Below are 56819 nucleotides of genomic sequence, written 5' to 3' on the forward strand. Positions count from 1 at the left end.
AGCATCGGGATCTCGTAATGGACCCATTTGCTTGTGGATGCAGACACGACGCGGGGGTCGCGAGCCAGCACCAGGAACCGGGCGCCGGGGAACACCGCGCGAAGCCAGGCGATTTTGGTCAGGTTCGGCGGGCTCTTCTCCAGCAGCGCTTCGCCCTCGCCTGTCATCCAGGGTGTCCAGCGGGACAGAAGGCGCCGTCGCAACTCCGGCGCTGTGTCGGGCGGGGGTGGCTCCAGGGGCCACTCCAGTCCGAACTGCCCCACGCCGCCCCCGGTATAGACGTCCTGAAGGTGAATACCTTCGTTCTCAGGCACCGGCCCCTCCAAGCCGACGAAGCTGCAACGAACCCGCAACGCGCTCTCGAGCAGCGTGGTCCCACTGCGATGCGCGCCGCAGATGAAAAGGTAGCGACCGAAGCACCTGGGCGTGTCGGACCATGCGAGAACCGGCAAAGGGTTGCGACGGCGATTGACGAGACCACGCAGGACGGCTTTGGCACGCCGCGTCGTGGATTTCAGTGTCATGCTCCGGTCATCCTTTCTCCTACGTTCGCGACGAGGGCGCATCGCGCGGCATCCGGACGACCCCGTCCAGCCGAACCACGCGGCGGTTCCCCGCGTCTGCTTACGCTATGGAGCTAAATAAGGGCGAGGCCTCCAATCGGTCAAAGACTTTGGAATCTGCGCACGCCGGGTCCGTCCGAGCGACCTTCGATGACGGGCGTCCCGGTCCGACTCTCGTTCACCTTGCGAACGTGGCGCGGTTGCCACGTCCGGTGGGACCGCCTAGACACGGCCCCTTCCCTGCCTGGCGTCGGAGTCCGCCCATGAAGAAGCTGATCCTGGGCTTCGCCACGAACCAGACGACCGCGTCCGTCGCGGTGTTCCTGCGCTCCGCCCGGGCGGTCCACGATGCCGATGCCGTCGACATCGGGCTGGTCACCAACACCACCGACGGCATCGCCGACATCGTGCGCGAAACGGGATGCCGCATCTTCCACACCGTCTCGACCTACGGCCCGCGGATGGGCCGGCCCGCTAAGGCCGCGTCGCGCGCCGTGATCCAGGGGCTCCGGGCGCTGCAGCGCACCGGCGCCCGCCGGCGCATGCCCGAGATCGCGGACGGCTACCGCCACGTGATCGAGATCTGGCACCACCCCCACTTCGCCCGCTGGACCGCCATCGCCCGCGTCTTGGGGGCCCATGCCCACGAATACGAGGCCGCGTTCCTGTCGGACGTGAAGGACGTCCTGTTCCAAAGCGACGTCTTCGCGCATCTGGGCGATGACGCCGTGCAGATATTCGAGGAGGCGCACACCTTTGGGGAGCAGCGGTGGAACGCGGAATGGGTGCGCAAGGGCTACGGCGAGGCGGCGGTGAAGCGGCTGCACGACGTTAGGCCGATCTGCGTCGGGACCGTGATGGGCCGCACCGAGCCCTTGCGCGCGCTGTGCCTGGAATTCTTCGACATCATCGGGCGGGATCCGTTCCTGACCGTCGAGCAGGGCATGTTCAACTACCACTACCAAGCCGGCACGTTCACGACGCCCCTGACCGTGATCCCCGAACTCGAAGGGGCGGTCGCCACGCTCGCGGGCGAGGTCGGCGCCGCCACGACGTTGCTGGACGGCACGGTCCTGCGGCGGCGCTCCGACGGGCGGATCATCCCCGCCGTCCACGGCTACGACCGCTACGACCACCTGCGCGACCCGATGGCCGCCCCGTTCCTGCGCCCGCCCGCCGCCTGACGCCGCGGGCGGGGACCCGTCACTCCGCGGGGATCGCGCCCTCCTCCAGGGCCAGGGGCGCGGCCAGGTGGACCAGCATCTCCTTGGGGCAGACCTGCACGAAGTGCCGCAGCTCGCCCGACCAGTCCGACAGCAGCGCCGTGGCCTTGCGGCTGCCGGTCTCGGCCGCGTGCCGCTCGACCAGGCCGCGCAGCTGCACCGCCCAATGGTCCACCGTCACGGGGCAGGTCACCAGCGTTTCCGCGTTCATCAGCTTGGGCACGCGTCCCTCGGGGTCGTACAGGTACGCCATCCCCCCCGTCATGCCCGCGCCGAAGTTGCCGCCGATGTCGCCTAGGATCACGGCCACGCCCCCGGTCATGTACTCGCAGCCGTTCGACCCGCACCCTTCCACCACCACCGACGCGCCGGAGTTGCGGACCGCGAACCGCTCGCCCGCGCGGCCGGCCGCGAACAGGTGGCCCGCCGTGGCGCCATAGAGCACGGTGTTGCCGACGATGACGTTGCGGTCCGCGCGCAGGGGGCTGACCTGGGGCGGCCGCACCACGATCGTCCCCCCCGACAGCCCCTTGCCGACATAGTCGTTGGCGTCGCCCGACACCTCCAGCTTCAGGCCCGGGGCGGCGAAGGCGCCCAGCGACTGCCCCGCCGATCCCTGCAGCTTCACCGTCAGGTGGTCGGGCTGCAAGCCGTTGCGCATCCCGAACCGCCGCACGATGTGGCTGCTGGTGCGCGTGCCCACGCTGCGATGCGTGTTCTGCACCGCATAGGACAGCTGCATCTTCTCGCCGTCGTCCAGGAACCGCTCCGCGTCGCGCACGATCTGCGCGTCCAGCGTGTCGGGCACCGCGTTGCGGTCGCGCCCCCGGTCGTAGCGGATCCGGTCCGCCCCATCGACGGTGATCAGCAGCGGGTTCAGATCCAGGTCGTCCAGATGCGCCGACCCCCTGCTGACCTGCGCCAACAGATCGGCCCGCCCGATCACCTCGTCCAGGCTGCGCGCCCCGATCTCGGCCAACAGCCCCCGCACCTCCTGGGCATAGAAGGTGATCAGGTTCACGACCTTGTCCGCCGTGCCGGTGAACTTCTCGCGCAAGGCCGGGTCCTGCGTGCAGACCCCCACGGGGCAGGTGTTCGACTGGCACTGGCGCACCATGATGCAGCCCATGGCGATCAGCGCCGCCGTTCCGATGCCGAACTCCTCCGCGCCCATCATCGCGGCCATGACCACGTCGCGCCCCGTGCGCAGGCCCCCGTCGGTCCGCAGCGTCACGCGGGACCGCAGGTTGTTCATCGCCAGGACCTGGTGTGCCTCCGTCAGGCCCATCTCCCAGGGCAGGCCCGCATACTTGATGCTGGTCCCGGGGCTGGCCCCCGTCCCCCCGTTGTGCCCGGAGATCAGGATGACGTCCGCCTTGGCCTTCGCCACGCCCGCAGCGATGGTCCCCACGCCCGAGGACGCCACCAGCTTCACCGTGACCTTCGCGCGCGGGTTGATCTGCTTGAGGTCGTAGATCAGCTGCGCCAGATCCTCGATCGAATAGATGTCGTGATGCGGCGGCGGCGAGATCAGCGTCACGCCGGGCGTGGAATGGCGCAGCCGCGCGATCAGCTCCGTGACCTTCATGCCGGGCAGCTGGCCCCCTTCCCCGGGCTTGGCGCCCTGGGCCACCTTGATCTCCAGCTCCTCGCAGTGGTTCAGGTACTCGGCCGTCACCCCGAAGCGCCCCGACGCCACCTGCTTGATCTTGGCCGACGGGTTGTCGCCGTTGGGCTCGGGCACGAAATGCGCCGGGTCCTCGCCGCCCTCGCCCGAATCCGACTTGGCCCCGATCCGGTTCATCGCCACGTTCAAGAGCTTGTGCGCCTCCGGGCTCAGCGCGCCCAGGGACATGCCGGGCGTGACGAACCGCTTGCGGATCGACGTGATCGATTCCACCTCCTCGATCGGCACGGGCCGGCCTAGGGGCTTGATCGCCAGCAGGTCGCGCAGGTGGATGGGCGGGTTCGCCTTCAGCGCCGCGGAATACTGCTTCCACAGCTCGAAGGACGCGTTCGCGCAGGCCGCCTGCAGCATGTGCATCGTCTGCGCCTCCCAGGCGTGCCGCTCGCCGCGGCGCCGCGCCTTGTAGAACCCGCCGATGGGCAGGACGTTCGTCGCCTCCGCCCGCCAGCCCTTCGCGTGGATGGCCTCCATCTTGCGCTGGACGCCGATGACGCCGATCCCGCTGATCCGGGACAGCATGCCGGGGAAGTACTCGGCCACCATCGCCCGGCTCAGGCCCACCGCCTCGAAGTTCAGCCCCCCCCGATAGGAGCTGACGACGCTGATCCCCATCTTCGACATGATCTTCAGCAGGCCGGAATCGATCGCCGCGCGGTACCGCGTCACGGCCTCCGTCAGCGACCCTTCCAGAAGGCCCCGCTCGATCCGGTCGGCCAGGCTGTCCTGCGCCAGGTACGGGTTCACCGTGGTCGCCCCGCAGCCCACGAGCACCGCGAAGTAATGCGGGTCCACGCATTCCGCCGACCGCACGTTGAGGCTGCAGAACGTCCGCAGCCCCTTGCGCGTCAGCCACGAATGCACGGCGCTCGTAACCAGGATCATCGGCATGGCCACGCGGTCCGCGTCCTGGAACCGGTCCGTCAGCACCAGATGCCCCGCCCCGGAGCGCACCGCCTCCTCGGCCTCCTCGCGGATGCGGGCCAGCCCCGCGGCCAGGGCGCCCTGCGCGCCGCCCGCGGGGAAGGTGCAGTCGATGGTGACGACCGATTCCCCCATCTGCCCCATGATGGCCTGGAACTGCGCGTTGCCCACGAAGGGGCTGTCCAGGACCAGGATCTCCGTCTGGCTGCTGTCCTGGTCCAGCACGTTCTTCAGGTTCCCGAACCGGGTCTTCAGCGACATCACCCGGTATTCGCGCAAGGAATCGATCGGCGGGTTCGTCACCTGGCTGAAGTTCTGGCGGAAGAAGTGCGACAGGGGCCGATAGCGTTCGGACAGCACGGCCGCGGGCGTGTCGTCGCCCATGGACGCGATCATCTCCTTGCCCGATTCCGCCATGGGGGCCAGGACCTGCTCCAGCTCCTCGATCGTATAGCCCGCGGCCACCTGGCGGGTGCGCAGGGCCTCGCCCGAATGGACCGCCGCCTCCGCCACGCCCGCGGTCACCGCCTCCAGGTCGGTGATCCGGTCGCACCAGTCTCCGAAGGGCAGGGTCGCGGCCAGGTCGTCCTTGATCTCGGCATCGTGGAACAGCCGGCCTTCGGCCATGTCCACGGCGATCATCTGCCCCGGGCCCAGCGCGCCCTTCTCGATCACGGTGGCCTCGTCCACGGGCACCATGCCCGCCTCCGAGCCCGCGATCAGCAGCCCGTCGCCCGTCACGACGTACCGCATGGGCCGCAGCCCGTTCCGGTCCAGCCCCCCGCAGACCCAGCGCCCGTCCGTCATCGCCAGCGCCGCGGGCCCGTCCCACGGCTCCATCACCGCGTTGCAGTAGTTGTACATGTTGCGCCACGCCTCGGGCAACTCCTCGGCCTGCTGCGACCAGGCCTCGGGCACCAGCATCGTCTTGGCCATGGGCGCGTTGCGGCCCGCGCGCACCAGGACCTCGAACACCGCGTCCAGGGCGGCGGAATCGCTGGCGCCCTGCGGCACGATGGGCTTGATGTCGGCGGCCTGGTCCCCGAACGCGCCGCCCGCCATGCGGATCTCGTGGGACCGCATCCAGTTCAGGTTGCCCTTCAGCGTGTTGATCTCGCCGTTATGCGCCAGCATCCGGAACGGCTGGGCCAGCCACCATTGCGGGAACGTGTTGGTGGAATACCGCTGGTGATAGAGCGCGAAGGCGGAGGTGAAGCGCTCGTCCTTCAGGTCGGGATAGAACTCGGCCACCTGCTCGGCCAGCATCATCCCCTTGTAGATGACCGACCGGCACGACAGCGACGCGATGTAGAGGCCCCCGACCTGGGCGGCCACCGCCGCCTTCTCGATCCGCCGCCGGATGACGTAGAGCTCGCGCTCGAACGTCTCCTCGTCCGCGCCCTTGGCGTTCGATATCAGGATCTGCTCGATCTCGGGCCGCGTCGCGTTGGCCTTCTCGCCCAACACGTCGATGTTCACCGGCACGTGCCGCCAGCCGTAGATCGTGTGGCCCATGCGCAGGACCTCCGCCTCCACGATGGTGCGGCACACCTCCTGCGCGGCGAAGTCGGTGCGCGGCAGGAACACCTGCCCCACGGCGAGGATCTGGTCGGTGTGCGGCTCGTGCCCCGTGCGGCGCACCTGGTCGTGGAAGAAGTCCACGGGGATCTGCAGGTGGATCCCCGCGCCGTCGCCTGTCTTGCCGTCCGCGTCCACGGCGCCCCGGTGCCAGATCGCCTTGAGCGCCCCGATGCCCGCCTCCACGACCCGGCGCGACGGGCCGCCCTTGATGTCCACGACCAGGCCCACGCCGCAGGACGCGTGCTCGCTGTCCTCGCGGTACAGCGACGCCGTCCCCATCGCGGCCCGACGTTCGACCTCGCGGCGCTCGTACTCGGTGAACCAATGGGTCATGGATCGTCCCCCTCGATGTGGAAGGCCCCGGCCTCGTATTCGGCCCGGGTCCTGGTGCGGTGGTCGCCCGTCAGCGGCACGTGGGCCGGGCGGCGATCGACGTAGATTTCCGATATCAGCGGGAAGTCCCGCGTGCCCTCGAACGGGCCGGGGATCATCTCGTAGGGCGCATGAGGCTCGTCCGGCATCTCCATCCACAGATGGGATCCGTAGGTCCCGCAGAACGCGCGGACCGCGTTCTCGCTGGACCGGTAGCGCACCACCGGCCCCGTCGCCGCGACCGCATCGCGCGCCACGTCGAACGTGCCATAGACCAGCCCCGACCAGCGGCGGCACATCGTGCAATGGCACGCGCCCACCCCGGCCACGTGGTCGCCGTCGATCACGATGCGCACCGCCCCGCACAGGCACCGCCCGTCCAGACGCCCCGTCCGGCGGTGGGGATCGCGGATGTCGCTCATGACGCCGACGCGTCAGCGATGCTGACCCATTGCGCCAGGTGGGATGCACGTCCGTATGCACGGGGGGTGTACGGGGGGTGTACGGGGGGTGCATCCCGCCGATCGGCCGATCGGTCGCCCGTCCATGCGTCGGGCGCAACGGGGATGGATCCGGCCCGGACCCGATCCCCGGGCAGGTCAGTGCCCGCCATGTCCGCCCCCGTGACCACCCTCGTCGTAGCCGCGCAACCGGGCATACACCATCCGCTGATGCCGGTTCAGAAGCGGCGCGGTTTCCAGATGCGCTTCCAGGTGGACGGCGCGCAGCGCCGCCTCCGTGGTCCCGGCTTCCACCGTCAGCGCGGACAGACGCGCGGGGTCCAGACCGCCCGCCTCGAACGCCGCGTCGAGCGCCGCCTCCGCCGCGATCAGCGCCTCGCCCAGGGGTCGCGCCCGGGCCAGCATGCGCGCACGGATCGCCTCCACGGCGGCGCGTTGCTGCGGCGTCAGATCCAGCGCCGCGCCGTGTTCCAGAACGTGCAGCGGACCGGGATAGCCGTTCAATTCGGCCGCGAGCGCATAGCCCAGTCCCGCGCCCGCGCGCAGCCCCGCCACCCGCTCGGGCGGCAGGGTCGCGACGTCGCGTCCGTCCAGCCCGGCATAGGGCGCCGCCGTCTCGGCACCGGCAGCCAGGCCCGACAGCGCCCAAGCCGCGATCGCTGCCGCGCGGATCATTCCGCTGCCACCGCTGCGGACGCCGCACCGAAGCGGTCCAGGATCGCCTCCGCCGCCTCGCGCCCGTCGCGGATCGCCCACACCACCAGGGACGCGCCGCGCACGATGTCGCCCACGGCATAGACCCCGTCGAGCCCCGTCTCGTGCGTGCGGAAGTCGGCCTTGATCGTGCCCCACCGCGTCACCTCCAGCTCGGGGGAGTCCCACAGCGTCGGCAGCGCCTCCGGCTCGAAGCCCAGGGCCTTGATGACCAGGTCCGCGTCCTCGACGTAATCCGCGCCCTCGATGATCTCCGGGCGCTGGCGGCCCGTGGCGTCGGCCTCGCCCAGCTTCATGCGCTGCACGCGGACGCCGCCCACGGCGCCGATGCGGCCCGGCCGCACGCCCGCCACCTGCTCCTTGGGCCCGATCTGTCCCACCTCGGCGGGCATGGGGCCTCGCGTCTCGAACCCGCCCGGGGCGGTCAGCCAGACGAACTCGACGCCCTCCTCCTCCGCGTTGGCGACCTCGCGCTGGGATCCCGGCATGTTGGCCCGGTCGCGGCGGTACAGGCACTTCACCGACGTGGCGCCCTGGCGGATGGCCGTGCGCACGCAGTCCATCGCCGTGTCGCCGCCGCCGATCACGACGACGCGCTTGCCCTGCGCGTTCAGGCTGCCGTCGTCGAACGCGTCCACCTGGTCGCCGAAGTACTTCTTCGACGACACGGTCAGATAGTCGATGGCCTTGACCACGCCGTCCGCGTCCGAGTTGTCGCCTTCCAGCTCGCGCGACTTGTACACGCCCGTGGCCACGATCACCGCGTCGTGCGCATCGCGGATCTCGGCGAAGGTGACGTCGCGCCCGACCTCGCAGCCCAGGCGGAAGGTCACGCCGCCCTCGGCCAGCTGGCGGTTGCGGCGCTCCACCACCTCCTTCTCCAGCTTGAAGCCGGGAATGCCGTAGGTCAGCAGCCCGCCCGCCCGGTCGTAGCGGTCGTACACGGTGACCTGCACGCCCGCGCGGCGCAGCATGTCGGCCGCGGCCAGCCCGCCGGGGCCCGCGCCGATGACGCCCACGCTTTCCGTTCGCTCGACGCGGGGCGCGATGGGCTGGACCCAGCCCTCCTCCCAGGCGGTGTCGGTGACGTACTTCTCGACCGACCCGATCGTGACGGTGCCGTGGCCGGACTGCTCGATCACGCAGTTGCCTTCGCACAGGCGGTCCTGCGGGCAGATGCGACCGCAGATCTCGGGGAAGGTGTTGGTGATCTGCGCCACGTCGTACGCTTCGCGCAGCCGCCCCTCGGCCGTCAGGCGCAGCCAGTCGGGGATGTCGTTGTGCAGGGGGCAATGCGACTGGCAGTACGGCACGCCGCACTGGCTGCACCGGCTCGCTTGCTCGGCGGCCCGTTCGGCGGCAAACTCGCGATAGATCTCGCCGAAGTCGTCCTTGCGGTCCGCCGCCCCGCGCTTCTCCGGCATTTCCCGCCCGACGGAAACGAACTTGAGCATCCCCCACCCTCCCTCGACACGATATGGGTCATACGTGCTGACCTATTAGACCCGGACCTTCGGCTTAGTCTTTCCCGACCCGTCCGTCCAGACGGGATCTTGGGGCCGATGCGGTCCCAATCTGGCCCTTTCATACCGGCATGCTCTGGGTCAGAAGCCCCCCGATCCCCCCGATTCGGCTCCATGCTCCTCTGGCACCTCATCCTCCTAGCGGTCATCCAAGGCGTGACCGAGTTCCTGCCGATATCCTCGTCGGGACACCTCGTCCTGTTGCCCGCGTTGACGGACCTGCCCGATCAAGGCCGGTTCCTGGACGTCGCCGTCCATGTCGGATCCCTGGGTGCGGTCGTCGCGTACTTCCGCGCCGACGTCGCCGCCGCCTGGCGCGGCACGGTGGGCCTGCTCCGCGGCGGCCGCGGGCCGGAGGAACGCCTGGCCCTGGGCCTCGTCGTCGCCACCGTGCCGGTCGTCCTGGCGGGGGCGGCCCTGACCGTCACGGGGGCAGCGGACGCCCTGCGCTCCGTCGCCCTGATCGGCTGGACCACCCTCCTGTTCGGGCTGCTGCTGGGCGTCGTCGACCGCTGGGGGCCGCAGGTCCGCACCGCCGGGGACTGGACGATGCGGCACGCCTTCGTCTTCGGCCTGTGGCAGGCGGTGGCGCTGATCCCGGGCACGTCGCGGTCGGGCATCGTCATCACGGGCGCGCGCGCGCTGGGCTATGCCCGCCACGACGCCGCGCGCCTGTCCATGCTGATGTCCATCCCCACCATCGTCGCGTCCGGCCTGGCGCTGGGCGCCGGGCTCGACGGCGTCGTGGACGCCGCCGTGATGCGCGACGCGGCCGTCGCGGCCGCCTTCTCGTTCGTCGCCGCCCTCGTGGCGCTGACGCTGATGATGCGCCTCCTGCGGTCGGTCAGCTTCCTGCCCTATGTCGGCTACCGCATCGGGCTGGGCTTGGTGCTGCTGGTCTGGGCCTACGCCTAGGCCGGGGCCACGCGGTTGCGCGGCACCGCCCCCGCCAGCCGCCGGATCCACGCCCCGTCGGCAACCCGCAGCCCCGCCGCCCGCGCCATGACCAGCACGGCCCCGGCCGCGAAGACGTTGGCGATCACCGCCGCCCCCAGCACGCCCGCATAGCCGAAGGCCCATGCCCCGAGCCATGCCAGGGGCAGGTACAGGACCAGCACGCGGACCATCGACATCGCCATCGCATAGCCCGCCGCCGACATCGCGTTCAGCGCCGCGTTGCCCACCACCAGCATCCCGTAGCCGAACAGCGACCACCCCACGATCCGCAGGTACGCGGCCGTGGCGGCCCGGCTCTCGTCGCCGGCCGCGAACGCGCCCGCGATCGGGTCGGCCAGCAGCCACAGCGCCAGGGCGGCCAGCACGCCGTAGCCGACCGCGAACAGCACGGATTGCCGCAGCGCCTGCGCGGCCCGGTCGGTCAGCCCCGCGCCCCAGGCTTGCCCCACGACGGGACCGATCCCCGACGACAGCGCCAGGAGCGGCACGGCCAGCAGGCTCTCGACCCGGGTCGCGGCGCCGAACCCCGCGACATAGGACGCGCCCAAGGTCGCCACCGCGGCGGTGACGGCGGCCATGCCCGCGGGCGCGATGGCGTTCGACAGCGAGGCCGGTCCCCCCACGGACGCGACCGTGCGGACGCTGCCCCCGAACCCCTTGGATGGACTGCCGCAGGTGCGCAGGATCCCCGCCCGCCAGGCCAGCCACCCCGACACCGCGCAGGTCCCCACCTGCGCCAGCAGCGTGGCCAGCGCGGCCCCGGTCACGCCGAGGGCGGGCACCGGCCCCCATCCGAAGATCAGGAGGGGCGTGGCCGCGACGTTCAGGAGCGACGACAGGATCATCACCCCCGCCGCGCGCTTGCCCGCCCCGTGGGCGCGGAAGACCGCGTTGATCAGCATCATGCTGACGAGGAACGGGAACGAGAACGCCCAGACGGTCGTGTATTCCAGCGTCGCGTCCAGCACCGCGCCCCGCGCGCCCATCAGACGCATCAGCCCGGCATCGCCCAGCCCGAACGCCAGGGCCGTCACCGCCCCCAGGCCCACCCCCAGCGTCAGGGCGTGCAGGCCGATGCGCACGACGTGGTCGTCGCTCTCGCCCCGCCCGATGGCTTGGCTGATCGCCGCGTTGGCGCCCGCGGACAGGCCGATGGCGAGCGACATGACCGTGAAGATGACCGGATACACGAAGCCCACCGCGGCCAGCGCGTCGCCGCCCAGCCGGGCCAAGAAGTAGCTGTCCACCAGGCCCACCGAGACCGCGGACAGGATGCCCAGCGCCATGGGCCCCGACAGCGACAACAGCGCGCGCCAGACCGGCCCGTCGTTCAGGTTGCGTCGTTTGCCTTCGGCCATGGTCCGGCCCCCTCGCTCGTCGGGGCCAGCGCCCGGTCAGGTTCGCAGGTTGCGCGCGCTTTCCTTGATCTCGGCGTACTGGCCGCTGGGCCGGAACCGCCAAAGATAGGTGGGCAGGATCGCCTCCATCGTGGTGGGGGTGATGCCCAGATCCGCGAAGCCGGGATGGCGCCCCGACACGACGTTGTCGCGCCCCAGGTTGCGCACCTGGTCGCGGGTCAGCACGCCGTTGTGGACGATCCCGAACGTCGCCTTTTGCATCAGGTCGAAGCCGAACCCCATCGCGTGACCCACGAAGAACGGCACCGGCAGGATCAGCGCCCGGCGCCGGATCACGTGCAGCATGGTCTGCATTAGCTCGCGGAACGTATCGACGTCGGGGCCGCCCAGCTCGTAGACGCCCGGCTTCGCCTTGCCCTCGACCGCCAGGGCCGCGGCATGGGCCACGTCGTCCGCGAACACGGGCTGGAACCGGGTGGACGCGCCCACGACGGGAATCACCGGGGCCCGGCGGGCCATCGCGGCGAAGCGGTTGAAGAACTGGTCCTCCGGCCCGAACACGATGGACGGACGCAGGATCGTGGCGTCGGGGGCGTGGTCCAGCACCCCCGCCTCGCCAGCGGCCTTCGTGCGGGCATAGTCGCTGCGGCTGTCCGCGTCCGCCCCGATGGCGGAGACGTGGACGACGCGGCGGATGCCGTGCGCGGCGGCCACGCGTGCCACCCGGGTCGCGCCGTGGGCCTGCACCGCGTCGAACCCGTTGCGCCCCGATTCCGCCAGGATGCCCACGCAGTTCACGACCGCGTCCGCGCCGGCGCAGGCGGCGGCCACGCTGTCGTCGTCGCGGATGTTGCTGAAGACCGGCTCGACCTGACCCACCTTGCCGTAGGTGCGCACGAACAGCGCCTCGTTCGGGCGACGGCAGGCGACGCGCACGCGCCAGCCGTCCTTCGCGAGGCGGCGGGCGACATAGCGGCCGACGAACCCCGATCCCCCGAATATCGTCACGAGCCGTTCCATCGCACCTCCGCCGTTCCGGTGGCCAATGCGATAGCCCCGCGGGGGTTCCGCGGCAAGGCGCGCCATTTTGGTCCTTTCGTCATCCGGACCGATTGACACCATCCGGACGCCTTCGTATTGGCCCCGCACCGTGGACCTGCCCAGGTGGCGGAATTGGTAGACGCGCTGGCTTCAGGTGCCAGTTCCCGCAAGGGAGTGGAAGTTCGAGTCTTCTCCTGGGCACCACGGCCGACCCCCCCATCGCGACCACGAACGCCCCCCGGACCCGCCGGAACGGGTCCGCCTTCGGACCCCGTGAGCATCCGTTCGACCCCCCCGGATCTGGAAACGCCGCGTTTCGCGGGTGCGGGGCGATGCCGGTCGTGGCGAGGCCCCGGCAAGTCGCCACGCCCAAGCGACACAGGCGTTCGGGCACCGTGACGGGGTTCGGCGGCGGGCGGATGCGGGCATCCGGAACGCGCCCGAAACGATTCCGCATTTGCATCGAATTGGCTTCATCCGTGCCGGGCGTCCGTGCATGGGTGCCGGGTTCCGTGCGGCGTCCGTGTGTTTGGGCCCGCGCGATTTGGTTGACGAGTTTGCGCCGGGGTTTTGGCGATGCGGTATCATTTGGCCTACCGGGCCGACATCGACGGGCTGCGTGCGCTCGCCGTCGTTCCGGTCCTCCTGTTCCATGCCGATCTGGCCGCCCCGGGCGGGTTCGTGGGGGTCGACATGTTCTTCGTCCTGTCGGGCTATCTGCTGTCGCGCATCGTGGTGGAGGAGGCGGCGGCGGGCCGGTTCGGGTTCCTGCGCTTCTACGAACGGCGGTTCCGGCGCCTGGCCCCCGCCTTCACGGTCGTCCTGCTCTCGACGGGCGCTGCGTTCGCGGCGGTGATGCTGCCGGACGACTTCGTCGACCTGGCGCGGTCGGCGCGGGCGGGGGCCTTCTTCCTCGCGAATATCCACTTCCTCCATACGATCGACTACTTCAGCCAGTCGGCGGAGTTGATGCCGCTGCTGCACCTATGGTCGCTGGCCATCGAGGAGCAATTCTACCTGGCCCTTCCGGTCTGCGTCGTGGTCGCGCTGCGGATTCTGCCGCCGCGTGCGCTGCCATGGATGGTCGGGGCCGCGCTGGTGGGGTCCTTCGGGCTGTGCCTGCACTACACCGCGGCCTGGCGGCCCTATGCGTTCTACATGCCCCATACCCGTGCGTGGGAGCTGCTGGCCGGAACCCTTCTGGCCACGTTGCCGCGTTTGGCGGGGCCACGCCGCCTGGCGGACCTGACGGGGCTCGTGGCGCTGGCGGTGCTGCTGGCGGTCATGGCGCTCTACGACGAGCGGGACGCCTTTCCCGGGTGGCGCGCCGCGCTGCCCGTGGCCGCGACCGCCGCGCTGATCCATGCGGGCGCCGCGCATCCGGGCCATTGGACGGCGCGCCTGCTGTCGACCCCGCCGTTCACCTTCGTGGGACGCATCTCCTATTCGCTGTACCTGTGGCACTGGCCGGTCATGGTGTTCGCGAACTACACCGATCTGGGTCCCGAAGGCCCGGTGCGCGGGCTCGCCTGCATCGCCGTGTCGTTCGCGCTGGCCACGCTGAGCTGGCGCTTCGTGGAGGAGCCGGTCCGCCGCCGCCGCGTCCTGCCCACCACGGACGGCGCGATGACGGGTGCGGTGGCGTCGACCGCCCTGGTCGCGATGCTGGCATGGGGCGTGATCGCGTCGGGCGGCAGGCCGGCCTCCGTGCCGGACGACCTGCGGGCCTTCGTCGACGTGGACCGTCATGCGACGCCGCATCCCGAATGCTTCCACAGGGGCGACCTGACGGACGCGGTGCCCTGCCGCCGCGGGGCGCCCGGCGTGGCACCGTCGTTCTTCCTGATCGGCGACAGCCACGCCCATGCCCTGGCACCGGGCCTGTTCGACGCGGCCGCGCGGCGGGGCATGGCCGGGTTGCAGTTCACCGCCCCCGGCCTCTTTCCGGGGCTGGGGCGGCGCCCGGCGGGGGCGCGGGGCGACGACGGCCGCCCGGCCGTCATGCTGCAGGCCGTGCTGGACCGCCCCGAGATTGAAACGGTGATCGTCGCGGCCGCCTGGGGGGAGAACGCCGTCGGGACCAACTGGAAGGGCGCGCGCTGGCTCTTCGCGGATTCGGAAGGGACGGCGCGGGACGCGGCGGGCAACGCGGCCGTCTTCGTCCGCTCGCTCGACCGGCTGGCCCGGGCCCTGCCCGACCGGCGGATCGTCCTTCTGGACGACATCCCGTCGGGCGAGGTGCTGGACCTGCGGACCTATGTGCGCCACGCGATGCTGCGGGGCGCCGACCCGGAGGGCGCGGTTCTGGACCGCGACGCGGTGGTGGCGCAGCGCGCGCGGTACGTCCCCCTGCTGGAAGACGTCGCGGCGCGCCATGCGAACGTCGCGTTCCGGCCGGTGCTGCGGGGGTTCTGCGCCTCGCCCGCGGGCTGTTCCCTCTTCATGGCCGATGGGCGGACGCCGCTCTATCGCGACGGCGACCACCTCAGCGGGCGGGGCGGCCTGTCGCTGTCCCCGCTCTTCGGTCCGCTGCTCGACGATCTGGACCGGACGGACGCCCGACCGGACGGCTGATGGCGCGACCCGGGTTCAGGCCCTCCGCGCCTCGCGCGCCGGCGCGGGCGCGGCGGCGCCGTCCGCGCCGGCTTGCACCGCGTTCCATTCGGCCTGCTCGACCGCGTCCTCCGCCACCTCGTCGAGGCGGGCGGACCGGTCGCGGTTCTCCCGCAGCAACTGGCTGATCTGCTGCGCCGCCTCCGTGGCCTTGTCGGCCAGGATGCGCACCTCGCCCGCGACGACCGAGAACCCGCGCCCCGCCTCGCCCGCGCGGGACGCCTCGACGGAGGCGTTCAGCGACAGGGTTCGGGTCTGATTGCCGATGTCCTGAATCGACGCCACGATCCCCTCGATCCGGTCCGTGGACGCCTGGATCGTCGCCATCGCCCCATTGACCAGGGCGTCGCGCTCCGTGGTGTCGATGCCGAACATCAGGATCTTGGTCAGCTCGCCGGCGTCGTCCTCCACGGTGTTGAAGACGGCGTCCAGGTTCATGACGCCCCCGCCCTCGCGCGGCCATTCGACCATCCGACGGATCGTCTCGCCGGACTTGACGCAGGCCCGTTCGCCCGCGGGCAGGATGACGTCGAGCCCCGATTCGAGCGCCCCGTTCTCGCGCAGGAACCGGTTCGACGTCAGCGGGCTGCCGTCCGCGTTCCATTCCGCCACGGCGGAGGTGGACGAGATCGCCTCCAGCCGCCGCGTGAACTCCAGGCTGGCGCGCTTGGTGGCGTCGATGTTGGACTGGATCGACACGAAGCGCTGCACCGCGCCGTCCGCCCCCATCACGGGGTTGATCGCCAGGCTGATCCAATAGGGCTGGCCCGCCTTTGTGTAGTTCAGGATCTCCTCGTAGAAGGACTCCCGGCGGTTCAGCTTGTCGCGCACGCGGGCGATCGTGGTGGGGTCGGTGTTGGGACCCTGCAGCAACTCGCCCGGACGCCGGCCCACGACCTCGTCCAACCCATAGCCGGTCAGGTCCATGAAGCCCTGGTTGACGTACTCGATCACGCCCTTCGCGTCCGTGATGATGACCGAGTTCGCCGTCTCGTCGGTGACGAGCGACAGCAGCTCGACCCGGCGGCGGTCGATCACCTCCTCCGTGATGTCGTTGGCGAACTTCACCACGCCGACCGTCTGGCCCAGGGCGTTCTGGATCGGGTTGTAGATGCCCCGGATCCAGACCTCCTCCCCCTTGCGGGCCCGGCGCGAGAACTCGCCGGCCTTGAACTGCCCTTCCCGCAGGTCGGCCCAGAAGCGCCTGTACTCCTCGCTGTCGCGGTGGGCCTTCGACACGAAGATCGAATGATGCCGCCCGATCACGTCGGCGCGGGCATAGTCCATCGCCGACAGGAACGCTTCGTTGGCATCGACGATGATGCCGTCGAGGTCGAACTCGATCATGCCCTGGCTGCGGTTCACGGCCTCCACCTTCGACGTGTCGCGGGCCGCGCGTTCGCGGTGCTGCGTGACGTCGGTGGCGAACTTCATGACGCCCACCACCTGCCCGTCCGCGGCGATCAGCGGGTTGTAGGTGGCCTGGATCCAGACCGGCTGCCCCCTCTGATCCGTGCGCATGAACTGGCCCGTGTGGAACTGGCCCGCCCGCAGCTTGCCCCAGAACTCGCGGTATTCTTCGGATCTGGCGTCCTTGTCGGTGACGAAGATCGAATGGTTCCGCCCGACCACCTGGTCCGGCCGATCGTAGCCCATCAGGTCCAGATAGTTCCGGTTGACGCGTTCGATCGTGCCGTCCAGCCCCATGTGCATCACGGCGGTCGAGCGGTCGAGCGCCTGCAGCTCCGATCGCAGCTGCGCCGCGGTCTCCGTGCGCTCGGTGATGTCGGTCGCCATCTTGACGATCTTGGCGATCCGCCCCCGCTCGTCGCGCACGGGCGCATAGGTCGCCTGCAGCCAGACGCGCCGCCCCGCCTTGCCGCGGCGCACGAACTTGTCCGACGCGTGGAAGCCCTGGCAGATATTGGCCCAGAAGGTCGCATAGGACGCATCGTCCATGACGTCGGTATCGACGAACATGCGATGCGGCTGGCCCAGGACCTCGTCGCGCGCGTATCCCATCACGGTCAGGAACGCGTCGTTGACGTCCAGGATCGTCCCGTCGAGGTCGAATTCGATCCGCGCGAAGGTCGCATCCAGGGCGCGCAGCTTGGCCTGATCCTCGTGGGCGACCAGCGTGGCGGCGGCGACGGTCCGCCCGATCAGCACGACCTCCGACACGGCGCCGTCGGCGCCGCGGATGGGCGCGTAGTCGCAGCGCAGCCAGAGCGTGGATCCGTCGCGGCGCCGGTGGGCCTTCAGCCCCGTATAGGGCGCGCCCCCGCGCACTCCCTTCCAGAAGGCGCGGTGCTCGGGGGAATGCGCCTCCTCCGCGGTGAACAGGATGCCCAGGTCGTCCCCCTCCACCTCCCCGGGCTCGTAGCCGAAGAGCGTGGCGAAGTGGTCGTTGACCGCCGCGATGGTGCCGTCGGGGCGGATGGACACCAGGACCTCCCCCTGCCGCGCCGCCGCCACGACGGAGGCGTCCGAGACCGCTGGGCGGGCGTCCTCGTCCGCGTCCTCCGCCATCAGTGCGACGACGATGTCGCGCCCGCGGCGCCAGCGCCAGCGGCCCCGGCGTGCCCTGGCCCGGACGCGGCGGTCGCCCGCCCCATCCACGCGCAGAAGGACCGCGTCGCCGTCCAGCGCGGCCAGCGCACGGACGTCCAGCCGGTCGCCCGCGGCATCGACCAGATGCGGTTCGCCCGTCGCGTCGGGCCCCAGCAGGGTCCGCACCCCGGCGGTCCGGCGCACGAGGCGGCCCCTGCCGTCGAAGAACAATGCACCCGTCGTCTTCGTCATGGGGGATTCTCCACCTTCGTATCGCGGGATGGCCTAGCGGACGGGAAGCGAAGGAAGCGTTAACGACGACGGCCGCGCCCGCCCCCCGGGTGTTGCCCCCCGGCCGTCCCGTGGGCTAAGCCGCCGGAACTCCCGCGTCCCCCCGGAGGTCCGCATGGCCGACACGTCCCACATCACGCTGCACGCGGGCGACCTGCCCGACGGGCTGGATCTGGGACCGTCCGTCGCCATCGACTGCGAGACGATGGGCCTGAACCCCCACCGCGACCGGCTGTGCTTGGTGCAGTTGTCCGCGGGCGACGGCACGGCGCATCTGGTGCAGGTCGCCAAGGGGCAGACCCGCGCCCCGAACCTGGAACGCCTGCTGACCGACGGGTCCGTGACGAAGCTGTTCCACTACGGTCGCTTCGACATCGCGGCGATGTACCACGCGTTCGGCGCGCTGTGCGCGCCTGTTTGGTGCTCGAAGATCGCGTCGCGCCTGGTGCGGACCTATACGGACCGCCACGGCCTGAAGACGCTGCTGTCCGAGATGTTGGACGTGGACATATCCAAGATGCAGCAGTCGTCCGACTGGGGCGCGCCCGACCTGACGCCCGCGCAGATGGCCTATGCGGCCTCGGACGTCCTGCACCTGCACCGCCTGCGCGAGGTGCTGGATCCCATGGTCGCGCGCGAGGGACGGGCGGATCTGGCACGGGCCTGCTACGACTTCCTGCCGACGCGGGCGCGTCTGGATCTGATCGGATATCCCGATACCGACATCTTCGCCCATTCCTGACGGCCCTCGGCCCCGCCGCGCTGCGGGTCGAGGCGGGCTGCATTCGCGTCTGGTCGCATGGGCCCGGGTGGTCCTGCCGATCGGCGCGCTGGTGTTGATGTCCACCTTGTTCCTGCTGGCCCGCGACATCGACCCGTCCGACGCGCTGCCCTTCGCCGAACTGGATCTGACCGAACGCGCCCGCGACCTGCAGCTGACCGAGCCCCGCGTCAGCGGACGCAGCCTGGATGGCACCGCCTTCCGCCTGGTGGCCGACACCGCGCGGCCCGACCCGCGCAACGCCCGCCGCCTGACCATCGACGGCCTGCGCCTCGATTTGGACGGGGCCGGGGGGGACATGGCGCGCATCACCGCCACGACGGGCGTGATCGACACCGCGGGCCGCACGCTGTCGCTGCGCGGCGACGTCCGGATCGCGACTGGCACGGGGCTGGTCGTCACCACCGGTCGCCTGGACGGCAACCTGCGCCGGCTGCGCCTCACCGCGCCCGGCGCGGTCGCGGCGCGCGGCCCCTTCGGCGACGTCGAGGCGGGGGGGATGGTGCTGCAGGACGGGACGGGCGGCGCGCGGTTGCGGTTCACGGGCGGCGTCGATCTGCTATACGTCCCCCCGTTGCCCTGAACCAAGCCCCGCGAGGTCGCCGATGCTCCGTGTCCTGCCCGTCGTCCTGACGCTCCTGGCCCTGCCCGCATGGGCGCAGGGAACCGGGGTGGGCTTCGGGCGCGGGGACTTCGACCGCGCCGCCCCCGTCGAGGTCGCGGCCGAGACCCTGGAGGTCGATCAGGTCACCGGACGCGCCGTGCTGTCGGGCGACGTCGTGATCGTGCAGGGCGACCTGCGCCTCAGCGCGCAGGAGGTGGTGGTCAACTATGCGGATGCGGACGGCGACCGCCGGATCGAACGCCTGGACGCGGCGGGCGACGTCCTGATCGTGGCGGGCGAGGATGCGGCCCAGGGGCAGTCGGCGACCTACGTGCTGGGCACGTCGCAGGTGCTGCTGACGGGCGACGTGGTCGTGACCCAGGGCGGCGCGACGCTGGCGGGCGACCGGCTGGCCATCGATCTGGGCACCGGGGCGGGCACGGTGTCGGGGCGCGTGCGGACCACGCTGCAACCCTGATGACCGTCCTGTCGGTGATGCATGGCGACGGGGGCCTGCGGGTGGCGAACCTGCGCAAGGCCTATCGCAAGCGGCCGGTGATCCGCGACGTGTCGCTGGAACTGGCGCGGGGCGAGGTCGTGGCGCTGCTGGGTCCGAACGGGTCGGGGAAGACGACGACCTTCTATGCCATCGCGGGGCTGGTGACGCCCGACGGGGGCCGGGTCGTGCTGGACGGCACGGACGTCACCTACCTGCCGATGTACCGCCGCGCGAGGGCGGGGATCGGATACCTGCCGCAGGAGGCCAGCATCTTTCGCGGCCTGAGCGTCGAGCAGAACATCACCGCCATCCTGGAGGTGGCGGAGCCCAAGCGCCACCGCCGCCGCGACCGCCTGGAGCAGCTGCTGGGCGAGTTCGGGATCGAGCATCTGCGCCGCACCGCCGCCCTGGCCCTGTCGGGCGGCGAGCGCCGGCGGGTCGAGATCGCGCGCTGCCTGGCCGCGAACCCCCGCTATCTGCTGCTGGACGAGCCGTTCGCCGGCGTCGATCCGATCGCCGTGGGCGACATCCGATCGCTGGTGGTCCAGCTGAAGTCGCGCGGCATCGGCGTGCTGATCACCGACCACAACGTCCGCGAAACGCTGCAGATCGTCGACCGCGCCTATATCCTGCACGACGGCGGCGTGCTGATGTCCGGCGCCCCCGACGAGGTGGTGGCCCACGAGAAGGTTCGGCGCGTGTATCTCGGCGACAGCTTCGCGCGTTAGGGTTGCGACCGGCTTGCGGATTGACACATGCCCGGAATCCGTCGTGACCTGGGGACCGAAGACATCAGGGAAGGACCCTCCATGCGCTATCAGGTGACCGGGCTGCACATCGATGTCGGCGATTCCCTCAAGGCCCATGCCGAGGCCGAGTTGGGCGCCGTGATCGAGAAGTACGCGCAGCGTCCGATCGAAGCGCAGGTCGTCTTCTCCCGTGCCGGACACGAATACGTCTGCGAGGCCACCATCCACCTGTCCACCGGCCTGAAGGCGCAGGCCAGGGGCCGGGCGGACGAGATCTATGCCGCCTTCGACAGCAGCGCCGAGAAGCTGGAGAAGCAGTTGCGCCGCTACAAGCGTCGCCTGAAGAACCACCACCAGACCCGGGCCGACCCGGTTGAAGTCCTGGACGCTTCCTCCTATGTGATCGCCTTCGATGAGGGCGAGGAGGAGCCGGAAACGCTTCAACCCGTGATCGTCGCCGAGATGCAGACCCAAATCTCGACCCTGTCCGTGGGCGAGGCGGTGATGCGGATGGAACTGGCCAGCGCCCCGGTGCTGGTCTTCAAGAACGAGAAGGGTGGCGGCCTGAACGTGGTCTATCGCAGGGACGATGGGAACGTGGGCTGGATCGACCCCGTCACGGCGCGCGGCTGAGCGGCGGCGCGCAGGCAAGAGGCATCGGACGCGCCCCTGGGGTGGGGCTTGGGACGGAGCGGGACGACTATGCGGTTGAACGACATCCTGGCCCCCCGGGCCGTCCGGCACTTGCCGAAGATCTCCAGCAAGAAGCGGCTGTTCTGCGAACTGGCCGACGTCGCCGCCGACGTCCACGGCCTGGACCGGGCGTCCGCGTTCGAAGCGTTGCAGGACCGTGAATCGCTGGGACCCACGGGCGTCGGCGACGGTGTGGCGCTGCCCCATGCCCGCTTGTCCGGCCTGGACCGCGTGCGGGGGGTGTTCTTCCGCCTCGACGCGCCGCTCGACTTCGATGCCGTCGATCGCCGCCCCGTCGACGTCATCTTCGCCCTGTTCGCCCCCGAGGGCGCGGGCGTGGCCCACCTGAAGGCCTTGGCGCTCGTGTCCCGCACGCTGCGCGATGGCGCCCTGCTGGCCAAGCTGCGCGCCAACGGCGACGCCCCCCTCCTTTATACCCTTCTGACCGAAGCGCAGACCTCCGAAGCCGCCTGACGCGGCGAAGCCGTGATCGCCGCCGGTCCGACGGATCGTCGGATGACCACCGTGCTGGGCCAGGCACGGTCACGGGAATCCCAGATATTTCGGTGAACGGACGTCACCGCACGGATGCAGGCTTCGCCACGCCCGCGGCGAAGCCGGGCCACGAACGGAGAGATGTGGAAACGATGAAACTGGTCGGGCAGAGAGGATTCGAACCTCCGACCCCCTGCTCCCGAAGCAGGTGCGCTACCAGGCTGCGCCACTGCCCGACCGTGTGCGGGGCGATACGCCGGCCCGCGCGGCGATGCAAGGGTGGCTGCGGGCCCCGCGCCTAGCGGGGTCGGACGGACGCGTCGCGCTCGGCCTCCGACAGCATGGGGCCGATGCGCGGCGTGGTCCCCGTCTCGGCCCGGGACCGCGTGCGCAGGACGGGCGTGTTAGTGGACCGCCCGCCGCGACCCTCGCGGAACACGATCATCAGGCCCGAGCCGATCACGATGGCCGCGCCGATCGCGGTCCAGAGATCCACGCTTTCGCCGAAGAAGTACCAGCCATAAAGGACGGCCCATATGATCTGGCTGTATTGCATCGGCGCGACCAGCACGGCGTCGGCGCGGCGATAGGCCTCGATCGACAACAGCATCGCGCCGAACGCGAAGACGGCCATCAGCCCCCACAGGCCCAGATCGCCCAAGGGCATCGGCACGTAGATCAGGGGCAGCAGGCAGGCCATCACCACGACGTTCGCCATCATCGGATAGAGCATCAGGACGGCCACCCGTTCCTCGCGCCCGATGCGGCGGACGATCACGGCGGCCAGCGACGAGAAGAACGCCCCCGTCAGGGCGGCGAGGTGCCCCAGCCCCATCTCGACGCTGCCGGGGCGCAGGACGACCAGGACGCCCACCAGTCCCACCGCCACGGCGCCCGCGCGCCAGGGACCCACGCGTTCCCCCAGCACGGGGATCGACAGCACCGTGATGATCAGCGGCATCGAGAAGATGATCGCGTAGGTCTGGGCCAGCGGCAGGACCGAGAAGGCGTAGAAGATGCAGAACCCCGTCACCGTCGTCGATGCGGTCCGCAACGCCGTCCACCAGGGGTGATGCGGCTTCAGCGTGTCCCGCGTCTCGTCCCGCATGACCATCAGCACGACCAGCGGCATGGTGAACAGGACGCTGAAGAACACGACCTGCACGACGTGATAGCGCCCGCCCAGCATCTTCACCGCGACGTCGTGGACGGCGAAGAGCGCGAAGGCGGCCAGCGCCATCAGGATGCCCGACAGGGCGGTGGAGCGTTCGGGCATGGTGGGTCCTTCGGCCGTGCCCGTCCCCTCCCCGGACGGGCGACCGTGGTTGGGTCTCAGGCGGCGTCGAGCTTGGCCAGGATGGCGTCGCCCATCTGCGCCGTGCCGACGGGGGTGCCGCCCTCCGGCCCCATCAGATCCCCGGTCCGCACGCCGTCCGCCAGCACCGATTGCACCGCCCCTTCCAGCAGGTCGGCACCGTCCCCCGCATCGAAGCTGTAGCGCAGCGCCATCGCGAAGCTGAGGATGCAGGCGATCGGATTCGCCACCCCCCGGCCCGCGATGTCGGGGGCCGATCCGTGCACGGGTTCGTACAGGGCCTTGGGCCGCCCATTCGCCATCGGCGCGCCCAGCGAGGCGGAGGGCAGCATCCCCAAGGACCCGGTCAGCATCGCGGCGACGTCGGACAGCATGTCGCCGAACAGGTTGTCGGTCAGGATCACGTCGAACTGCTTTGGCGCGCGCACGATCTGCATGCCGCCCGCATCGGCCAGCATGTGCGTCAGCTCCACGTCTCCGTACTCGGCATCGTGTACCTCCTGCACGACGTCGTGCCACAGGATGCCCGCCTCCATGACGTTGCGCTTCTCCATCGAACAGACGCGGTTCCGGCGCTTGCGGGCCAACTCGAACGCGGACCGGGCGACGCGCGCGATCTCCGATTCCGTGTACCGATGGGTGTTCACGCCGACGCGTTCGTTGCCGTCGTGGCTGACGCCCCGCGGCTCGCCGAAATAGACGCCGGACGTCAACTCACGCACGATCATCATGTCCAGACCCGCGACCAGGTCGGGCTTCAGGCTGCTGAAGTCGGCCAGCGCGTCGAAGCACTGCGCCGGGCGCAGGTTGGCGAACAGGTCCATGTCCTTGCGCAATCGCAGCAGGCCGCGTTCCGGCTTGTCCTTAAAATCCAGGTCATCCCATTTGGGCCCGCCGACCGCGCCCAGCAGAACGGCGTCGACCGACTGCGCGACCTCCATCGTCGCATCCGAGATCGGCGCGCCCTCCTCGTCATAGGCGATGCCGCCGACCAGGCCCTCCGACACCTCGAAGGGCATGCCGCGATTGGCGCCGAACCAGTCGATCACGCGCCGGACCTGGGCCATGACCTCCGGTCCGATACCGTCGCCCGGCAGGATCAGCAGCGTGTTCGTCATGGGGTCGGCCCTTCGTGGATGGCATGTCGCCGCGTGGGCTAGACCCCCGCCGGGGGACCGTCAAGGAAGCCGCAGGTCGACCCAGACCAGGCGCCCGGTTCCGGCCGCAGCGACCGTCGTGGCGAAGGGATCGTCCGCGGCGGGCCAAGCGACGCCCGCGTCCAGCACTTGCACCTGCGACGCGACCAGGACGTAATCGACGCGCAGGGGGCCCGGCCCTTCCCATGCGGCGGTGTCCAGCCGGGGGTCGCCGCGATGTCCATCCCCGCCGCCGCCCCGCCCGCGCGGCTCCGGGTCGCGCCAGCGCGGGTGGGACAGCAGGGCGCGCATCGCGTCCCGCCGCCCCGCCCCGTCCACAGGATCGACGTTCGCCCGCCCCAGCAGGACGGGCATCGCCTCCCCCTCCGCCAGCGTGGCGGCGAGCACCAGTTCCGCGGCGTTGCGAATGCCGTTGCGGTCCTCCGGTCCGTCGAAGACGGGCGTGCCCGCGGCCAGCGTGACCAGCGACAGCCCCGTCCCCTCCAGGGGCACGACCCATTGCGCGACGGTGGGGATCGGGATCGAAACCCCCTCGGGCACCAGGTCGCCCGCATCCGCCCAGGGCGCCGCGCTGTGGTCCGCGACCGGCCCGAGCGGGATCCGCGACAGCAGGACCAGGCCCGAATCGCCCGTGAACCGCCCATAGCCCAACGCGTCGCGCGCCGTGCCAAGACGGCCGTCGCCGTCCAGGTCCGCCCCGCTGGGCAGGCCTGCATTGGGGCGCCGCACGACATGCCAGGGATAGCGCAGGCCGTGGTCTGCCAGCCGGCGCAGAAGGGCATCCAGCCCCGCGCCGGACGCGTCCCAATCGACGTCGCCCAGAAGGATCACGTCCGGATCGGCCCATGCGATCACGTCCAACGCGGCCTCCGCCTGTGCGTCGCGACCCGACAGCAGGTCGCGCACCATCACGGCGGGGCCGCGACGGCCGAGCCCGGCATCAAACGCGGCGATGCGGATGTCCTGCGCGACGGCGCCGCCGCCCGGCAGGGACGCGGTCAGCCCAAGGCCCAGCCCCCATGCCGCGGCGCGCGCGACAGCAGCTGCGCGAGCCGGCGCAGCGCGATGCCGCGCAGGATCAGGCAGAAGGGAACGAGCACCCACAGCGATACGATCCAGATCAGCAGCAGCGGGCCGTCGGCGGGCAACCCGCCCAGGGCCATCGCCAGGGACGGGGACAGGTATAGGACCGCGAATCCTAAGGCGACGTTGATCGTGCCATCGCGGCGCAACCGGGCGACGACGTCACGGGCCTGCGGATCGAAGGTCGGCAGGTTGATCCACGGATTGAACGTTCCCTGGCGGAACGGCCACCCGTCGTCGCGTGCGGCCCGGGCGAAAGCCAGGCAGGCGGTCGCCATGACGATCAGGCCCGTGCCGCCCATCGCGGCCACGTCCCCGCGCAGGGCGGGCGGCGCCGACCCGACCATCGGCGCCAGGGGCGATCCGGCGACGTCCAGCGCCGCGCCCGCCACTGTCGCGATCGCGCGCACGAGATCCGGAAGGGGCCCCGCGCCATCCATCGAAAGGACGACGCCCACGCTCAGACAGGCCGCCAGCACGGCGAAGCGGATCCGGTTGTAGGGTGGAGCGTCGCGGAACTCGACCAGCGACGGCGCGCCGGGGGCGTATTCCAGGAACACGAACACCGCCGCGGCCGCCGCGGCCAGGAGCACCACCTCCGCCGAGCCGCCGCCGAGAAACAGGGACGGGGCCACGACAACACACGCCATCGAAAGGCCCCGCAGGGCCGCGCCAGTCAGTTTCGCCAATTCCACCGTCCTTGCCTGTTGCCGCCGTCCGACCCGATACGATGCCGGGCCGTGTCCGGCGCGTGAAACCCCGGCCTCACGGGGTCGCCTCGCTATGGCCTCAATCCTGCCCCGTTTAAGGAAGACCCGCAACCCTCTGACTTTACGTAAGAACGCACGTGAAGATCGCTGTGGCGGCGGAACGACAGCACGCGGAGGAAGCACATGCGGATCAACGGGTTGCGGAAGGCGTAGGCCGTCAGACCCAGGGACGCTCCCCCTGCATCCGGGATTCGAAGGCCTCGATCGCGGGCGCCTTCTCCAAGGTCAGACCGACATCGTCCAACCCTTCCAGCAGACAGCGGCGCTTGAACGAATCGACCTCGAACGGGATGCGGCTGCCGTCGGTCAACCACACCTCCTGCGCTTCCAGGTCGACGGTGATGCGCGCGTTCTCGCCGTTCCGCGCATCCTCCATGATCCGATCCACCTGCTCCTGCGGCAAGGCGATGGGCAGGATGCCGTTCTTGAAGCAGTTGTTGTAGAAGATGTCCGCGAAGGACGGCGCGATCACGCAGCGGATTCCGAAGTCCAGCAGCGCCCAGGGCGCATGCTCCCGCGAGGATCCGCAGCCGAAGTTGTCGCCCGCGACCAGGATCTGCGCATCGCGATAGGCGGGTTGGTTCAGCACGAAATCCGGAACCTCGCCGCCGTCGTCGTCGTACCGCATCTCGTCGAACAGGTTCACGCCCAGGCCGGACCGCTTGATGGTCTTCAGGAACTGCTTGGGGATGATCATGTCGGTGTCGACGTTGATCAGCGGCATGGGCGCGGCGACGCCCGTGATGGTGGTGAACTTGTCCATGTCTCGCTCCCCTCGGGTCCGGCGTCGTTGCCTACCCCTCCGGCACCGCGAAGGTCAACGCGGCCCAATGGGTGCCCCAGACCGGGTCGCCGTCCGCCGCGGGCTCCAAGGGTTCCAGCACGACGGCGTCCGCAAGATAGACGTGGCCCGGCGCCACGGGCAGGACCGCGACCCCGTCGGCGTCGGTGCGGTGCAGCGTGACCTCGACCGTGCCGTCGGGCCGGCGCGCGAACAGTTCAACCTGCGCGTCGGCGCGGGCCGCGCCGTCCCACAGCACGCGGACCGGCAGACCGCCCGTCACCTCGTCCGCATAGGGGTTCGCCAGCGCCACGATCTCGGAGCGCAGGCCGAACGCGCGGTCCGACCCCGCCCCGTCGCCCACCGCCACCAGGGCCTTGGCATAGCGGCGATAGGATTCGCGCACGCCCTCGCGCGGCAGACCGCGGGAATCGTGGCGGGCGGCCAATTCGCCGAAGTCCTTGTGCGCGCCGAAGGCCAGGAACCGCTCCCACCCCGTGCGGCCGTCCTTGTCGCCATAGGTCAGCGTCGAATCGGCCGTCTCGTGAAGAATGACCAGCAGGCCGTCGGGAAGGTCCGGCACCGCGAAGGCGGGGCTGTCCCCCAGACGCGCGGGCACGGGTCGCACCGCATCCCCCACGGCCATGTCGAAGCGCACCGACCGGCGTGGGATATAGCTGAAGGCCGATCCGGCGAACTTCTCCCCGTTGCGGAAGTCGGCCGTGACCGTTCCATTGGAGGGCACCGTCCAGTCCTCCGCGTCGATCCAGAACTCGTGACCTTGCGCCTGGAAGGCGGCGATGCACAGTGCGGCGGTCAGGATCAGGGAACGGATCATGGGGCTTCTTCCTGCACGGTTGGCGGCGGCGGCGGTCGCGGTCACGCTGGCGACCATCGGCGCTTCGGCGCACGAGGTCCAGCCCGCCGTCGCCGACGTGACCGTCGGTCCCGACACGGTGACCATCGACCTGCGCGTCGCGGTCGAGCCGGTGCTGGCGGGCATCGACCTGGGGGCGGTGGGTGACACGGACGAATCCCCCCTGTCCGCCGACAGCGACGCCTTGCGCGCACTGCCGCCGCAGGCGCTGGCCGACCGCCTGCGCGCGGACTGGCCCGACCTCGCGGACCGCATCACCCTGCGGGCGGGGGACACAGCCCTCGCGCCGGAGCTGGCATCGGTCGAGGTGCCGCCGGTGGGCGACGTGGCCATCCGCCGCGACACCGCGCTGACCGTCCTGGCGCACCTGCCCGACGACGGCAGCGACGTGCGGTTCGGATGGGACCCCGAGCTCGGCGCCCTGATCGTGCGGCAGGGTGCGGGCGCTTCCTCCTACGAGGACTTCCTGACCGACGGCACCCTGTCCGAAGGGATGCCGCGCGGCGCGGTCGCCGAACGGCCCCCGGCGGAGGTGATCGCGCGCCACGTCGTGGCGGGCTTCGACCGCATCGTCCTGGAGCGTCCCGATCACGCCCTGTTCGTCCTGGGCCTGTTCCTCTACGCGCTCGCCTGGCGGCCCCTGCTCTGGCAGGTCGCCGCGTTCACGGCGGCCCACACCGCGACCCTGGCATTGGCCACGACGGGCCTGATCGCGGTGCCGGGCGGTTGGACGTGGCTGGTGGGGGCGACCATCGCCGCGTCGGTCGTCTATGTCGGGGTGGACAACATCCTGGGCGACCCTGCGCGGCGCGGCGTCACGGGGCCGCGCGTGGCGGCCGTGTCCGGCTTCGGCCTGCTGCACGGGCTGGGCTTCGCGGCCGCCCTGTCCGAGCTGGGTCCGGGCCGGCCCTCCGTCCTGTCGATCGTCGCGTTCGACGCGGGGGTCGTGTTGGGGCATCTGGTCGTCGTCGTCGTCGCGTTCGGAACCCTCGTCGTGGCCTTCCGCCTGATGCCCGCGCCGCTGCGCGCCGGCAAGCCCGAGTTCCGGGCCGTGTCCGTGGTCGCATCCTTCCTGATCGCGGCCATGGGGCTTTTGTGGATCGTCGATCGGGTCATCTCGGTCTAGGGGCGCCCCGGCTAACGCCTGCGCGGGCCGGAGAACTTCATCTCCTGACCGGCCAGGGCGCCGGGCGGGCCGATCCAGGCATAGGCGAGCAGGCAGGGCTCGCCCCCGCCGGTTGTGATCCGGTGCTCCTCGCCCGATCGGTTCAGGATCAGCGACCCCGGGGCATAGACGGCGGCGTTGTTCTCGGACCAGGCCCCCGCGATGGAGACATAGGATTCCTCGACCTCCGAATGGCTGTGCTGCGGATAGGTCGTGTCGGGCGCGAACAGCACGATGCCCAGGATCAGCGCCTCCGACGGGACGGGACCGCGGGGGCCCAGCACCTCGGCATAGGCGTACTTGCGGGCCAGCGCGCGCGGCATCTTCTCGTACCCGTATTCCCAGGTCAGGGCATCGCGGACCTCGCGCAGGGCACGGGCCATGCCCTGCATCGCGCCGCGCTCGCCGACGTCCAGCGCGCGGGACAGGTGTCCGACCACGGGGCGGACGTCCGGCCTGCGGCTCCACACGGCGGGATCGGCGTCGAACGTGGCGGACAGGGCGCCGCGGACGGCCCGGCGATGCTGCCGGATGACCCTGCTGCCCCCGTCGCAGCCCTGCCCGTACAGAGCGTGGAACTCGCGCAACAGATAGAACCAGTCGGGCCGCTCCGACAGGCGGGGGGCGGGCGGCAGCGTGGCGACAGCCGGACCCGCGCTCATGCCGGAACGGCGTCCCGGTTGCGCCGCCAGATGTCGAAGTTCAGCGCGCCGGCATAGCTGACCCAGACCAGATAGGGCACCGTCAGCCAGAACCCGATCCGGTCCAGGGGCCAGAGTGCCGCCAACAGGCCCGCGACGGCGAGCCACAGCACCACCAGCACGACCAGCGCCGCCCCCAAACGCCGCAATCCGAAGAAGACGGGCGTCCACAGCGCGTTGAACGCGATCTGCATGGCCCAGAACGCTACCGCATGCGCCGAGCCGGGCAAGGGCGCGGCCCGCGCCGCCGTTACGGCCAACGCCAGGTACAGCGCCGTCCAAGCGACGGGGAACAACCAGTCGGGCGGGGTCCAGGACGGCTTGTCCAACCGGCGGTACCAATCCCCCGGCGGGAACATCGCGCCGGTGGCGGCGGCCCCACAGCAGGCCGCGAAGAAAATCGCGAAGAGCGTCCAGTCCATCGCCCGGGACCTAGCGCGGGGGCACGGGATCCCAAGGGGTGCTGCCACGCATCGCGGGGTCGCGGGTCGGGGACCGCATCCGGCTCAGACGGCCGCCCCGCCCCCGTCCACGGTCCGGTCCCGCGCCTCGAGGGTGGCGAAGACGGCGATCAGGCCTTCGCCCCAGCCGCCCCGTGCCGGGCGGGGGTCGCTGGCGGCATCCACCAGGAACGCCGTTTCCGCCAGGGGGGCGGCATGCAGGATGGGGGAACGCGGCATCGCCGTGATCCAGACGGACTGCGCCAGCGACAGGGCCAGCCAGCCCAGCTTGGCATTCCGCGACGTGATCGCGCGGCGGCTGACGCTGTCGTGCCCCTGCCGCCGCAGCACCCCGCCGATCCCGGCATAGGCATGGCGCGCCGCCAGGATGCCCGGACGCGCGGCGACGGGCAGTGCCCCCACCCCGGCCTCCGACCGATCGTACAATCGCCGCGCCTCGCCCAACAGGTCGCGCACCTGCGCGGCCACCCGCGGGTCGGGCCCGGGCGCGGCCAGGAAGGCGTCCACGTCCATCCCGTCCCGCGCCATCCAGTCGGTCGGCAGGTACAGACGCCCGGCGCGGGCATCCTCGCCCACGTCGCGGGCGATGTTCGTCAGCTGCATCGCCACGCCCAGGTCGCAGGCTCGTGCCAGCGTGTCGCGATCCCGCACCCCCATCAGCACGCACATCATCGCGCCCACGGCGGACGCGACCCGCGCCGAATAGCCCCGCAGGTCGGACAGGGTGGCATAGCGGTGGCCGGCCGCGTCCCAGGCCAGCCCTTCCAGCAGCGCCTCCGGCAAGGCGCGGGGCATGGCATGCGCCTCGACCACGCGGGCGAAGGCGCGGTCCGCCGGCGCGTCGAAGGGGCGGCCCGCGAAGACCGCGTCCAGCCGGTCGCGCAGGCGCAGCACGGCGGTGGCCTTGTCCAACACCTCGTCCACCGCATCGTCCGCCAGCCGGCAGAAGGCATAGAGCGCGAGCGCGGGGTCGCGGACGCGGGCGGGCAGCAGGCGGCTGGCGGCGTGGAACGAATGGGACCCGGTCCGGATCGCGTCGCGGCAATGCGCCAGGTCGGCGGCGGCCGCGGCGTTCATTCGGCGGCCCGGCGGTACTGTTCGGCGCCGTTCGCGACCGGCTCCAACTGCGGAACCAGCCGTTCCAGCACCTCGGCGGACGCGACGACGCCGGGCAGGCCCGCGCCGGGATGGGTGCCCGCGCCCACCAGAAACAGGCCGGGCACGTCCTCGGACACGTTGTGGGGGCGGAACCAGGCGGATTGCAGGATCCGCGGCTCGATGCTGAACCCCGCCCCGTGGGGCGACAGATAGCGGTCGCGGAAATCCTCCGGCGTCAGGGTCATGGACGCCGTCACGCGATCGCCCAGGCCCGGCAGCAGCCGTTCCTCCAGCACCGCCTGCACGCGGGCGCGGTATTCGTCGGCCATCTCGGACCAGCGGACGGGGTCGGGGTGGCGCAGATGCGGGACGGGCGACAGGGCATAGAACGTGTCGTCCCCCGGCGGCGCCACGGCCGGGTCCGTGACGGACGGACGGTGGACGTACAGGCTCATGTCGTCGGCCAGGACTCCGCGGCGGAACACGTCGCGCAGCAGCCCGTCGTAGCGCGGCCCCGACAGGATGGTGTGGTGCCCGGCATCGGGCCACATGCCCCGCGTTCCCTCCGTCCCGAAGTACCACACGAACAGACCCATCGACAGGCGGGTCCGGTCCAGCCGGCGCCGCGACCACCGGCGGGCCCGACCCCGCAGCAGCCGGTCGTACGTGAAGCCCGGATCGGCGTTCGACACGACGATGTCGGCGGGGATCTCGGTCCCGTCGGTCAACGTCACCCCGCGGGCGCGCCCGGTGCGGTCCTGCGCGATGGACGCGACCTCGGATCCCAGGCGCAGGTGGCCGCCCTGCCCTTCCACGATCGCGGCCATCCGCGCGGCGATCGCGCCGACGCCGCCCATGGCGTAATGCACGCCCTCCTTCGCCTCCAGATGGCTGACGAGGGCGTACATCGACGTCACGCGCGCCGGGTCGCCGCCGATGAACAGGGGATGGAAGGACAGGGCCATGCGCAGCCGCGGGTCGCGCACCCGCGCCTTGGCCAGTGCCAGGATCGACCGATCGGCACGCAGCCGCGCGAATTGCGGCAGGACGCGGATCGTCGACCAGAGCCTGTGCATCGGCTCGGTGAGCATCCCCTCGTAGCCGACGACGTAACGGGCCGCCGAATCGGCCTGGAACCGCCGCCACCCCGCCAGGTCGTCCGGCGCCAAGCGTTCCACCTCCGCGGCCATGGCGGCGGGATCGGCGCGCGCCGGCAGCCGCGACCCGTCGGGCCAAGTGATGGTATAGAAGGGGTCCAGCGCCCGAAGGTCGATCTCGGCATCGAAGTCCCGCCCGCAGGCCGCCCACAGGCGGCGGAACACGGCCGGCGCGGTCACGATGGTGGGCCCCAGGTCGAACCGATGGCCCCGCGACGTGATGCTGCTGGCCCGCCCGCCCGGCATGTCCAGCCGGTCCAGCACGGTGACGGTCCAGCCCTTCGCGCCCAATCGCATTGCTGCGGCCAAACCGCCCAGACCGGCGCCGATCACGACGGCGTGCCGTCCGTCCGCGCCGCCGATCCGTTGTTCCGAGATGAAATCGCGCATGTCACGCCAGACTTACAGCACTCCCGTCCCCATTGCTATTCCATATGTCACGTTCGATGTGCAATCAGAGTGTATGAATGGATGGACATGCAGATCGCGACGCTGACGCTGTGCAGGTTCGACGGCTGGGCCGATCGGGTCTGGGCCTTCGCGCAGATGGGACTGGCCCGGGGCCCGTTGCGGCGTGCGCCGGGCCTGCGCTTCTTCAAGTTGCTGGGGTCGGGCGCGGGGTCGGGCTTCGCGCCCGTACCCAACACGGCGGTTTGGGCGATCCTGGCCGTATGGGACGACGCGGACGCGGCGCGGCGCGGCCTGTCGGGGGGCGTCTTCGCGCGCTGGCATGCGCGGGCGGACGAATGCGCGCACCTGACCCTGTCCACCCTGTCCGCGCGGGGCGCGTGGTCCGGCGTGGCCCCGTTCCAGCCGGGCGCGACCGCGGATGACGGCCCGATCGTCGCCCTGACCCGCGCGACCATCCGCGCCCGCGCCCTGCCGCGCTTCTGGCGCCGGGTGCCCCACCTCGACGACCTGATCGGCGACAACGGCGACGTGCTGATGAAGGTCGGCGTGGGCGAGGTGCCGTGGCTGCACCAGATCACGGTCTCCGTCTGGCCCGACGCGGCCAGCATGGCCCGCTTCGCCCGCGTGCCTGGCCCCCATGCCGACGCCATCCGCGCGGTGCGCGAAGGCGGCTGGTTCGCGGAGGAACTGTACGCCCGCTTCCGCATCCTGGACGCCAGCGGTATCTGGCAGGGACGACCGCTGCGGGACGCGCTGACATGACATACCCCTTCGCTGCCCTCGTGGGGCAGGACGAGATGAAGACCGCCATGATCCTGACGGCGGTCGATCCCGGCATCGGCGGCGTCCTGGTGTTCGGCGACCGGGGCACGGGCAAGTCCACCGCCGTGCGCGCCCTGGGCGCGCTCCTCCCCGCCATCCGCGCCGTGCGGGGTTGCCCGGTCCATTCGCCCGCCCCCGATGCCGTCCCCGACTGGGTGACGACCGCGGGGGACGACGTCGTCGAGATCCCCACCCCCGTCGTCGACCTGCCCCTGGGCGCGACGGAGGATCGCGTGACCGGCGCGCTGGACATCGAACGCGCCCTGACCCGCGGCGAGACCGCGTTCGAGCCGGGCCTCCTGGCGCGCGCCAACCGCGGCTACCTCTATATCGACGAGATCAACCTGCTCGAGGACCACGTCGTCGACCTCCTGCTCGACGTGGCCCAATCCGGCGTCAACGTGGTCGAGCGCGAAGGCCTGTCCATCCGCCACCCCGCCCGGTTCGTGCTCGTGGGCTCCGGCAACCCGGAGGAGGGGGAGCTGCGCCCGCAATTGCTCGACCGCTTCGGCCTGTCGGTGGAGGTCGCGTCCCCCACCGACGTCGACACCCGGATCGACGTCATCCGCCGGCGCGACGCATACGACCGCGATCCGGACGGCTTCGCCCGGCGATGGGCCGACGCGCAGGACGACCTGCGCGCGCGCATCGTGGCGGGACGGGACGCGCTGGCCGGGGTCGATGCGGGCGACGACGTGCTGCGCGATTGCGCCACGCTGTGCATCGCCCTGGGCTCGGACGGGCTGCGGGGTGAGCTGACCCTGCTGCGCGCCGCCCGCGCGCTCGCGGCCTTCGACGGCGCCGACCGCGCCATGCGGGATCACGTCCGCCGCGTGGCACCCATGGCCCTGCGCCACCGCCTGCGCCGCGACCCCCTGGACGAAGCCGGCAGTACGTCGCGCGTCGCCCGCGCGGTGGAGGAGGTCCTGGCGTGACCGCGTGGGGTGCCGCCGCCCATGCCGCGCGGTGCCTCGCCGATCCGTCGTCGAACCTTCGCGGCCTGCACCTGCGCGCGCGGGCGGGCCCCGTGCGCGACGCGTTCCTTGCCCTCCTGCCGCCGGCCCGCCGCGTGCCCCCCGGCACGGACGCGGACGCGCTGTTCGGCGCACTCGACCTGCCCGCCACCCTGCAGGCCGGCCGGCCCGTCCACCGACCGGGCCTCCTGGACGGCGGCGGCCTCCTGGTGGTGCCCTCCGCCGAACGTCTGGAGCCGGCGCTGGCGGCCCGGCTGGCCGGCGCGTTGGACCGCGGGGGCGTGCGCCTTCTCCTGCTGGACGAAGGCGACGGGAACGCGGAAGGCATCGCCCCCGCCCTGGCCGACCGCATCGGTCCCGTCGTCGATCTCGACGATCTGTCGATCCGCGACGTCGATCGGGCGGCCCCCCTGCCCTACGCCGTTCCCGACGGGGACGACGCCGAGCCCGTGGCCGTCCTCGTCGCGGTCGCGACGCGTCTGGGCGTGGCCTCCCTGCGCGCGCCGATGGCCGCGCTCGCGCTCGCCCGCGCCTCCGCCCGCCTGCGCGGCGGAACGGTGGACGCGACCGACCTGGCCTTCGCGATCGACCTGGTCCTGGTGCCACGGGCCACGCGGATGCCCGACCCGGCGGAGCCCGACGCCCCGCAGGACGCCGAACCGGACCGGCCGCGCGACGACGACCCCGCCCCCACGGGCCCCATGGCGGACCGCGTCCTGGACGCCGTCGCCGTCACCCTGCCGGACGACCTGCTGGCGCGGTTGGCGATGCGGGCCGCGGCGCCGAAGGGGACCGGCGCCGGCGCGACCCGCAAAGGCAACCGGCAGGGCCGGCCCTTGCCGTCGCGTCCCGGCCGCCCCGACGGACGCGCGCGCATCGACCTGGTCGCCACGCTGCGCGCCGCCGCCCCCTGGCAGCGCATCCGGGGCGGTGGTCCGGGACGGCGGCCCCGGGTGCGCAAGGGCGACATCCGTTTGCGCCGCCGCGAAAGCCGGTCCGACCGGCTGCTGGTCTTCGTGGTGGACGCCAGCGGATCGTCCGCCATGGCCCGCCTGGGGGAGGCAAAGGGCGCGGTCGAGACGCTGCTCGCCCGCGCCTATGCCCGGCGCGACCACGTTGCCCTCGTGGCGTTCCGGGGCAACGGCGCGGAGGCGATCCTGCAACCGACCCGCAGCCTGGTGCGCACGAAGCGCGAACTGGCCGCCCTGCCCGGCGGCGGGGGCACGCCCCTGGCCGCGGGCCTGCGCGACGGGGCGGCGATGGCCGCGCGGATGCGGGACCGTGGCATGGCGCCCGCCCTGGTGGTGCTGACCGACGGGCGGCCCAACGTCGCCCTGTCCGGGGAACCGGGCCGCGCAGCGGCGATGGCGGACGCGGAGGTCACGGCGCGCGCCCTGCGCGGCATGGCCCTGCCCGGGCTGGTCATCGACACGGGACGCCGCACCAGCCCCTGGCTGGCAAGCCTCGCCGCGACCATGGGCATGACGGCGATGGCGCTGCCGCGGGCGGATGCGGCGGCCCTGGACCGCGCCGTGACGGCCGCCCTATGAGGTGGGCGGACTGGCGGGACCGGTGGCCCCATGCGGACCGATCCCGCTTCGTGGACGCGCGCCCCTATCGCTGGCATGTCCAGCAGATGGGCGAGGGGCCGGACCTCCTGCTCCTGCACGGGGCGGGCGCGGCCACGCACAGCTGGCGCCATCTGATGCCACGCCTGGCGGAACGCCATCGCTGCACCGCGGTCGACCTGCCCGGGCACGGCTTCACCCGCGCGGTCGCGGGCCGCTCCACGCTGGACGCCATGACGGCGGACCTGTTCGCCCTGCTCGATGCGCTCGACGTCGCCCCGGCCGCCCTGATCGGCCATTCGGCCGGGGCCGCCATCGCCCTGAACATGGCGCGGGAGCGACCCGCCCCCGTCGCATCGATCAACGGGGCCTTCGCGATGTTCGACGGTCTGGCGGGCTGGCTGTTTCCGTTCATGGCAAAGGCGTTGGCCTTCAATCCCTTGACCGTTCCGTTCTTCACGGCGACCGCCTCGCCCGCGCGCGTGGGCCGGATCCTCCGCGCGACGGGCAGCCGGATCGACCCGGACACGCTGGATCTCTACGCCGCCCTGATCGGCGACCGCGACCACGTGGCGGGCACGTTGGCGAAGATGGCGTCCTGGCGGTTGGAGGCCCTGGTCCGCGCCGCGCCCGGCATCGACGTCCCCGTCCTCCTGCTGGCGGGCGACCGGGACGGCACCGTGCCCGCCCGCGTCAGCCGCGACCTCGCCTCGCGCCTGCCCGACGCCACGTTGCAGGTCATGCCGGGCCTCGGCCACCTCCTGCACGAAGAGGCCCCCGACCGTGCGGCGGGGGCCCTTCTGCCATGGTTGGCGGACGTGGTTCGGGCCTAGCTCGTGTTCGGGCTCAGCTGTCGCCTTCGCCCCCGAACTGCGCCAGGAACGCGTACAGGTTCACGGCGTCCTCCTCCTGGCGGACCTTGTAGGCCATCTTGCCCCGGCCGTTGTCGCCCGTGATCTCGCGCAGGTGCTCGGTCGGGTCCATCACATAGGCGACGAAGTTGGCCTCGTCGTAGATGGCGCCCTGCTCGCCGGCCAGGACCATGATGTCGGAATAGCGGAAGTCCTCGACCATGCCATAGCCGCGACCGACCACGCCATAGAGGTTGGGGCCCGTGCGCGCCGCGCGGCCGGCCAGGACCTCGCCGTCGGGGCTTTCGACGACGTGGCAGGACTGGCACTGGCGGAACGCGCTCTCGCCCGCGGCCGCGTCGCCGGAGGCGGTCAGGTGCGCATCGGCGAAGGCGGGGGCGGTGAACGCGGTCGCCGCGACGGCGGCGATGCTGAGATGGCGGATCATGTGGCTCTCTCCCTTTGAGTCCTGGGGAAAACTAACACTCCCGCGGGTGCGTTCCACCCCATTTCGCGCGGTCGCCATTGTGTCGCGTCACGCCGTCGCGCGGGCCACGGCGCATTGCTTCCACAGCACGTTCAACGCATCGACCAGGTGGTCGATATCCGCGTCCGAATGCGCGGGCCCCGGCGTGAAGCGCAGCCGTTCGGTTCCCTTGGGGACGGTGGGATAGTTGATGGGCTGCACGTAGATGCCCCATTCGTCCATCAGATAGTCCGACAGCATCCGCGTCTTGACCGGGTCCTTGATCAGCACGGGCACGATGTGGCTGTCGTTGGCCATGTGCGGGATCCCGTGTCGGTCCAGCCCCGCGCGCAGGCGCGCGACCTGACGCTTCTGCAGGTCCCGCTCCGCGCGGCTCTCCTTCAGGTGTCGGATCGACGCGGTGGCGGCCGCCGCGATGGCGGGGGGCAGCGCGGTGGTGAAGATGAAGCCCGACGCGAAGGACCGGATGAAGTCGCAGACCTCCGCCGACCCGGCGATGTAGCCGCCCATCACGCCGAACGCCTTGCCCAGCGTCCCCTCGATCACGGTCACGCGGTCCATCAGCCCGCGTTCCTCGGCCACGCCGCCGCCGCGGGGGCCATACATGCCGACGGCGTGGACCTCGTCGAGATAGGTCATCGCGCCGTACGTCTCGGCCACGTCGCAGATCGCCTCGATCGGCGCGATGTCGCCGTCCATCGAATACACGCTTTCGAAGGCCACGATCTTCGTGGCGTTGGCCGGCAGGGCGGCCAGCTTGCGTTCCAGGTCGGCCACGTCGTTGTGGGCCCAGATGACCTTGCGCGCCTTGGAATGGCGGATCCCCTCGATCATGCTGGCGTGGTTGCCCGCATCCGACAGGATCACGGCATTGGGCAGCCGCGAGCCCAGCGTCGACAGCGTGGCCCAGTTCGACACGTAGCCGGACGAGAAGATCAGCGCCGCCGCCTTGCCGTGCAGGTCGGCCAGCTCCGCCTCCAGCTCCAGGTGCTGGTGCTGGGTGCCGCTGATGTTGCGCGTGCCCCCCGCGCCCGTGCCGCAGGTCTGCGCGGTCCGGGCCATGGCGGCCACGACGTCGGGGTGGTGGCCCATCCCCAGATAGTCGTTGGAGCACCAGACCGTGACCTCGCGCGCGACGCCGTCCTCCGTCGTGTTGGTCGCCCGGGGATGGGCGCCGCAACGGCGGGTCAGGTCGGCGAAGTAGCGATAGTTGCCCTCGGCCTTCAGGGTGTCCAGTTGATCGCGGAACAGTCTATCGAACGGCATCCTCGTCCTCCCCCGTGGTCGTCATCGTTGCGGGCGCGGGTGCGGGCAGCATCCAACGCCAGAGTTTCTCGTCCGGCAGCGGCACGATCATCAGCCAGTGCTCCAATAGGGCCAGCGCCGTCAGCGTCGCAAGTAAGGCGAACCCCACCGCCTGCGCCGGATCCCCCGCCTGGACCGCGCGCTCCAGCCAGCAGGCCGTGGCGAAGGTCAGCGCCGTGACAGAGGTCGGGAACAGCCAGTTGATCCGCGCCACGCGGAAGTGGCTGGGCAGGTGGCGCAGGGGCGTGGGGATGAACTCGACCGCCACCTTGCGCACGCCCAGGTACAGGTTCAGCTTCGCGCTGATCCGCGCGGCATAGAGGATCGCGAAGGTCCACAGCCCGAAGCGGTTGGGCGCGCCATGCGCCATCGCCGCCAGGCCGATCAGCGCGGCCGTCAGCGTCATCTCGTGATAGGCCACCGTGCCCCAGGCCCGCACGAAGCGTTCCCATTCGGGCACCCCGGGCCGGGCGGGCCGGTCGTTCGGCCCCGTGATGACGCCCGTCAGGAAGGCCAGCTCGATCCAACCCCACACGGCCAGCGCCGCGAAGAATGCGCCATACACGGCCCCCGCCTGCCCGGCCGTGACGTGGAACGCCCACAGTCCCGCCCCCATCACGGGCAGCGTGGCTAACGTCGCGGCCCCGTGCAGCCCGCGCCTGTCGGCGGTGCGGACCAGCGCCAGGATCGCCCCGGTGGAGGCCCACCAGGCCAGGCACGCGACCGCGCCGGCGATCAGGGCGGGCGTCAGTAGCACGGGTCCAGCCGCGGGGACGCGGGCACCGCGTTCCGCTTCGCCGGGATCGCATAGAGCCGGGCGAAGGCCGCCGCGGCCCGGATGCGCCCGCCCAGCTTGCCCAGGGGCCCCGTCGCCGCGTCGATGTCCCGGTTCGCCCGGTTCAGCCGGCGCAGCGTCGGCAGCCAGGCGGGGTGGTCGATGTCCAGCACGACGGGGAAGATCTGGCGCGTCAGCGCGTTGGTCTTCTCGAACACGGACTGCGCGTACCATTCCTCGTCCACGCCCAGGGCGCGGTGGAACGCGGGCCGCTGATGGTCGCGCACGAACATCGTCCCATAGACGGCGGTCAAAAAGAACTTGATCCACCAGACGTTGCGGCCCCGGGTCAGCTTTGGGTCCGTCTTCATCAGCAGGGCGAAGGCCTCGCCATGGCTGAACTCGTCGTTGCACCATTCGCGGAACCACTTGAAGATCGGGTGGAACCGCTTGTCGGGGTTCGCCTCCAGGTGGCGGAAGATGGTGATGTAGCGGGCGTATCCGATCTTCTCGGACAGGTACGTGGCGTAGTAGATGAACTTCGGCCGGAAGTAGGTGTACTTCTTCTGCTGGGTCAGGAAGCCCAGGTTCACCGACACCCCGGCCTCGCGCAGCGCGTCGTTGATGAAGCCCGCATGCCGCGCCTCGTCGCGCGCCATCAGCTGGAACAGCGTGACGATGTCCTCGTTCGACCCCCGCCGCTTCATCTCCTTGTAGAGCACGCAGCCCGAGAACTCGGCCGTGCACGACGATATCAGGAAGTCGACGAACTCGCGCCGCAGCGCGGGGTCCATCCCCTCCCAGTCGGCGTCCCAGTCGTCGTTCTTCTTGAAGTGCCCCCGGTTGGGGTCGGCCTTCATCCGCGCGATCAGGTCGTCCCATTCGGCGCGGACGGGCGACACGTCGATCGCGTCCATCTCGTCGAAGTCGGTGGTATAGAAGCGCGGCGTCAGCAGGGTGTTCTGCATCGCCACCGCGGTGGCCTGCTCGTTCGTGGTGACCTGCTGGTTCTCGGCGGCCAGGGCCTCCTCGACGGTGGCGGCGTCGGCGGAATGGGTGACGTGGGCATTCATTCCAGGACCTCCCCGCTGAACGAGAACTCGCACAGCTCCATGAACTCCGTGTCGCCGGTCAGGCGGGTCCACCACCGCTCCAGGGCGCCGGCGCGCGTGATCACGGCGGTGCGCGCCTCGCGGACGACCTCGCCGAAGGGGGCCATGATCTCGGGGCCCTCGACCTGCACCGCGTCGCCGGGATGGACGACGCTGCCGTCGTCGAAGCGGACATGCGCCGACAGTTCCTCGAAGCGGTGCGAGATCTCGACGGTGCAGGGCACCCGTTCGGTCGTTCTGGTCAGGATGGGCATGGTCGTTCCCCCTTCACGGTTTCAGTCGAGCAGTCTGGCGAAGACGGCGGCGTTGTCTGCGCCGAACCCGATCAGTTCGGCACGCCACCCGGTCGTGTCGTCGCGCAGCGACAGTTGTCCGCTGTCGAAGCGGATCAGGCGGACGGGGCGGGTCACGTCCGCCCCCCGCCGCGTGCGTTCGAAGGTCAGCGCGCGGTGGACGCCGGCGACGAAGCCCCCGGTCTCGGCGTCGAAGGACGCGATCACCGTGCCGTCGGCCCCCAGCACGCGCGCGGCGCCCGTCGTCCCGTCGGCGTCGATGAAGATCGACCGCTGCGCGGCCACGCCCGACGTCTCGTCGAGCACGGGCATCGCTTCCAGCGGGCGGTCGGTCAGGCGGGCATAGCCCACGATGAACAGCGCGCACACGACCAGCGTGGCCAGGGCGCGCAGCAGCACGGTGGGGACCATCTCGCGGTCGCGGGCCCGCAGGCGGTTCTCGGGGGTCATGGCGCTACTCCGCCGGAACGGCCAGGCCGCCCGGATGCTGGGGTTCGGACGGGTCCGCCGCCGCCGCGCGGGACGGGACCGCGCCGGCCGCGTCGGCGATCAGGCGCGCCACGGACGCGGCGTCGGGGATGCAGCGCAGGGCGGGCTGCGTCGGGTTGAACCGCCAGGGCCGGACGTGCGGCCAGGTCATCAGGTACGACATCCGCGTCCGGCCCAGCGTTTGGAACGCGACCGTGCCCGTTCCGTCCGCGGCCAGCTTCAGATCCGCCGCCCCGATCCAGCGGTACGGGAACTGCAGCGTCATCGTCAGCGCTGCGCCGATGCGCATCACCACCCGCCGGTCCGTCACCGTGTACACCGTGGCCTTCGCCTGCGCCCAGGCGACGGCCCACAGCAGCGCCGCCGTCACCCCCCACAGCACAAGGAAGAACGACGCCTCCCCGGCGGCCGCGGCCCAGGGGATCGCGGCCGCCGCGTCGACCGTCTTCCAGGCGAACAGCACCAGGAAATAGGCCGACACCCAGCGGATCCGCAGCGCGTCGCGCAGCAGCGCCCGGACGTCGGGCGCCCCCTGCCACAGGATGCGCTCGCCCGGGGGCAGCATCTCGGGCAGGCCGCGGATGGGTTCGTGCTCGAAGTCGTCGTGGTCCATGGTCGGTCCCTCCCAGGCGGGGTCGCGCGGCTGCCGGCCTCAGCCGAGCTGCGGCTCCTGCCGGTCCCAGTTCGCGTACAGCTTGCCGCCGCCGACGAAGGCGGTGATCTTGTCCTCCTCCAGCAGGGTGACCTGGCTGGACGACTTGGTCTGCGGGATCTGCGCGAAGTGGCGCTCGTGCAGCGCCTTCACCTCGACCTCCGTCTGGAACACGCGGACCAGCTGAATGGGGATCAGGTGCTTCGTGCCGGCCGGCACCTTCACCTCGATGTAGCGGACGTGCTGCTCGGGGGCGTCGATCCACATGTCGCTGACCACGCCCGCGACCTTGTCGTCCGCGCCGCGCACCTCCAGGCCGCGGGGGTCGCGGCCCGCGCTGACGCGGAAGTCGGGCATCTTGTCCATCGGCACGATCTTGGGATGGCCGTGGCCGTCCAGCTCCGGCACGTCGCGGCGCGGCGCCCAGCTGGCGGCACCCACGCCGTCCAGCATCGGGTCGCCCGTCGGCTCGAACGGGAAGCCGTTGGGCACGGCGGTCTTGTGCATCGCGATCTCGCGCCCCTCGGGGTTCATGTCGGGCACCGTGACGGTGCCGCGGCCATGCGGCAGCACGAAGGTCTTCTGGCTGGGCAGGGGAAACGGCCCCTGGTTGGGCGCCAAGGTCCCGTCGTCGTTCTCGAGCGGATAGCCTTCGCGCATGTTCTCCGTCTGCAGGTAGTACACCAGGAGCGCGAAGAACCCGAAGAACAGCCAAAGGCTGAGGCTGGCCAGGTCGAAGTTGGCGAAGAAGGCGTCCACCTGTTGCATGGGATGTCCTTTCGGGGCTGGCGATCAGGTCGGGAAGTCGGCCAGGCCGATCCGACTCGGTGGTTGCGATTGAGGGCGGGTTTCGGTGCGCCGGACCAGGGGGCCCAGCGCGATCAGGGTCAGGAACAGCAGCCCGACCTCCAGGTGATAGACGACGGAATAGCCGGTGGCGGGATCGTCCAGGGCCGGTCCCAGCGCGCCCGACCGGGCGAGCGTGTCCACGCCGTCCCGCAGGCCCCCGCCGACCGCCGTGGCCAGGCCCTGGGCCGACGCCTGCGCCGCGCCCCAGACGCCCAGCGCCAGGCCGCGGCCCGCGATGTCGGTCACGGGCAGGGTCATGGCCGTCGTCAGCGTGGCGACCGCGAACAGCCCCCCGCCGAAGCCGATGCCCAGGCTGCCGGCGAAGAACAGCGCGGGCGAGCCCAGGGGCGCCGCGAAGATCACCGCGCAGAACGCGGCCAGCCCCGACAGCACGCCCCGCGCGGCCAGCCGCGTCGCGTTCATGCCGCCCGCCAGGGCCTTCGCCGCCAGGCCGAACGCGGCCAGCGCGCCCACGGCCCAGGACGCGGTCAGCAGCGTGGTCGCCGACACCGACAGGCCCAGGATCTCCCCGCCATAGGGTTCCAGCAGGACGTCCTGCATCGTGAACGCCATCGTGCCCAGGAACACGGCGGCGATCAGGCGGCCCGCCGTGCCGCCCCGGGTCAGGTCGGCCCAGGCATCCGCGAAACGGGGCGCGGGGGCGGCGCGCTCGGCCGCGGTCGTGGTCCGCAGCGCCTCCTGCCGCCACAGGGCCACCAAGTTCAGGACCAGCGTCGCCACCGCCGTGCCCTGGATCACGCGGATCAGCAGCACACCGTCGAAGTCCCGCAGGAGCCAGCCCAGCAGCAGCGACGACACCAGCATGCCGCCCAGGAACGCCACGTACAGCAGCGCCACCACCTGCGGCCGCGTCGCGTCGTCCGCCCGGTCGGCGGCCAGCGCCAGCCCGGCGGTCTGCGTCATGTGCATGCCGATGCCCGTCATCAGGAACGACAAGGCCACGGCCACCTCGCCCGCGAAGGGCACCTCGATCCGGTCGTAGCCGCCCAGGATCAGCAATGCGAAGGGCATGATCGCCAGGCCCCCGAACTGCCACAGCGCCCCGAACCACAGATAGGGGATGCGGCGCACACCCAGCGCCGACCGCCGGTTGTCCGACCGGAACCCCAGCAGCGCGCGGAACGGCGCGATCAGCACCGGCAGCGCGATCATCCCCGCCACCAGGAAGGCCGACAGGCCCAGTTCCACGATCATCACGCGGTTCAACGTGCCCAGCAGCATCACCGCCGCCATGCCCACGCTGATCTGGAACAGCGACAGCCGCAGCAGCTGCGCGATCGGCAATCCGGCCGACCCCGCATCCCCGAAGGGCAGGATGCGCTGCGCCAGCCTCACGCCCGCAACTCCAGGCAGGTCGAGATGTAGAAGCCCGACACGACCCGCTCGATCACCGCCAGCTCGCCCCGGACCAGGCGGGCGAGGCGGGCGGGGTCCTGCGGCACCATCGCGGGCGAGCGATCCGCGCGCGGGAACGCCTTGCCCGCCAGGAACATCGCCATCAGCAGGGGCGTGCGGGGGGCCGCGGTGAACACCACCTGCGGGGCGCGCGCCGACCATGCGTCCAGCTTCGCGGCCAGATCGGCGGTGGCATAGTAGATGGTCGAATCCTGCGCCACGACCGCGTCGAACGACCCCAGGCTTGCATCGAACATGTCGCCCGCCCGGAACGTCACCCGGTCCGCTAGCGCCGGGTCCAAACGCCGCCGCGCCACGTCCAGGATGCCGGGTGCCACGTCCACCGCCACCACGTCCGCGCCCCGCAGGGCCAGCGCGGCCGTCTTGGCCCCCGTGCCGCAACCCGCGTCCAGCACGCGGCAGCCGCGCAGGTCGGCGGGCAGCCGGTCCAGCATCGCCGCCCGCATCCGGTCCCGCCCCGCGCGCACGGTCGCGCGCACGCGGCTGACCGGCGCGTCCGACGTCAGGTCGGCCCACACCGTCTTCGCGGTGCCGTCGAAGTATCCTTCGACGCGGGAACGGGTGGCGGCATAGTCCATGTCAGTCGAAGCCCAGCAGCTCGAAGATCTCGCGGTCGGGCAGCGGTTCGGGCGCGACCCCTTCCGTCCCGTCGTACAGCACCTGCGCCAGCCGCACGTACTCCGCGCGGCAACGGACGATGTCCTCCTCGTCGGGCATCTCGAACAGGGTCTTCTTCTTCAGGCGCGACCGGCGGATGGCGTCCACGTCGGGCATGTGCGCGATCCGCTTGAAGCCCACCGTGTCGCAATAGCGGTCCACCTCGTCGGTGTCCTTCGACCGGTTCGCCACGCAGCCCGCCAGCCGGACCTTGTAGTTCTTCGACTTGGCCTGCACCGCCGCGATGATCCGGTTCATCGCATAGATGCTGTCGAAGTCGTTGGCCGTCACGATCAGCGCGCGGTCCGCATGCTGCAGGGGCGCCGCGAAGCCGCCGCACACCACGTCACCCAGGACGTCGAAGATCACGACGTCCGTGTCCTCCAGCATGTGGTGCTGCTTCAGCAGCTTGACGGTCTGCCCCACGACGTAGCCGCCGCACCCCGTGCCCGCGGGCGGGCCGCCGGCTTCCACGCATTGCACGCCACCGTAGCCCACGGTCACGAAGTCCTCCGGGCGCAGCTCTTCCGCGTGGAAGTCCACGTCCTTCAGCGTGTCGATCACCGTGGGCTGCAGCTTGCCCGTCAGCGTGAAGGTGCTGTCGTGCTTGGGGTCGCAGCCGATCTGCAGCACCCGCTTGCCCAGCTTCGTGAAGGCGGCCGACAGGTTCGACGACGTCGTCGACTTGCCGATCCCCCCCTTGCCATAGACCGAGAAGACCTTCGCCCCCTCGATCTTCGCGGCCTCGTCCTGGTGGACTTGCACCGAACCCTCGCCGTCGCCCCGGAGGGGCGCATGAGGCGCGTGGCCCTTCAGGTCGGGAATGGTATCCTTGGGCATCAGATGGTCCCCTTTGCTAGGTCATCCCCGGACTTGATCCGGGGACCTCCGACCACGGAGATCCCCGGGTCGAGCCCGAGGATGACGCGTTTCATTGTGGCGCGCTCGAAGGTCATTCCGCGGCGATCCCCTCGACCCGGTCTTCCAACTCGTCGGCCGCGTCCTGCAACGCGGCCAGCGTGGCGTCGTCGGGCGTCCAGAACCGGCGGTCGCCCGCTTCCAGCAAACGGTTCGCCATGCGCGCCGATGCCTTGGGATTCAGCTCCGCCAGCCGCCGCCGCATCGCGTCGTCCAGCACGAACGTTTCCGACAGGCGCTGATACACCCAAGGCTCCACGGCACCCGTCGTCGCCGACCAGCCCAAGGTGTTGGTCACCTGGCTCTCGATGTGGCGGACCCCTTCGGCTCCGTGCTTCAGCATGCCCTCGAACCAGCGGGGGTTCAGGCTGCGGGACCGCGTCTCCAACGCGACCTGCTCCTCCAAGCGCCGGACCTTGGCCGCGCCCGTGGTGGCGTCGCCGATGAAGACCGGCGCGTCGGCCCCCTTCGCCCGCTTCACCGCCCGGCTGATGCCGCCCAGCGTGTCGAAGTAATGATCGACCGTCGTGACCCCGAGCTCCACGGATTCCAGGTTCTGATAGGCCAGATCGACCTGACCCAGGGTCGCCTGCAGCAGCTCGGGCTGCGCCGACGGCTTGCCGTCCCGGCCATAGGCGTGGCCCTTGCGCGCCTCGTACGCGTCGGCCAGCTCGCCCTCGTCGTCCCAGGCGCCCGAATCCACCAGCATGTTGACGTTCGACCCATACGCCCCTTCGGCGTTGGAGAAGACGCGCAGCGCCGCCTGCTCCAGACCGCATCCGGTCAGCGCGGCATGGGCCAGCGCGTTGGCGCGCAGGGGGTTCAGATGCGCGGGCTCGTCCGCGTTGGCGGCCAGCCACGCGGCCTCCGCCAGCATCCGCGTCTGGAGCGGCAGCAGGTCGCGGAAGATGCCCGACAGGGTCATCACCACGTCCACCCGCGCCCGGCCCAGCTCGTCCAGCGGCACCAGCTCAGCGCCGCAGAGCCGCCCATAATGGTCGAACCGGGGCCGCGCGCCCATCAGCGCCATCGCCTGCGCGATGGGCATGCCGTCCGACTTGATGTTGTCGCTGCCCCACAGGACCAGGGCCACGCAGCGCGGCACCGATTCGTAGGTCCGCAACAGCAGGTCGGCCTGGGCCTGCCCCTGCCGCATCGCGTGCGCGGTGGGCATCCGGAACGGGTCGAAGGCGTGGATGTTGCGCCCGGCGGGCAGGATCTCGGGCGACCGGATCAGGTCGCCGCCGGGCACGGGCGCCACGAACCGGCCCCCCAGCGCGGCCATCAGCCCGTCCAGTTCTGCAGGCGATTCCAGGGCGGCCGTCATCGCGTCGCGGTCGCCGCCTTCGACATGGGCCAGATAGGCGTCCGCATCGACCGCCCCGCCCACGACGTGCAGCCCGTCGGGGATCAGCGCGTCCTGCGTTTCCAGCAGCGTCAGCCACAGGTCGTCGGGGTCGCCCGACAGGTCCACCGCCGTCGCCTGATCGGCGATCAGGGCGGCCAGGTCGTCGCGCGCCGCATCGGGCGGCAGCGCGCGCCATGCCGCCAGGCTGTCCTTCAGATCGGCCAGCCCGCGATACAGCCCCGACGCCGCCAGGGGGGGCGTCACGTGGCTGACCGTCACCGCGTTCGAGCGCCGCTTGGCCAGCGTCGCCTCGGACGGGTTGTTGGCCGCGTACAGGTACACGTTGGGCATCGCGCCGATCAGCCGGTCGGGCCAGTCCGACGCGCCCATCCCCGCCTGCCGGCCCGGCATGAATTCCAGCGCGCCGTGCATCCCGAAATGCAGCACCGCGTCCGCGCCGAAGTCGCGGTCGATCCAGCGATAGAACGCGCCGAACGCATGGGTCGGCGCGAAGCCCCGCTCGAACAGCAGCCGCATCGGATCGCCCTCGTAGCCGAAGGCGGGCTGGATGCCGACGAAGACGTTGCCGAAGGTCGCGCCCAACACGAACACGCCGCGCCCGTCGGTCTGGTGGCGCCCCGGCGCGGGGCCCCACGCGGCCTCCGTCTCGGCCAGCCAGGGATCCTCGGCCACCAGGCGGTCGGCGGGGACGTGCGCCGCGACGTTGGCGTCCTGCCCGAAGCGTTCGGCGTTGCCCCCCAGCACCGCGCGGCGCAGCGCGTCCACGTCCGCGGGCACGTCCACGGCGTAGCCGTCCGCCGCCATCCGCCGCAGCGTGTTCAGCAGGCTTTCCCACACGCCCAGATGCGCCGCCGATCCGGTCGCGCCGGCATTGGGCGGGAAGTTGAACAGCACCACCGCGACCTTGCGGTCCGCCTGCCGCGACCGGCGCAGGCGGGCCAGGCGCGCGGCGCGGTCCACCAGCCGCCCGATCCGCTCCGGGCAGGGCGCCATGGCCCGGCTGTCGTCGCCCCGGCATCGCAGGGGGCAGCCGTCGCAACCGGTCGCGTCGTGGCGTCCCGCGAAGACGGTCGGGTTCGTCGCGCCGTCGATCTCCGGCAGGGCGATCAGCATGGTGGTCTCCACCGGCCCCAGCCCGTGCTTCGACGCGCCCCACTGCCCCAGGGTCTGGAACTCCAGCGGATGCGCGGCCAGGTACGGCACGTCCAGCGCGCGCAGGACCTCCACCGCCGCGTCGCTGTCGTTGTAGGCCGGTCCCCCCACCAGGCTGAACCCCGACAGGCCCACGAGCGCGTCGATGCGCCCGCCCGCGAAGTATGCCTCGATCGCGGGCCGCGAATCGAGCCCGTGCGCGAAGGCCGGCAGCACCCGGCATCTCGCCGCCTCGAACGCGCGGATCACCGCGTCGTAATGCGCGGTGTCGCCCGCCAGCACGTAGGACCGCATCAGCAGCAGCCCGATGGTGGGTCGGCTATCCGTGCCCCGGACTTGATCCGGGGCCGCGTCGTTCTGGGCCGAACCGCTCGCGACCGCTTCTGTAGATCCCGGTTCGAGTCCGGGACCCGGCATATACCCCCCGCCTGACAGGCGTTCCCCTTCGGACCCGATGGTGTACGGGGGGGCGGAGGGCCGGTCCGCAGGACGGGTCGATCCAGTGGATCGAGCCGAGGTCCGAAGCGCGGTTCGCCCGAGCGAACCGCCGGACGCACCCCCCGGTCGGACCGGTTCTGCATCGCGTGACGCCCGCCCGGAAGACTGCCCTGCGTATGCACGGGGGGTGTACGGGGGGTGTACGGGGGGTGCATGTGACAATTCGGTCACGATGCCATGGTCGGGATGGTACAATCCGACCGCCGGATACTCGACCGGCGCCGGCACGGGCGCGCCCGTTCCCGGACCGTATCGGTCCAGCAACATCCGCAACAGCCCTTCGAAGTTGTCGTCCGATCCGCCCAGCCAATACTGCATCGACAGGAACCAGGCGCGCAGATCCTGCGCCTTGCCGGGAACGAACCGCAATATCTTGGGCAGGCGGCGCAGCATCCGCATCTGCGCCTCGCCCGTCTTGGGCGCCGCCCCGTCCGAACCGCCGCCGCGCAGCTTCTTCAGCAGTTGCATGGCGCCCGAGGCGGGCTTGGCCATGTCCAGGTCGCCCATCCTCGTCAGCCGCACGACCGACGGGTCCGACACCATCCCGACCAGCGCGTCCAGCCCGTCCCGCCGCGCCCGCAAGGCGGGCAGCACGGCCTGCAAGTGCTCGTCCAGGAACAACAATCCGCAGACCACGATGTCGGCCGCGGCGATCGCGTCGCGCGCCGCCTGCGCCTTCGCGGGCGCCTCCGTCCATTCGGCGGCGGCGTGGACCGACAGCTCCAACCCCGGCACGTCCACCGCCAGTCGCGCGCCCGCGCGCGCGATGGGACCCGCCGCGTGGGCGTCCAGCGTGACGATCGCCACGCGGTAGGGCCGGGCCGCCATTCGGGGGATGGGTCCGTCACCGCGCATAATGGGCCTTCGCTTCGTACAGCGTGTCGATCGTGATCGACCCCAGCCCCCGCTCGGCGGCGAAGGCTTCGGTGTTGCGGCGCGCCTTGCCGCGCACGAAGAACGGGATCTTGCGCAACTCCGTTTCGGCGGACGCGTCCCAGACCAGCGACAAGGCCGGTTCGCCGCCCGCGTTCGCCGGTTCGGGGATCCGCGCGACGGCCGCCGTTCCGTGCCCATGGTGCGACGGGCCGGCGGCGTCGTGGAACTCGGGGTCGTCGCGGAACATGGTCAGCAGGTGTTCCTCCAACCCCATGACCAGGGGGTGGACCCAGCTGTCGAACAGGACGTTCGCGCCTTCGACGCCCATCTGCGGGCTGTGTCGGGCGGGAAAGTCCTGGACGTGCACGGGGGCCGAGATCACCGCGCAGGGGATGCCCAGGCGCTTGCCGATATGGCGCTCCATCTGCGTGCCCAGGATCATCTCGGGCGCGGCCTGCGCGATCGCGTCCTCGACCTCCAGATGGTCGTCGGTCACCAAGGCGTCTACGCCCATCTCGCGGGCCAAGGCCCTGACGGGGCGGGCGAATTCGCGGTTGTAGCAACCCAGGCCGCAGACGGCGAACCCCATCTCGTCGCGCGCCACGCGGGCGGCGGCCATGGCGTGGGTGGCGTCGCCGAACACGAAGACCCGCTTGCCGGTCAGGTACGTCGAATCGACGCTGCGCGACCACCAGGGCTGGCGCAGCGATCCCTCGTCCAGCACCGGCGCGACGCCCGCCAGGGCGGCGACCTCGGCTACGAAAGCGCGGGTGGCGCGCGCCCCGATGGGTATGGTCCGCGTCCAGGGCTGGCCATGCTCCCGCTCCAGCCAGCGCGCGGCGGCCTCGGCGTGTTCGGGGTACAGCAGCACGTTGAAATGCGCGGCCCCGAGGCGTGCCAGGTCCGCCGGCTCCGACCCCATGGGCGCCACGGCATTGACGGAAATCCCCATGCCGTCCAGCAGCTTGCACACCTCCACCACGTCGTCGCGGTGACGGAAGCCCAGGCCCGTGGGACCCAGGACGTTGCACGACACCTCCGGCGTCCGGTCCACCGGACCGGCCAGATGGCGCACCAGCTGATAGAACGTCTCGTCGGTGCCGAACGCTTCCTTGCGGCTGTAGGACGGCAGTTCCAACGCCACGACGGGGATCGGCAGGCCCAGTGCCTCGGCCAGGCCGCCGGGATCGTCCTGGATCAACTCGGCGGTGCAGGACGCGCCCACGATCATGGCGCGGGGCTTGAACCGCTCGTAGGCCGCCAAGCAGGCATCCTTGAACAGCGTCGCCGTGTCGGACCCCAGATCGCGGGCCTGGAAGGTCGTGTACGTCACCGGCGGACGCTCGCCGCGCCGTTCGATCATGGTGAACAGCAGGTCGGCATAGGTATCGCCCTGCGGCGCGTGCAGGACGTAATGCACCCCTTCCATACCCGTCGCCACGCGCATCGCGCCGACATGGGGGGGGCCTTCGTATGTCCAGACGGAAAGCTTCATTCCGCGGCCACCGCGGCGGGACCGGCCAGCATCGCGCGGCGGCGCAGCGGGCGGGCGAACAGGGCGGCCAGGTCGGCGGCCTGCTCGTAGAAGTGGATCGGGCTGAACACCAGCTCGATCGCCCATTTCGTGCTGAACCCTTCCGATTCCAGCGGGTTCGCCAGACCCAACCCGCAGACCGTCAGATCGGGTGCGTCGGCGCGCACGCGGTCCAGTTGCTTCTCGACGTCCTGCCCTTCGGCCAGGCGTGTCCCCTCGGGCAGCAACGCCAGTTCGGGCTCCATCAGGGCGCGGTGCAGGAAGGGCGTGCCGACCTCCACCGGGACCATGCCGCATTCGCGCGCCAGGAAGCGGGCGAGCGGGATCTCCAACTGCGAATCGGGCAGGAAGGTGACGCGGCGGCCCCCCAGGTCGCCCGCCACCTTCGCCACGGCCCGTTCGGCCCGCGCCCGGGGGGCGGCGGTGGCGGCGTCGAAGGTCGCGTCGTCCACGCCGAACGCATCGGCCACGGCGCGCAGCCAGACGGTCGTGCCTTCCACCCCGAACGGGAACGGCGCCGCGATCCGGGTCGCACCGCGCCCGTCCAACGCTCCGGCGGTGTCGCCCAGGAAGGGTTGCAGCAGGGCGTAGCGGGTATTGGGTCCCACGGCAGGGGCCTGCCCGGCACGGCGCGCGGGCAGCACCGACACGTCGTCCAGCCCCATGGCGGACAGCAGCGACAGCGCCTGATCCTCGACCACGTCGGGCAGGGCGCCCACCAGCACTAGGTTCGACGCGTCCGTCCGGGGCAGGCCGGGCACCATCGCGGCGAGGCACGCATCCTCGCCCTGCGTGAACGTCGTCTCGATGCCCGATCCGGAATAGTTCAGGACCTCGACATGGGGGGCGTGGGTCACGTTCAGCCGTTCGGCCGCGCGCTGCAGATCCAGCTTGATGACCTCCGACGGACAGGATCCGACCAGGAACAGGCGGCGGACGTCGGGGCGGCGGTCCAGCAGGCGCGCGACGGTGCGGTCCAACTCCTCGTTGGCGTCCTTCAGGCCGGCCAGGTCGCCCTCCTCCAGGATCGCGGTGGCGAAGCGGGGCTCGGCGAAGATCATCACGCCGGCGGCCGATTGAAGAAGGTGCGCGCAGGTGCGCGAGCCCACGACCAGGAAGAACGCATCGGGCATCTTGCGGTGCAGCCAGACGATGCCCGTGAGGCCGCAGAACACCTCGTGCTGGCCGCGCTCGCGCAGCACGGGGGCGTCCAGGCACCCGCGGGTCACGACGCCACCTGCCGGCGCGCCATGCGCAGCTTGCGCAGGAACTGCGCCGCGTTGACCAGATAGGCCGCATAGGCGGCAAGCGCGCAGGCCATCTCGGCCCCGGGGGCAAAGCCGCCGTGCAGCAGCATCGCCAGGTACGCCAGGTGCAGCGCGATCACCCCGAAGCTGACCACGTCCTCCCAGAAGAAGGCAGGCGCCAGCAGCCAGCGGCCGAAGACGGCCTTTTCCCAGATCGAGCCGGTGACCATGATCGTCAGCAGCAGCGCGGTCTTGGCGACCACCGACGCGGTGGCCGCGGCGTACCCGTCGCCCGTCAGGAGGAAGCGCAGCACCAGGACCAGCGACACGGCGAAGACGGCGAACTGGAGGGGCGCCAGGATGCCCTGGACCAGCGTCCAGGGCGTCGCGTCCCGCCGCGCGCGCTCGGCGGGCGTGTAAAGGCCCCGCCGTCCGTCGATGTCGTGCATGGCGATCGTCAACCCGAACCCTCCCGGTCACCCGAGTATCAACAGAGTGACGGGGCAGTTGTCAATTTGCATTTACATTCGGAGGGAGGAACCGGTCCATTCCGTTTGACGTCCATGTGTCAGGGCGCATTGACATTTCGGGGGAATGGCCGGACACTTGACCGACACCGGAACGCGGGGGCGGGATCATGGACATCCACGTGATGGACGGCCGAAGCGGGGTGGCGTCGCCCGACATGGCCTTGGCTGCCCTCCGGCACCCCGATCGGGGCCGCGGTCCGGCCACCGTCCTGCGGGACGTGCTGCACGCCCCCGACGACGAACCCTGGCGCGTCCTGACCGACCGCGCCCTGCGCGATCCCGCTACGGCGGCCGCGATGCTCGACGCCATTCCCGCGCTGGCCGCGGCGATGGGCGACGGCTGGATGGACGACGCGCTGTCCTTCGTGGACGTCTCCATCGGGGCGACGCGGTTGCACGCGGCCCTGCGCCGGCTGGGGGCCCCCGCGGCACGGGCGGCGACCACGCCCGCGATCCCCGTCCTCGTGCCCCCGTGGGAGCAGCACCTGCTGGCCGCGTCGCTCGCGGCCCATCGCCTGTGCGCCGCAGGACGCCGGGCCGTCGTCCTGACCGACCTGCAGCCCGCGCAGGCGGCGCGGATGCCGCTGATCCAGGCGGCCCCGGCGCTGATGGTGTCGTGCACGCGCGATCCTTCCCCCCGCCGGTTGGAGGATTATCTCCATCGCCTCAGGACGGCGCTCCGGGGCGCCGTTCCGATCGTGGTCGGGGGACCGGGATTCGGAACCGATCCGGCGGATCGCGCCGTTCCGACGGACGCGTCCTGCGTCGCGACCGACCCCGCCGCCGCGCTGCGGTCCTTCGGCATCGCGGTCGGCGGCGGCGCGCACGCGACCAACGGGGATTAGGCGGACCATATGGCCACGCGGGAAATCGACTTCTGGAACGAACGGGCCGGACCACGCATCGCGCCGGAATACCTGGGCGACATCCTGTCGACCGCCGCGGATCTCGCGCTGATCGTCGGTCCCACGGGCCTGGTGCATTCGACGACCACGAACCCCCTGAACTCGGCCATCGGCAAGATCGACCACTGGGTCGGTCGCGACATCCGTGACTTCCTGATGCCCGACAGCCGGGTCAAGGTGATGCGCCAGATCGCCGCCGTGGCGGGCGGCGATGCGACGCGGCGCGACACGATCGAGGTCAACCACCACGACGGCGCCGCCTGGGACGCGCCGATCCGCTACACCTTCCACCTGACGGGGCGCGAAGGGCGCGTCCTGATGCTGGGCCGCGACCTCGGCCCCGTGGCGGAGCTGCAGCAGCGGCTGATCCGCGCCCAGATGGCCTTGGAGCGCGACCACGAGCATCAGCGCGTGTACGAGACGCGGTTCCGCGTTCTCCTGGACGAGACGGCGGAGGGGTTCGTGCTGCTCGACGTGGCGAACGGCCGGATCCTAGACGCGAACCGCCGCGCCGGCGAACTCTTGGGACACCGGCCCGACGCGCTGCAGGGCACGTCGCTGGCGCAGGAGCTGGACGGGCGCCGCCGGGGTGAGCTGATCGATGCGCTGTGCGCGGCGGGCGGCCGCGACCGGCGCGACGTGGTGCGGGTCCGCGCGACCCGCAGCGGCGCCGACCTGCGCCTGCGTCCGCGGCTGTTCCGCGGGGGCGGCGAGCGGGTGCTGCTGTGCCGGATCGAACCGGCCGACGGCGTCGAGGCCGCCCCGGCGCGGACGGCGACCGACGGACGCCTGCGCGACCTGTTCGACAACGCCGCGGACGCGATCGTCACCCTGGACGCCGACGGCATGATCACGGATGGGAACGAGGCGCTGCTGTCGCTCCTGGACGTCGACGCCGCGGCCGACCTGCACGGGCGCTCGATGACCGACTTCCTGGTCCGCGGCCTGGTGGATCTGCGCGTGCTGACGGGTTCGGACGGCGTCCGCCTCTATGCCACGCGCGTCGTGTCCGCCTTCGGCACCCAGGTCGGGGTGGAGGTGACGCCCGTACCCCTGTCCGACGGCGGCCACGCGCTCCTGATGCGGGAAGCCGACCGCACCCTCGCCATGCGGGAGGCCGCGCCGAGCGCGGGCGTGCCCGGCCCCACCGTGGACAACGCCCGCGCCCTGGTCGGCACCGAGCCCCTGCGCGACATCGTGGCGTCCATGACCGACGTGATCGAGAAGGAATGCATCGAGGCCGCGGTCGAGCTGACCAGCAACAACCGCGTCGCGGCCGCCGAGATGCTGGGCCTGTCGCGGCAGAGCCTGTACGTCAAGCTGCGCAAGTACGGCCTCCTGCGGCGGGACGAGGGCTGAACGCCCGCCCGCGACGACCGATGTGTAAACCCCGCTTGCCGGGCCGCATCTGTCTGGTCTAGCTTACACTCATGGACGCGACCATCCCTTCGCCGGGGCGTGCCTGGCCCGCACCGGGCGCGCTGCTGCAACTGCTGAAACCGGTCACGTGGTTTCCGCCGGTCTGGGCGTATTCGTGCGGCGTCGTGTCGTCCGGCGCGGCCTGGGGGGCCGACCCCGCCGCGGTCGCGCTGGGCCTGGCGCTGGCCGGCCCGATCGTCTGCGGCATGTCCCAGGCCGCGAACGACTGGTGCGACCGCCACGTGGACGCGATCAACGAACCCGACCGTCCCATCCCGTCGGGCCGCGTGCCGGGCCGCTGGGGCCTTTGGGTCGCGCTGGCGATGACCGCCCTGGCGCTGGTCCTGGCCCTCCGGCTGGGCCCCTGGGGCTGGGGCGCGACCGCCCTGGCCTGCGCGGCGGCCTGGGCCTATTCCGCCGAACCCGTCCGCGCGAAGCGCTCCGGCCTGTGGGGACCGGGCCTCGTCGGCCTGTCCTACGAGACCCTGCCCTGGATCACCGGCGCCGTCGTCCTGTCGGCGGGCACGCCCGACCCCCGCATCGTCGCCGTGGCTCTCGCCTACGGCATCGGCGCGCACGGGATCATGACCTTCAACGACTTCAAGGCTGTCGAAGGCGACCGCGCCACCGGGATCCGCAGCCTGCCCGCCACGCTGGGGCCCCGCCGTGCCGCACGGATCGCCTGCACGGTCATGCTGATGCCGCAGGGCGCGGTGATCGCGATGCTGGCCCTTTGGGATCAACCCATTCACGCCGCACTGATCGGGCTGCTGGTCCTGGCGCAGCTGGCCGCGATGCGACGCGTGCTGCGCGACCCCCTGCGCCTGGCGCCCTGGTTCAACGCGACCGGCGTCGCCCTGTCGGTGTCCGGCATGATGGTGGCGGCCTTCGCCCTGCGGGGGCTGGCGTGACCGGCTGGGGCACCCTGGTCCGCCTGGCCTTCGTGAACGCCGCGATCGGCGCGCTGACGGCCCTGCCCGTCAACCTGTTCAACCGACTGATGAACGTGGAGCTGGGCCTGCCCGCCACGCTGGCGGGCCTGTTCGTAGCTCTGCACTACGGGGTGCAGCTGTCGCGTCCGGTCTGGGGCCATCGCGCCGACGCCGCGGGGCGGCGCACGCCCGTCATCCACGCGGGCCTGGCCGTGCTGTCGGCGGGCATCGTCGCGGCCGCCTGGGCCATGACCCTGCCCCTGGGCGCGGCCCTGGCCGTCTGGACGCTGGCCTACGTCGCCATCGGCCTGGGGGTGGGCGCGGCGGGGACGTCGTTCCTGGCGCTTCTGGCGGTCGCCACGCCCAACGGGCGCAAGGGGGCCGCCGCCACGATCGCCTGGCTGACCCTGATCGCGGGCGCCATCGCGGCCAGCGTGGGCGCCAGCGTCATGCTGGGCGACTACGACCCCGCGCGGCTGACCGGCATCGTCGCCACGATCGCCGCCGCCGCGATGG

Annotated in this window: 51 protein-coding genes and 2 tRNA genes (2 of these 53 only partly in view); 19 read left to right on the top strand and 34 right to left on the bottom strand. The window is 71.4% G+C overall.

Features of this window, described 5'->3' with window-relative positions; genetic code table 11:
* A protein-coding gene (locus tag P0084_RS07470; protein WP_308916198.1) for a sulfotransferase family protein crosses the window boundary here: on the bottom strand, window positions 1-566 show its 5' portion. 271 nt of this gene lie to the left of the window's left edge; the window shows 566 of its 837 coding nt (coding positions 1-566); the start codon lies at window positions 564-566; its stop codon lies off the left edge, out of view.
* A gap of 260 nt (window positions 567-826) precedes the next feature.
* Here P0084_RS07470 and P0084_RS07475 point away from each other — a divergent pair, with 260 nt between their 5' ends.
* A complete protein-coding gene (locus P0084_RS07475; RefSeq protein ID WP_308916199.1) occupies window positions 827-1747 on the top strand; it encodes a hypothetical protein in 921 nt (306 codons plus the stop codon).
* 19 nt (window positions 1748-1766) lie between these two features.
* Here the strand turns inward: P0084_RS07475 and gltB are convergent, their stop codons facing one another.
* From gltB to P0084_RS07495, 4 genes are all read right to left on the bottom strand, one after another.
* On the bottom strand, window positions 1767-6254 hold the full coding sequence (gene gltB, locus P0084_RS07480; RefSeq protein WP_308916305.1) for a glutamate synthase large subunit: 4488 nt from the start codon (window positions 6252-6254) through the stop codon (window positions 1767-1769).
* 50 nt (window positions 6255-6304) lie between these two features.
* On the bottom strand, window positions 6305-6769 hold the full coding sequence (locus tag P0084_RS07485) for a GFA family protein (RefSeq protein WP_308916200.1): 465 nt from the start codon (window positions 6767-6769) through the stop codon (window positions 6305-6307).
* Window positions 6770-6946: 177 nt separating this feature from the next.
* Entirely contained in the window at window positions 6947-7483 is a 537-nt protein-coding gene (locus P0084_RS07490) for a hypothetical protein (RefSeq protein WP_308916201.1), read from the bottom strand.
* Window positions 7480-8976: an NAD(P)-dependent oxidoreductase gene (locus tag P0084_RS07495; RefSeq protein WP_308916202.1), complete on the bottom strand. Its 1497-nt coding sequence runs from the start codon at window positions 8974-8976 to the stop codon at window positions 7480-7482. Before P0084_RS07495 ends, P0084_RS07490 begins: the two co-directional genes overlap by 4 nt.
* Before the next feature lie 183 nt (window positions 8977-9159).
* Here P0084_RS07495 and P0084_RS07500 point away from each other — a divergent pair, with 183 nt between their 5' ends.
* Window positions 9160-9960 carry an undecaprenyl-diphosphate phosphatase gene (locus P0084_RS07500; protein WP_308916203.1) on the top strand — a complete coding sequence of 267 codons (801 nt, stop codon included), beginning with the start codon at window positions 9160-9162 and terminating at the stop codon, window positions 9958-9960.
* Here the strand turns inward: P0084_RS07500 and P0084_RS07505 are convergent.
* Both P0084_RS07505 and P0084_RS07510 read right to left on the bottom strand, forming a co-directional pair.
* Complete coding sequence (locus P0084_RS07505; RefSeq protein WP_308916204.1) at window positions 9957-11360, bottom strand: MATE family efflux transporter; 1404 nt, start codon at window positions 11358-11360, stop codon at window positions 9957-9959. The genes P0084_RS07500 and P0084_RS07505 overlap by 4 nt on opposite strands.
* 36 nt (window positions 11361-11396) lie before the next feature.
* Window positions 11397-12380, bottom strand: coding sequence for a complex I NDUFA9 subunit family protein (locus P0084_RS07510; RefSeq protein WP_308916205.1), 984 nt, complete (start codon window positions 12378-12380; stop codon window positions 11397-11399).
* A gap of 138 nt (window positions 12381-12518) precedes the next feature.
* Here P0084_RS07510 and P0084_RS07515 point away from each other — a divergent pair.
* Window positions 12519-12605 (top strand) — tRNA-Leu (locus P0084_RS07515).
* Window positions 12606-12977: 372 nt separating this feature from the next.
* Window positions 12978-14975, top strand: coding sequence for an acyltransferase family protein (locus P0084_RS07520; RefSeq protein WP_308916206.1), 1998 nt, complete (start codon window positions 12978-12980; stop codon window positions 14973-14975).
* A 15-nt stretch (window positions 14976-14990) separates the two neighbouring features.
* On the opposite strand, the gene P0084_RS07525 is transcribed toward P0084_RS07520, so the two are convergent.
* The gene (locus P0084_RS07525) at window positions 14991-17816 is read right to left on the bottom strand and encodes a methyl-accepting chemotaxis protein (RefSeq protein ID WP_308916207.1); all 2826 of its coding nucleotides are present in this window, start codon (window positions 17814-17816) and stop codon (window positions 14991-14993) included.
* 154 nt (window positions 17817-17970) lie between these two features.
* Here P0084_RS07525 and P0084_RS07530 point away from each other — a divergent pair, with 154 nt between their 5' ends.
* From P0084_RS07530 to P0084_RS07555, 6 genes are all read left to right on the top strand, one after another.
* Window positions 17971-18597 carry a ribonuclease D gene (locus P0084_RS07530; protein ID WP_308916208.1) on the top strand — a complete coding sequence of 209 codons (627 nt, stop codon included), beginning with the start codon at window positions 17971-17973 and terminating at the stop codon, window positions 18595-18597.
* Between the two features lie 67 nt (window positions 18598-18664).
* Window positions 18665-19219, top strand: a complete 555-nt coding sequence (gene lptC, locus P0084_RS07535) for an LPS export ABC transporter periplasmic protein LptC (RefSeq protein WP_308916209.1) — start codon at window positions 18665-18667, stop codon at window positions 19217-19219.
* Window positions 19220-19241: 22 nt separating this feature from the next.
* A complete protein-coding gene (locus tag P0084_RS07540; RefSeq protein ID WP_308916210.1) occupies window positions 19242-19718 on the top strand; it encodes an LptA/OstA family protein in 477 nt (158 codons plus the stop codon).
* On the top strand, window positions 19718-20467 hold the full coding sequence (gene lptB, locus P0084_RS07545; protein ID WP_308916211.1) for an LPS export ABC transporter ATP-binding protein: 750 nt from the start codon (window positions 19718-19720) through the stop codon (window positions 20465-20467). Before P0084_RS07540 ends, lptB begins: the two co-directional genes overlap by 1 nt.
* An 81-nt stretch (window positions 20468-20548) precedes the next feature.
* Complete coding sequence (gene hpf / locus P0084_RS07550) at window positions 20549-21121, top strand: ribosome hibernation-promoting factor, HPF/YfiA family (RefSeq protein ID WP_308916212.1); 573 nt, start codon at window positions 20549-20551, stop codon at window positions 21119-21121.
* Between the two features lie 69 nt (window positions 21122-21190).
* Entirely contained in the window at window positions 21191-21655 is a 465-nt protein-coding gene (locus P0084_RS07555; RefSeq protein WP_308916213.1) for a PTS sugar transporter subunit IIA, read from the top strand.
* 180 nt (window positions 21656-21835) lie between these two features.
* On the opposite strand, the gene P0084_RS07560 is transcribed toward P0084_RS07555, so the two are convergent.
* The 7 genes from P0084_RS07560 to P0084_RS07590 all read right to left on the bottom strand — a co-directional run bounded on the left by P0084_RS07560 (window position 21836) and on the right by P0084_RS07590 (window position 27620).
* Window positions 21836-21912, bottom strand: a tRNA-Pro gene (locus tag P0084_RS07560).
* Between the two features lie 62 nt (window positions 21913-21974).
* The gene (locus P0084_RS07565; RefSeq protein ID WP_308916214.1) at window positions 21975-22952 is read right to left on the bottom strand and encodes a DMT family transporter; all 978 of its coding nucleotides are present in this window, start codon (window positions 22950-22952) and stop codon (window positions 21975-21977) included.
* A 56-nt stretch (window positions 22953-23008) separates the two neighbouring features.
* Window positions 23009-24109: a 3-isopropylmalate dehydrogenase gene (gene leuB, locus P0084_RS07570; RefSeq protein ID WP_308916215.1), complete on the bottom strand. Its 1101-nt coding sequence runs from the start codon at window positions 24107-24109 to the stop codon at window positions 23009-23011.
* Between the two features lie 60 nt (window positions 24110-24169).
* Window positions 24170-25057, bottom strand: a complete 888-nt coding sequence (locus P0084_RS07575; protein WP_308916216.1) for an endonuclease/exonuclease/phosphatase family protein — start codon at window positions 25055-25057, stop codon at window positions 24170-24172.
* Between the two features lie 89 nt (window positions 25058-25146).
* Window positions 25147-25920, bottom strand: a complete 774-nt coding sequence (locus P0084_RS07580; RefSeq protein ID WP_308916217.1) for a hypothetical protein — start codon at window positions 25918-25920, stop codon at window positions 25147-25149.
* A gap of 238 nt (window positions 25921-26158) precedes the next feature.
* Complete coding sequence (gene leuD / locus P0084_RS07585; RefSeq protein ID WP_308916218.1) at window positions 26159-26764, bottom strand: 3-isopropylmalate dehydratase small subunit; 606 nt, start codon at window positions 26762-26764, stop codon at window positions 26159-26161.
* Between the two features lie 31 nt (window positions 26765-26795).
* Window positions 26796-27620 (bottom strand): DUF4198 domain-containing protein, encoded by an 825-nt coding sequence (locus tag P0084_RS07590; protein WP_308916219.1) that lies wholly within the window; start codon window positions 27618-27620, stop codon window positions 26796-26798.
* On the opposite strand from P0084_RS07590, the gene P0084_RS07595 reads away from it, so the two are divergent.
* The gene (locus tag P0084_RS07595) at window positions 27619-28785 is read left to right on the top strand and encodes a HupE/UreJ family protein (protein ID WP_308916220.1); all 1167 of its coding nucleotides are present in this window, start codon (window positions 27619-27621) and stop codon (window positions 28783-28785) included. The two genes, P0084_RS07590 and P0084_RS07595, sit on opposite strands and share 2 nt — an antisense overlap.
* Before the next feature lie 11 nt (window positions 28786-28796).
* On the opposite strand, the gene P0084_RS07600 is transcribed toward P0084_RS07595, so the two are convergent.
* The 4 genes from P0084_RS07600 to crtI form a co-directional block, all read right to left on the bottom strand.
* Entirely contained in the window at window positions 28797-29486 is a 690-nt protein-coding gene (locus tag P0084_RS07600) for a dimethylsulfonioproprionate lyase family protein (protein WP_308916221.1), read from the bottom strand.
* Window positions 29483-29947, bottom strand: coding sequence for a tryptophan-rich sensory protein TspO (tspO, locus tag P0084_RS07605; protein ID WP_308916222.1), 465 nt, complete (start codon window positions 29945-29947; stop codon window positions 29483-29485). The genes P0084_RS07600 and tspO overlap by 4 nt, the downstream gene beginning before the upstream one ends.
* An 84-nt stretch (window positions 29948-30031) precedes the next feature.
* Complete coding sequence (gene crtB / locus P0084_RS07610) at window positions 30032-31063, bottom strand: 15-cis-phytoene synthase (RefSeq protein ID WP_308916223.1); 1032 nt, start codon at window positions 31061-31063, stop codon at window positions 30032-30034.
* On the bottom strand, window positions 31060-32631 hold the full coding sequence (crtI, locus tag P0084_RS07615) for a phytoene desaturase family protein (protein ID WP_308916224.1): 1572 nt from the start codon (window positions 32629-32631) through the stop codon (window positions 31060-31062). The genes crtB and crtI overlap by 4 nt, the downstream gene beginning before the upstream one ends.
* 87 nt (window positions 32632-32718) lie before the next feature.
* Here crtI and crtA point away from each other — a divergent pair, with 87 nt between their 5' ends.
* Genes crtA through bchO form a run of 4 tightly spaced genes read left to right on the top strand, consistent with a single transcriptional unit; the run spans window position 32719 to window position 36849 of the window.
* Complete coding sequence (crtA, locus tag P0084_RS07620; RefSeq protein WP_308916225.1) at window positions 32719-33414, top strand: spheroidene monooxygenase; 696 nt, start codon at window positions 32719-32721, stop codon at window positions 33412-33414.
* A complete protein-coding gene (gene bchI / locus P0084_RS07625) occupies window positions 33411-34409 on the top strand; it encodes a magnesium chelatase ATPase subunit I (RefSeq protein WP_308916226.1) in 999 nt (332 codons plus the stop codon). The genes crtA and bchI overlap by 4 nt, the downstream gene beginning before the upstream one ends.
* On the top strand, window positions 34406-35998 hold the full coding sequence (locus tag P0084_RS07630) for a VWA domain-containing protein (protein ID WP_308916227.1): 1593 nt from the start codon (window positions 34406-34408) through the stop codon (window positions 35996-35998). Before bchI ends, P0084_RS07630 begins: the two co-directional genes overlap by 4 nt.
* A complete protein-coding gene (gene bchO, locus P0084_RS07635; RefSeq protein ID WP_308916228.1) occupies window positions 35995-36849 on the top strand; it encodes an alpha/beta fold hydrolase BchO in 855 nt (284 codons plus the stop codon). The genes P0084_RS07630 and bchO overlap by 4 nt, the downstream gene beginning before the upstream one ends.
* 13 nt (window positions 36850-36862) lie before the next feature.
* Here bchO and P0084_RS07640 read toward each other — a convergent pair whose 3' ends face one another.
* From P0084_RS07640 to bchF, 15 genes are all read right to left on the bottom strand, one after another.
* Window positions 36863-37315 (bottom strand): c-type cytochrome, encoded by a 453-nt coding sequence (locus P0084_RS07640; protein ID WP_308916229.1) that lies wholly within the window; start codon window positions 37313-37315, stop codon window positions 36863-36865.
* 87 nt (window positions 37316-37402) lie between these two features.
* Window positions 37403-38620, bottom strand: a complete 1218-nt coding sequence (hemA, locus tag P0084_RS07645; protein WP_308916230.1) for a 5-aminolevulinate synthase — start codon at window positions 38618-38620, stop codon at window positions 37403-37405.
* Complete coding sequence (puhE, locus tag P0084_RS07650; RefSeq protein ID WP_374213618.1) at window positions 38607-39416, bottom strand: putative photosynthetic complex assembly protein PuhE; 810 nt, start codon at window positions 39414-39416, stop codon at window positions 38607-38609. The genes hemA and puhE overlap by 14 nt, the downstream gene beginning before the upstream one ends.
* Window positions 39407-40507, bottom strand: coding sequence for a magnesium-protoporphyrin IX monomethyl ester (oxidative) cyclase (acsF, locus tag P0084_RS07655; protein WP_308916231.1), 1101 nt, complete (start codon window positions 40505-40507; stop codon window positions 39407-39409). The genes puhE and acsF overlap by 10 nt, the downstream gene beginning before the upstream one ends.
* Window positions 40504-40800 (bottom strand): hypothetical protein, encoded by a 297-nt coding sequence (locus tag P0084_RS07660; protein ID WP_308916232.1) that lies wholly within the window; start codon window positions 40798-40800, stop codon window positions 40504-40506. The genes acsF and P0084_RS07660 overlap by 4 nt, the downstream gene beginning before the upstream one ends.
* Window positions 40801-40821: 21 nt before the next feature.
* Window positions 40822-41289, bottom strand: a complete 468-nt coding sequence (gene puhC, locus P0084_RS07665; protein WP_308916233.1) for a photosynthetic complex assembly protein PuhC — start codon at window positions 41287-41289, stop codon at window positions 40822-40824.
* 4 nt (window positions 41290-41293) lie between these two features.
* Window positions 41294-41941, bottom strand: a complete 648-nt coding sequence (gene puhB, locus P0084_RS07670) for a photosynthetic complex putative assembly protein PuhB (RefSeq protein WP_308916234.1) — start codon at window positions 41939-41941, stop codon at window positions 41294-41296.
* Between the two features lie 39 nt (window positions 41942-41980).
* Window positions 41981-42748, bottom strand: coding sequence for a photosynthetic reaction center subunit H (puhA, locus tag P0084_RS07675; RefSeq protein WP_308916235.1), 768 nt, complete (start codon window positions 42746-42748; stop codon window positions 41981-41983).
* Between the two features lie 24 nt (window positions 42749-42772).
* On the bottom strand, window positions 42773-44185 hold the full coding sequence (locus P0084_RS07680) for an MFS transporter (protein WP_308916236.1): 1413 nt from the start codon (window positions 44183-44185) through the stop codon (window positions 42773-42775).
* Window positions 44182-44844 (bottom strand): magnesium protoporphyrin IX methyltransferase, encoded by a 663-nt coding sequence (bchM, locus tag P0084_RS07685; protein WP_308916237.1) that lies wholly within the window; start codon window positions 44842-44844, stop codon window positions 44182-44184. The genes P0084_RS07680 and bchM overlap by 4 nt, the downstream gene beginning before the upstream one ends.
* 1 nt (window position 44845) lies before the next feature.
* Window positions 44846-45766, bottom strand: a complete 921-nt coding sequence (gene bchL, locus P0084_RS07690; RefSeq protein ID WP_374213625.1) for a ferredoxin:protochlorophyllide reductase (ATP-dependent) iron-sulfur ATP-binding protein — start codon at window positions 45764-45766, stop codon at window positions 44846-44848.
* A gap of 109 nt (window positions 45767-45875) precedes the next feature.
* A complete protein-coding gene (locus P0084_RS18530) occupies window positions 45876-49688 on the bottom strand; it encodes a cobaltochelatase subunit CobN (protein WP_374213619.1) in 3813 nt (1270 codons plus the stop codon).
* Between the two features lie 16 nt (window positions 49689-49704).
* Window positions 49705-51231: a ferredoxin:protochlorophyllide reductase (ATP-dependent) subunit B gene (bchB, locus tag P0084_RS07705; protein WP_308916239.1), complete on the bottom strand. Its 1527-nt coding sequence runs from the start codon at window positions 51229-51231 to the stop codon at window positions 49705-49707.
* Entirely contained in the window at window positions 51228-52499 is a 1272-nt protein-coding gene (locus P0084_RS07710) for a ferredoxin:protochlorophyllide reductase (ATP-dependent) subunit N (protein WP_308916240.1), read from the bottom strand. Before P0084_RS07710 ends, bchB begins: the two co-directional genes overlap by 4 nt.
* Window positions 52496-52966 (bottom strand): 2-vinyl bacteriochlorophyllide hydratase, encoded by a 471-nt coding sequence (gene bchF, locus P0084_RS07715; RefSeq protein ID WP_308916308.1) that lies wholly within the window; start codon window positions 52964-52966, stop codon window positions 52496-52498. The genes P0084_RS07710 and bchF overlap by 4 nt, the downstream gene beginning before the upstream one ends.
* Window positions 52967-53154: 188 nt before the next feature.
* Between bchF and P0084_RS07720 the strand changes: the two genes are divergently transcribed.
* The 4 genes from P0084_RS07720 to P0084_RS07735 form a co-directional block, all read left to right on the top strand.
* The gene (locus P0084_RS07720; RefSeq protein ID WP_308916241.1) at window positions 53155-53892 is read left to right on the top strand and encodes a hypothetical protein; all 738 of its coding nucleotides are present in this window, start codon (window positions 53155-53157) and stop codon (window positions 53890-53892) included.
* Window positions 53893-53901: 9 nt separating this feature from the next.
* Window positions 53902-55311: a transcriptional regulator PpsR gene (gene ppsR / locus P0084_RS07725; RefSeq protein WP_308916242.1), complete on the top strand. Its 1410-nt coding sequence runs from the start codon at window positions 53902-53904 to the stop codon at window positions 55309-55311.
* A gap of 71 nt (window positions 55312-55382) precedes the next feature.
* Window positions 55383-56282, top strand: a complete 900-nt coding sequence (gene chlG, locus P0084_RS07730) for a chlorophyll synthase ChlG (RefSeq protein ID WP_308916243.1) — start codon at window positions 55383-55385, stop codon at window positions 56280-56282.
* Window positions 56279-56819, top strand: the 5' portion of a protein-coding gene (locus P0084_RS07735; RefSeq protein WP_308916244.1) for an MFS transporter. It continues 710 nt past the right edge of the window; only the first 541 of its 1251 coding nucleotides appear in the window; its start codon is at window positions 56279-56281; its stop codon lies off the right edge, out of view. Before chlG ends, P0084_RS07735 begins: the two co-directional genes overlap by 4 nt.

Source organism: Jannaschia maritima (genome assembly GCF_030973515.1).
Taxonomy (GTDB): Bacteria; Pseudomonadota; Alphaproteobacteria; order Rhodobacterales; family Rhodobacteraceae; genus Jannaschia; species Jannaschia maritima.

Bases quoted from the DNA above. Each gene is read 5' to 3' on its own strand.
- P0084_RS07475 (WP_308916199.1), top strand. From the start codon at position 827: ATGAAGAAGCTGATCCTGGGCTTCGCCACGAACCAGACGACCGCGTCC.
- gltB (WP_308916305.1), bottom strand. From the start codon at position 6,254: ATGGGGACGGCGTCGCTGTACCGCGAGGACAGCGAGCACGCGTCCTGC.
- P0084_RS07485 (WP_308916200.1), bottom strand. From the start codon at position 6,769: ATGAGCGACATCCGCGATCCCCACCGCCGGACGGGGCGTCTGGACGGG.
- P0084_RS07490 (WP_308916201.1), bottom strand. From the start codon at position 7,483: ATGATCCGCGCGGCAGCGATCGCGGCTTGGGCGCTGTCGGGCCTGGCT.
- P0084_RS07495 (WP_308916202.1), bottom strand. From the start codon at position 8,976: ATGCTCAAGTTCGTTTCCGTCGGGCGGGAAATGCCGGAGAAGCGCGGG.
- P0084_RS07500 (WP_308916203.1), top strand. From the start codon at position 9,160: ATGCTCCTCTGGCACCTCATCCTCCTAGCGGTCATCCAAGGCGTGACC.
- P0084_RS07505 (WP_308916204.1), bottom strand. From the start codon at position 11,360: ATGGCCGAAGGCAAACGACGCAACCTGAACGACGGGCCGGTCTGGCGC.
- P0084_RS07510 (WP_308916205.1), bottom strand. From the start codon at position 12,380: ATGGAACGGCTCGTGACGATATTCGGGGGATCGGGGTTCGTCGGCCGC.
- P0084_RS07520 (WP_308916206.1), top strand. From the start codon at position 12,978: ATGCGGTATCATTTGGCCTACCGGGCCGACATCGACGGGCTGCGTGCG.
- P0084_RS07525 (WP_308916207.1), bottom strand. From the start codon at position 17,816: ATGACGAAGACGACGGGTGCATTGTTCTTCGACGGCAGGGGCCGCCTC.
- P0084_RS07530 (WP_308916208.1), top strand. From the start codon at position 17,971: ATGGCCGACACGTCCCACATCACGCTGCACGCGGGCGACCTGCCCGAC.
- P0084_RS07540 (WP_308916210.1), top strand. From the start codon at position 19,242: ATGCTCCGTGTCCTGCCCGTCGTCCTGACGCTCCTGGCCCTGCCCGCA.
- lptB (WP_308916211.1), top strand. From the start codon at position 19,718: ATGACCGTCCTGTCGGTGATGCATGGCGACGGGGGCCTGCGGGTGGCG.
- hpf (WP_308916212.1), top strand. From the start codon at position 20,549: ATGCGCTATCAGGTGACCGGGCTGCACATCGATGTCGGCGATTCCCTC.
- P0084_RS07555 (WP_308916213.1), top strand. From the start codon at position 21,191: ATGCGGTTGAACGACATCCTGGCCCCCCGGGCCGTCCGGCACTTGCCG.
- P0084_RS07565 (WP_308916214.1), bottom strand. From the start codon at position 22,952: ATGCCCGAACGCTCCACCGCCCTGTCGGGCATCCTGATGGCGCTGGCC.
- leuB (WP_308916215.1), bottom strand. From the start codon at position 24,109: ATGACGAACACGCTGCTGATCCTGCCGGGCGACGGTATCGGACCGGAG.
- P0084_RS07575 (WP_308916216.1), bottom strand. From the start codon at position 25,057: ATGGTGCGCGACCTGCTGTCGGGTCGCGACGCACAGGCGGAGGCCGCG.
- leuD (WP_308916218.1), bottom strand. From the start codon at position 26,764: ATGGACAAGTTCACCACCATCACGGGCGTCGCCGCGCCCATGCCGCTG.
- P0084_RS07595 (WP_308916220.1), top strand. From the start codon at position 27,619: ATGGGGCTTCTTCCTGCACGGTTGGCGGCGGCGGCGGTCGCGGTCACG.
- P0084_RS07590 (WP_308916219.1), bottom strand. From the start codon at position 27,620: ATGATCCGTTCCCTGATCCTGACCGCCGCACTGTGCATCGCCGCCTTC.
- P0084_RS07600 (WP_308916221.1), bottom strand. From the start codon at position 29,486: ATGAGCGCGGGTCCGGCTGTCGCCACGCTGCCGCCCGCCCCCCGCCTG.
- tspO (WP_308916222.1), bottom strand. From the start codon at position 29,947: ATGGACTGGACGCTCTTCGCGATTTTCTTCGCGGCCTGCTGTGGGGCC.
- crtB (WP_308916223.1), bottom strand. From the start codon at position 31,063: ATGAACGCCGCGGCCGCCGCCGACCTGGCGCATTGCCGCGACGCGATC.
- crtI (WP_308916224.1), bottom strand. From the start codon at position 32,631: ATGCGCGATTTCATCTCGGAACAACGGATCGGCGGCGCGGACGGACGG.
- crtA (WP_308916225.1), top strand. From the start codon at position 32,719: ATGCAGATCGCGACGCTGACGCTGTGCAGGTTCGACGGCTGGGCCGAT.
- bchI (WP_308916226.1), top strand. From the start codon at position 33,411: ATGACATACCCCTTCGCTGCCCTCGTGGGGCAGGACGAGATGAAGACC.
- bchO (WP_308916228.1), top strand. From the start codon at position 35,995: ATGAGGTGGGCGGACTGGCGGGACCGGTGGCCCCATGCGGACCGATCC.
- P0084_RS07640 (WP_308916229.1), bottom strand. From the start codon at position 37,315: ATGATCCGCCATCTCAGCATCGCCGCCGTCGCGGCGACCGCGTTCACC.
- hemA (WP_308916230.1), bottom strand. From the start codon at position 38,620: ATGCCGTTCGATAGACTGTTCCGCGATCAACTGGACACCCTGAAGGCC.
- acsF (WP_308916231.1), bottom strand. From the start codon at position 40,507: ATGAATGCCCACGTCACCCATTCCGCCGACGCCGCCACCGTCGAGGAG.
- P0084_RS07660 (WP_308916232.1), bottom strand. From the start codon at position 40,800: ATGCCCATCCTGACCAGAACGACCGAACGGGTGCCCTGCACCGTCGAG.
- puhC (WP_308916233.1), bottom strand. From the start codon at position 41,289: ATGACCCCCGAGAACCGCCTGCGGGCCCGCGACCGCGAGATGGTCCCC.
- puhB (WP_308916234.1), bottom strand. From the start codon at position 41,941: ATGGACCACGACGACTTCGAGCACGAACCCATCCGCGGCCTGCCCGAG.
- puhA (WP_308916235.1), bottom strand. From the start codon at position 42,748: ATGCAACAGGTGGACGCCTTCTTCGCCAACTTCGACCTGGCCAGCCTC.
- bchM (WP_308916237.1), bottom strand. From the start codon at position 44,844: ATGGACTATGCCGCCACCCGTTCCCGCGTCGAAGGATACTTCGACGGC.
- P0084_RS18530 (WP_374213619.1), bottom strand. From the start codon at position 49,688: ATGGCGGCCCGGCCCTACCGCGTGGCGATCGTCACGCTGGACGCCCAC.
- bchB (WP_308916239.1), bottom strand. From the start codon at position 51,231: ATGAAGCTTTCCGTCTGGACATACGAAGGCCCCCCCCATGTCGGCGCG.
- bchF (WP_308916308.1), bottom strand. From the start codon at position 52,966: ATGCACGACATCGACGGACGGCGGGGCCTTTACACGCCCGCCGAGCGC.
- P0084_RS07720 (WP_308916241.1), top strand. From the start codon at position 53,155: ATGGACATCCACGTGATGGACGGCCGAAGCGGGGTGGCGTCGCCCGAC.
- ppsR (WP_308916242.1), top strand. From the start codon at position 53,902: ATGGCCACGCGGGAAATCGACTTCTGGAACGAACGGGCCGGACCACGC.
- chlG (WP_308916243.1), top strand. From the start codon at position 55,383: ATGGACGCGACCATCCCTTCGCCGGGGCGTGCCTGGCCCGCACCGGGC.